Consider the following 57,671-nt stretch of genomic DNA (forward strand, 5'->3'; position numbering starts at 1 on the left):
TCCACCAGCCCGTGGTGGACCCCCTCAGGCACCGGACACCACCTCCCCCTCCCAGCAGGCATCCACATCGACGTCCAGGTCACCGTCCCCCTCAACAGCCTGGCACCACCGGGAGACCCCACCGGAAGCGGTGACCCCGGAGGCGGTGAGTGCTTCGAGGGACCCCGTCACCTGAAGCCCAGCGGAGCCTCTCCAGGCCAGAACCCCACCGTAACGCCCGATCCTCTCAACAGCCCAGCATCCCGGGGCAACGGGCGGAGTCTGCCCGGTTCCAGCGGGAGGAGTCTGCCCACTGCCGGCGGGATGACTCTGCCCGAACCCGCCCCGGCCGCTCCCGTCTCCCAGCCGGCCGCCTCGTTCTCCGCTGATCCCGCCTCTCAGTCCACCGCCTCAAGCTCCGCCGCTGCGGGCGGGGTCGCTCAGGTGCGCATCGGGGCGCGCAGCGCGGCGGTGCCGGCCCTGACTGCCTGGGCCCTGGCCGCCGGCGGGACCTGGAAGCGTCTGGTCACCGACCCGGCAAGCGGAGTCGTGATCGACGTGGGCCGCACCCGCTACCGTCCCCCGGCCGGCCTGGCCGACCTGGTACGCGCCCGCGACCGGGTCTGCGTCTTCCCCACCTGCCAGACCCCAGCCGAACGGTGCGACATCGACCACCTCACCGCCTGGAGCCAGGGCGGGACCACCAGCCTGGACAACCTCGTGGTCCTGTGCGAGGCCCACCACCGCCTCAAGCACACCCCCGGATGGGCCCTCACCAGAGACCAGGCCAGCGGGACCCTGTCCTGGCACACCCCCGACAAGACCGTCTACCAGCGCCACCCAGACGGCACCATCACCCGCCACCCCAAGAGGGTCGGCCCCCACCAGTACCTTGTTCCCGGCACCGTCATACCCAAGGACCTGAGCCAGCAGATCAGCCCCGACATCATCAACCGCCTCAACCGAGCCCTAGACAGAACACTCGACAACCAGGCCCACAACCACACCAGTCTCAACACCAACACCAGCGGCAAGACCCGCCTCGTGACCCGCGGCCCCCAACCCAGCCAGAAACCCGGAGCCTACGAGACCACCCCCTACCCCCAGGCCGCCCACACCCTCCAACTCGCACCCCTCATCGACCAAGCCCCACCCTTCTAAGTGACCGGGCCGCTACGCGTTGACGACCGGGATGTCCGTGAGGCGAGCGACGACTCGCTCTTTCGTATAAAGATATTCACCTGCCGGCATATCAATCGTGATGCTATCCTCGCCGACGTCTGGCCACACAACCGGGAGGGACTGGGAAGCCCCAGGCTCAAGATTGTACACAAAGCTATTCGCTAAAGGATATCTACTTCCATCGGAATAAGTATAGTCGGCCTCCAGATACCTCAACCCTCCGCTCAGGATGGTCAAGCTACTTACATAAAATACTCCAGACAAGCCACGCATATCCATCATTTTGCCCGGCAATGCGAAGGGAGCAACCGGCATACTGACCGTCTCACTCGACGTAAGCACCACCGTTCCCGCCAAGTAGCTACCGGCTCGAACCACATGGTCGATCACCATGCGCACGGTTTTACCGTCGACCTTCACGTCGACGCCCTCGGGACCCTTACCTACAGGGCCTGCCGGGTCAGGCACGGTCGCCGACGACGGTGCCGCACTCGCGCTCGGCGCCATGCTGGCCTCGGCGGGTTTCGAGGGCGTTAGCGCAATCTCAACACGACGGTTGATCTGCCTGTGCTCATCAGTGTCATTCGCAACCCGCGGCGAGGACTCACCCTTACCTGAGACCGACTCCTTCCACTTGGACAAGTCCGTCAGCTTCTTGAGCCGTTCCGACACCGCCTTGGCCCGCCGCTCCGACAGATCCTGGTTGTGTGCGTCATCAGCCACGTCATCGGTATGGCCCGTGATCGTCAGATCTCCACCAGAGGGAAACTTCTTGATCTGCTCCACCACATTCGCCAACACACTGTCAGCCTGAGCCGAGAGCTGATCGGAGTCAGTCGCAAACGTGACATCCCCAGCCACCGTCACCGTCGTCGACTTCTCATCCTGCTTCGTATCCGACGAATCATCAGCAGCCAGCGACATGGTCTCAATCTTGAACGGCCCTGCCTCCAACTCATCGAGTTTTGCCTTCGACACCACATCATTCACCGAGAAATCGGCCTCGGTATCCTTCAAAACCGGAACGCCTGTAGCGACACCCACATAAGGAAGGAACAGGTCCACGGCGCTAACATTCTCGGGCGGCGCATGAAACACTGGAAATACTTCCAGAGGCTTATCATTTTCGACGTCATCATATAAATGACGCGCTTCCTCATCCAGCTCACGATAGACCAGCCCCTTATCCAGAGAGAGCATCCTGATCGCGACCATCGTCCCCGGGCGATACGTGGAGCCGAATGCCTGAAACAGGCTTACTTTGTCATCAGAGGTCGTTGTGAACTCCAAGCGCACGACAGCGTACTTGCCGTTGACTGCGGCGGGCCCCACCTCAACCGAGAGCGGAGCCCCTTTCCACTCCGCCTCTATCATCACCCCACCATGAGGACCAGTCGCGGTCGCGACCGCACGTGGCGACGCAGCCCCCGAACTCTTCCCCGACGAGGCAGAACCACCTTTCTTCAGCACCCCGCACCCCGACAGGACAGCCGCTGTACCAGCGAGGGCGGGCAGGGTCAGGACACCACGTCGGGTCAGTCGGGCACAGGTTTCAGGAGACATCGGCGTGGAGGACGGCATGTCGGGGACCTTTCAACGCATTGGGAACACGTACTTGGCACCCTATGCACCGCAATCCAGTACCCACGATGGGGAACTACCCATCACTCCCCATCGGCTCCCCATTAACCCATGGGGAGTCATGGGTAGCTGCGAAGCCTCATCAGCCCCCAGGCCGACTGGTCAGGCAGCCCGGTCCACGAGGATACGGGCGAAGTCCTCCATAGCCACACGCACCTGCCTCACCCGCTCACCGGCGTCAGCCATAGCCGCCACGGCAGTCTCGCCCTCGACGCCGGCCCGGGCCAGGCGCTGCCGGGTCCCGTCAAGGGCAGCCTCCTCCAGGCCCTCCAGGCCCTCAACCGCCTGAGCCGCCCAGGCCATGGACATCTCACGGGTACGGGCCAGGACGGGGTGCTCGCGCAGGCGAGCGACGACGTCGGCCAGGAAGGCGTCATCGGACAGGTCACCGGTGGACAGGCGCGAAAGGATGGCCTGGCCGGCGGCGTCGAGCTCACCGGCCGCCAGGGCCTTGCGCAGGAGGAGGACCGGCATGGTGTCCACGCCCTCGCGCAGGTCGGTGCCGGGGGTCTTGCCGGTGGTGGCCGAGTCGCTCATGAGGTCGATGACGTCGTCGGCCAGCTGGAAGGCCACACCGATCCTCTCGCCGAACTCCTCCACGATCTGCTCGGTGCGCGCTCCGGCGTTGGTGAGCATCGCCCCGTAGCGGGCCGACACCGCGATAAGGGAGCCGGTCTTGTCCGCCAGGACCTGGATGTAGTGGTCCACCGGATCGGTACCCGCCGGGCGCGGCAGGGTCTCATGGAGCTGGCCCATGCACAGGCGCTCAAAGGTCTTGGCGTGGGCCATGACGGCCTGCGGGCCGAGCGCCGCCACCAGCTGGGAGGCGCGGGCCACGAGGACGTCGCCGGTGAGGATGGCGGCGGAGTTGCCCCACACGGTCTGGGCGCTCGGGGCGCCTCGGCGCAGCGGGGCCTCGTCCATGACGTCGTCGTGGTAGAGGGTGGCGATGTGGGTCAGCTCCACGGCCACGCCGGCGTCGCGGATCTGTTCACCGGTGGCCAGGGCCGGGTCGCCGAGCTGGGCGGTCAGCAGGGCCAGGACCGGGCGCAGGCGCTTGCCCCCGGCCTCAGCCAGGTGCGAGGTTGGCGGGTTGATGGTCTCGTCAGCGCTGGTGACCACCTCCATGAGGCGATCCTCAATGGCCTGGAGAGCGGGGGTGATGCGCGACTCCAGCTCGGGGGCGCTCAGCGGCAGTGATCCGATCACGGAAGGAGCATAGCCGTCTGGTCGAACAGGTCGAAGGCGGCCTGCGGCAAAACGCCCAGCCCGATTGTGGCCATCACCGCAACGCTGACCGCCAGGATGATCGGGCCGCGGCTGGCCACGACCACGGAGCGCTCGCCGGCCGGCTCATGGAAGAACATGAGCACAATGAGCCTCATGTAGAAGAAGGCGGTCACGGCCGAGCAGACGATGGCGAGGATGACGACAGGCGTCCCGTTGCCGCTCAGGCCGGCGGCGAAGAGCCGGAACTTGGCCATGAAGCCGGCCGTGAGGGGCACTCCGGCGAAGGACAGCAGGAAGACGGTCATGGCTCCGGCCGCCCAGGGGCTGCGGCGTCCCAAGCCCTTGAAGGCCTCCAGGTCACCGTCCTCACCGCCCACAGAGCCGTCACGGTTGGAGCGCACCAGGGTGATGATGCCGAAGGCCCCCACGGTGGCGATCCCGTAAGTCAGGGCGTAGAAGCTGAGCGCGGAGATCGCCGCCTTGGAGTAGGCCAGGATCCCGATGAGCATGAAGCCGGCGTGGGCGATGGCCGAGTAGGCGAGCATGCGCTTGACGTCGCGCTGAACCACACCGACGACGGTGCCCAGGAGCATGGTCAGGGCCGCCACGGCCCACAGGGCGGGGGCCAGGTCCCAGCCCATGGCGCCGGCGATCATGTAGTAGAAGCGCACCAGGGCCAGGAAGGCGGCGGCCTTGACCCCGGCGGCCATGAACCCGGTGACCGGGGTGGGGGCGCCCTGGTAGACGTCCGGGCTCCAGGCGTGGAAGGGCACGGCCGCCACCTTGAACAGCAGGCCGACGATCACCAGCATGAGACCGGCCAGGATGAGCCAGTCCTGCCCCGCCGCGCTGCTCACGGCCTCGCCCAGGGTCTTGTAGTCAACGGCGCCGGCCACCCCGTAGAGCAGGGCCGAGCCCATGAGGAGGAAGGCGGATGCGAAGGCACCCAGCACGAAGTACTTCAGCGCCGCCTCCTGGCTGAGCAGCCGGCGGTGGCGGGCGGTGGCAGCCAGGATGTACAGCGGCAGAGAGATCATCTCCAGGATGACGAACAGCGTGATGAGGTCGCTGCTGGCCCCGAAGAGCATCATGCCGCCCAGTGAGAACAGGGTCAGGGGGAAGACCTCGGTCGTGGTCCACCCGGCCAGGATGGACTCGCTCTCCTCCGCGCTGCCGGGCCGGTCTGCGGCCTGGGCTGCGAAGGCCCCGTCGCCGACGGAGGTGCGGTCGGCCATCACCAGGACGGCCAGCAGCCCGATGACCAGGAGGATGCCCTGGGCAGCGATGGAGAAGGGGTCCTCGGTCAGGCCCGCGGACATGCGGGCGCCCGGCAGGAAGCCCTTGGGGAGCTGGAACTGGGGTACGGCAGCGGCGGCGGCCCCGGCGGCCTTGACCTCGCCCCAGCGCAGGAACAGGGAGACCCCGGAGGCCAGGATGGCCAGGAAGCTCAGCGTGGACTGGATGGCCAGACGGGCGGGCCGGGCGATGAAGGCCTCCACGAGGACACCCAGGACACCGGCGCCCAGGATGATGAGGACCGGTGTCAGGGCGTCCCAGTTGACGATCGGGGCAGTGGCTGAGGGGCTCACTTGGTGTTCCCTTCCGTAGCGGTGGAGGCGGCGGGCACTTCAGTCGCACCGCCGACATCGAGGCTGTCACCGGCGCCGCGGGCTGAGGCGTCAGCCTGCGAGAAGCGGGTCACCGTGAGCGCGACCTGCCGGGCGACGTCGTCGAACGCGTACGTGAAGACGCCCGGGGCCAGTCCGAGCGCGAGCATCGCGGCGATGATGGGGACGACGACGAGGCGCTCGCGCCCGTCGAGGTCGGGGCTGCCCACGCGCTCGGGGGCGGGCGCCCCGGTGAAGACCCGCTGGTAGGGCAGCAGCATGTAGACGGCGGCGATGACGACGCCGACGACGGCCGCACCACCCAGGGCCAGCGAGACCGAGAAGGTGCCGGAGAGCACCATCCACTCGGGCACGAACCCGCTCAGGCCCGGCAGGGCGATGGAGGCCAGCCCGCTGACCAGGAAGGTGCCTGCCACCAGCGGCATGACCCGGGCGATGCCGCCGAGCTCGCTGATGGCGACCGTCCCAGTGCGCCGGGCCATGAAGCCGGTGACCAGGTAAAGGCCGGCGATGGACAGCCCGTGGGCCACCATGTAGACCATGGCGCCGTTGGCGGCCACCTGGTTGCCGATAAAGATCCCCAGGACCATGAAGCCGAAGTGGCTCACGGAGGTGTAGGAGATGAGGCGGTAGAGGTTGTCCTGGGCGATGGCGGCCAGGCCCCCGTAGATGATGGAGACGACCGCCAGGACCAGGATCACCGGGGCGGCCCAGCGGGAGGCCTCGGGGAAGATCGGCAGGACCAGGGTGATCATCCCGAAGGTGCCGATCTTGTCCAGGATGCCGATGAGCAGCACCGAGGTGCCCGGGGTGGCCTGCTCGGCGGTGTCGGGCAGCCAGGTGTGGACTGGGACCAGCGGCGCCTTGATGGCGAAGGCGATGAAAAAGGTCAGGAAGATCCAGTGACCGGCGGAGGTGGACACGTGCAGGTTGGCGGCCACCGAGTCGATGAGGAAGCTGGGGGTGCCGTTCTTGGCGGAGTGCAGGTAGACGGCGATGACGCCGATGAGCATGATGAGCCCGCCGGCCAGGGAGTACAGGAGGAACTTCAGGGCGGCTCGCTGACGATTCTGCCCGCCGAAGCAGCCGATGAGGAAGTACACCGGGATGAGCATCGCCTCGAAGCACAGGTAGAACAGGAGCAGGTCCCGGGCCGAGAAGATGACGACGACGAAGAACTCCAGCGTCAGGACGAGCCCGGTGAACAGGCCCTGCCGGTCGGCGGGGACCTCACCCCAGGAGGCGAGCAGCACCAGGGGCGTGACGAAGGCGCCCAGCAGCACCATGGACAGGCCCAGGCCGTTGACGCCCAGGGCCCAGGAGGCGCCGATGGCGGGGATCCAGGAGTGGGTGTCGGTCAGCTGGACGGTGCTGGCTTGAGCCAGCTCGAAGGCGCTCAGCGCCCACAGGCCCAGGGCGAGGACCGCCAGGGAGAACACGAGGCCCACGGCGCGGGCGTGGAGCCGGCGCAGCGGCGGGACCAGCCACAGCAGGAGCGCCCCGGCCAGCGGCGTGACCGCCATGACGGTCAGGACGGGCAGCGATGCGGGAAGAGTCGGCATGTGTCGTGTCCTCTCAGAACCTGGCGGCCAGGACGGCGATGAGTACGAGGACCGTTCCGGCCAGCATGTAGCCGGCGTAGGAGCGCACGTACCCGGACTCGGTGCGGCGGGTCAGGCGCCCCAGGGCGCCGGTGCCGGCGGCGGCACCCTCGATGGCGCCGTCGACGACGTAGCGCTCGACGGCGTCGGTGGCCAGGACCAGCCCCTGGCCGGTGCGCATGGCCAGGGCCTCGTTGACGGCGTCCTGGTACATGTCCTTGCGGGCGGCCTCCACCAGGGGGTTGGCGGGCTGCAGGACGACGGGCACCGGGCGGCGCACGTACATCCACCAGGCCACGACGACCCCGACGACGACCAGGGCGAGGGTGGCGCCCATGATGACGGCGGCCGGCAGGACCGGCTCGCCGTGCTCGGCGTGACCGGTGACCGGCTCCAGCCAGGTGACGAACATGTTGTTGTAGGTCAGCAGCCCGCCCAGGCCCACGGAGAACACGGACAGGACGATCAGCGGCAGCGTCATGAGCCAGCCGGACTCGTGGGGGTGGACCTCGCCCTCCAGGTCCTCCTTGGTGGTCCAGCGCTGCTTTCCGTGGAAGATCATGAAGAACAGGCGGGACATGTAGAAGGCGGTCAGGCCCGCGCCCAGCAGGGCGATGGTCCCCAGGATCCAGGGCTTGGTGCCCTCGCCGACGAAGGCGGCCTCAATGAGGCGGTCCTTGGACCAGAAGCCGGAGAAGGGCGGCACCCCCAGGATGGCGAGCCAGCCGATACCCATGGTGACCCAAGTGATCGTCATGGCACCGCGCAGGCCGCCGAAACGGCGCATGTTGACCTGGTCGCCCATGGCGTGCATGACCGAGCCGGCCCCCAGGAAGAGCTGGGCCTTGAAGAAGCCGTGGGTGAGCAGGTGGAAGATGGCGAAGGCGTAGCCGATCGGGCCCAGACCAGCGCCCAGCATCATGTAGCCGATCTGGCTCATGGTGGAGGCGGCCAGGACCTTCTTCATGTCGTCCTTGGCGCTTCCGATGACGGCCCCCAGCAGCAGGGTGATGGCGCCGACGACGGCCACGGCCGTCTGGGCGCTGGGGGCGCCCTCGAAGACGGCGGAGGAGCGGACCATGAGGTAGACGCCCGCGGTGACCATGGTGGCGGCGTGGATGAGGGCCGAGACCGGCGTGGGGCCGGCCATGGCGTCACCCAGCCAGGCCTGGAGGGGGAACTGGGCGGACTTACCGCAGGCCGCCAGGAGCAGGAAGAAGCCGATGGCGGTGAGCCAGCCGGTGCTCACCGAGCCGTCGAGGGCGGCGGCGGAGACGGCGTCGAAGGAGACCGAGCCGACCTGGCCGACCATCGTCATCATGGCCAGCAGCAGGCCGACATCGCCCACGCGGTTCATGACGAAGGCCTTCTTGGCGGCGGCGGCGTTCTCGCGGCTGGTGGCCTGCTCGCCCTGGGGGGCGTCGGCGTCGGCGGTGTTCCAGAAGCCGATGAGCAGGTAGGAGGCCAGGCCCACGCCCTCCCAGCCGACGAAGAGCACGATGTAGGAGTCTCCCAGGACCAGGGTGAGCATCGCGGCGATGAAGAGGTTGAGGTAGGCGAAGAAGCGCCGCCGGTCGCGGTCGTGGGCCATGTAGGCCACCGAGTACAGGTGGATGAGGAAGCCGACGCAGGTGACCAGGGTGACGAAGGTCAGCGACAGCGGGTCCAGGCGCAGGCCGACGTCGATACTCAGGTTCCCGGCGGAGAACCAGTGGTAGAGGGGCAGGCCGATGACGCGTTCCTCGGCGGGCAGGCCCCGGACCTGCACGAGGATGCCCACGCCGAGACAGGCGACGGCGAAGGAGGCGGCCAGGCCCAGCCAGTGGCCCCAGGCGTTGGAGCGGCGGCCGGCCAGCAGCAGGAAGGCGGCGGAGACCGCGGGGACGGCGATGAGCAGCCAGGCCCAGGAGGCCAGGCCGGTGGCCTCGGTCAGGGGCGTCACAACGGCGGTGACAGGAGCGGGAAGCATGTCGGTGGTCTCTCCCCTCAGTTCTTGAGCAGGTTCTCGTCGTCGACCGACGTGGACCTGCGGGTGCGGAAGATGGATACGACGATGCTCAGACCCACCACGACCTCGGCGGCGGCCACCACCATGACGAAGAAGGCGAAGACCTGACCGGTGAGGTTGCCGTGGATCCGGGAGAAGGTCACCAGGACGAGGTTGACGGAGTTGAGCATGAGCTCAACGCCCATGAGCTCGATGATGGCGTTGCGGCGCAGCAGCACCGTGAGCGCCCCCAGGGTGAACAGCACCCCGGCCAGGATGAGGTAGACGGTGATGGGGAGACTCACTTCTCCTCCTTCTGCTTCGGGGCGGCCGGCTCGGCTGCCCCGTCATCGCTGAGGACGGGCTGCTTGACGGCGGGTGCGGCGGCACCGGGCATGGAGGGCATCCCGGAGCGGCGGGCCCGGGGGCCGTCGGCTGCGCCGTCCTGGTCGGCACCGGCCAGGCGCGAGACGATCGTGCCCGAGCGCTGGGCCCGGCCCATCTCCGGGGAGACGTCGGACAGCTCCAGGTCCTGGCCGCGGGCCCGCAGGACCCGGGGCACGGACTCCTCGACGGCCTCGCCCTGGGCGTCCAGGGACGGGGCGGCGGCGGAGTTGGTGGAGGCGTAGACGCCGGGCATGGGCTTTTGGCCCGGGTGGGTGCCCTTGGTGGCGTAGTCCTGCATCTTGCTGGCGGCCATCGCGCGCTGGCTGAGCCGGGCCCGGATGCGCTGACGGTGGGTGAGGGTCAGGGCGCCGACGGCGGCCACGATGAGCAGGATGGCGGTCAGCTCCATGGCGACGACGTGGTCGTGGTAGAGCGTGACGGCCAGCAGGTCGGGGGCGGCCTTGGCGCCGTCCTTGAGGCCGACCGGCGTGGGCAGGGTGGAGCGCCACACGACGGCGGTCAGGGCACCGGCCAGCCCCAGACCCAGGAGGATGAGGACCGGGCGCCTCATAACGGTGCCGACGGCTCCCACCGGCTCGTCGCCGCCGACGCCCACGAGCATGATGACGAACAGGACGAGGGTCATGACGGCGCCGGTGTAGACCACGACCTGGGTGATCCCCATGAAGGGCGACTCGTTGACGATATAAAGGACGGCCAGCGAGACCATGATGCCGATCATGTTGATGGCGGCGTTCACGGCGCGCTTGGCGGTCAGGACGCAAATGCCGCAGGCCACGGTGACCAGGGCGACGACGCCGAAGATGATCGCCTCGCCCAGCCCCAGGTGACCGTCCTGAGTCAGGGCGGCCGGGGCGAGGGCGGAGGCTCCGGTCATCAGCAGGGTGCTCATCGCAGGGCTCCCTTCACGGTGTGACGGCTGCCCCGGCCGGAGGCGGTGGGGGCGGCCTTGGCGCGGGCGGCGCCCAGGCTGGGGTCCTCGGGTCGGTGGGTCCGCACCCAGTCGATCTGGGCCTGGGTGGAGCCGACGACCTTCCCGCGGTAGTAGTCGCTGTCCTCGGTGCCCTCGACCATGGGATGGGGTGCGGACACGGCGCCCTCGGGCACGGGGGCCAGCAGGTCCTCCTTCTCGTAGATGAGGCCCTCGCGGCCGGGGCCGACGAGCTCATCGAAGTCGGTGGACATGGTCAGGGCCCGGGTGGGGCAGGCCTCGATGCACATGCCGCAGAAGATGCAGCGCAGGTAGTTGATCTGGTAGACGCGCCCGTAGCGCTCGCCGGGCGAGTACTGGGCGCCGGGCTCGTTGGAGGCGGCCTCGACGTAGATCGCGTCGGCGGGGCAGGCCCAGGCGCACAGCTCGCAGCCGACGCACTTCTCCAGGCCGTCGTCGTAGCGGTTGAGCCGGTGGCGCCCGTGGTAGCGGGGCATCACCTGCGGCGGCTCGAAGGGGTACTGCTCGGTGACCACGGGGCGGAACATCGAGGAGATGGTGACCCCGTAGCCGGCCACGGGCGCGAAGGCCCGGGCCAGGGCGGAGGGAGCGTCGCGCAGCCACTTATCGTGCTGCGAGCCCCGGGAACGGTGGGGGCGATCAGTCATCTTTTCCCTCCTGGGGTGCCTCAGCGGCCTCGTCGGTGGCCTTGTCTGTGGCTGTGTCACTGGCCGGGTCGGCCTTGAGGTCAAGGGTGAAGGTGGGCAGGGCGGTGGCTGCGTCCTTACCGGTCGGGACTGCCGTGCCGGCTGTGTCAGCCGAGTCGGGCGACTCGGCGGAGGCTGCGGAACCGGCGGCGTCGTCCTCGAAGTCGTCGTCCTCGACGTCGGTGTCCTCCAGGAGGCCGACGGCGGTGGCCGCCCCGGGCTGGGAGTCATCGGCCGCAGTAGTCTCCTCCGCTGCCAGGGCGGCGCGGCGGGCCCGCGGTGAGGGTGGCAGGGACGTGCCCGGAGACGGTGGGACGGGGAAGCCCTCGAGGAAGGCCACGTGGTCGTCCTCGGCATCCAGGATCTCGACGTCGTCGTCAGCGTCCTCGTCGTCGTAGTCCTCGTAGAGCTCCTCCTCTTCCTCCTTGTCGGGGATGAGGAAGAGGATGAACATGATGAGGCAGAAGACGACGGCCATCGGCAGCAGCAGTGCCTGCACGGAGGCGCCCGAGAAGGTGCGGAAGGCGCGCACCACTGCCACCAGCACGAACCAGACCAGGGAGATCGGGATGAGGACCTTCCAGCCCAGCTTCATGAAGTGGTCGTAGCGGATGCGCACGAGGGTTCCGCGGGTCCAGATCATGAAGAACATGACGGCCCAGACCTTGGCGATGAACCACAGCATCGGCCACCAGCCGGAGTTGGCGCCCTCCCAGAACAGGCTGAGGATCGCCGAGCGCCAGCCGCCCAGGAACAGGGTGACGCACACGGCCGAGACGTTGAACATGTTGATGTACTCGGCCAGGAAGTACCAGGCGAACTTCATCGAGGAGTACTCGACCATGTGGCCGGCGACGAGCTCGCCCTCGGCCTCGGGCAGGTCGAAGGGGAGGCGGTTGACCTCACCGACCATGGAGATGACGTAGATGATGAAGCTGGGCACCATCGCCACGGCCCACCAGATGCGTTCCTGGGCGGTCACGATCCCGGAGGTGGACATGGTCCCCGAGGCCAGGAACACCGTGAGGATGGACAGGCTCATGCTCAGCTCGTAGGAGATGACCTGAGCGGCGCTGCGCACGGCGCCGAAGAGCGGGTAGGTGGAGTGCGTGGACCAGCCGCCCAGGATGATCCCGTAGACGCCGAAGGCGGTGATGGCCAGGATGTAGAGGACCGCCACCGGGAAGTCGGTCAGCTGCAGGGGTGTGGAGTGGCCGAAGATGCTCACCTGAGGCCCGAAGGGGATGACCGCGTAGACCATGAAGGCGCTGAAGGCGGCGATGAGCGGTGCCAGGAGGTAGATGACCTTCTCGGCCCCCTTGAGCCAGAAGTCCTCCTTCATGATGAGCTTGCCGGCGTCGGCGACCGCCTGGAGCAGGCCGAGCGGGCCGTTGACGTTGGGGCCCAGGCGGGTCTGCATGCGGGCCAGGCCGCGCCGCTCCACCCACAGCGCCATGATGACGCTGACGATGAGGAAGGCGACGATGAAGACGGCCTTGATGAGGGTCAGCCACCAGGTCTCGGCGGAGAAGTCGGCGGTCACGCCCCCGTTGGACAGGGCGTCGTCGGCAGCGGCCTGAGCCGCGTAGATCGGGTTCACCTCAGTACCTCCGCTGCATGGGTCACGGTGACCTGGGAGCCGTGCCCGGCGCCCAGGGTCTGGTGGACGGTGGATCCGGCCGAGCACTCGGGCAGCCACACGGTGCCGTCGCTGACGCCGCCGACGACGGCCGGCAGGGTGATCGACCCGGTGGCGGTCGCCACGGTCACCTCCTGGCCGGCTGTCAGCGACAGGCGCTGGGCGAGGTCGGCGCCCACCTTGGCGACGGGGCGCAGGGCGGTGGCGGCCAGGAAGGGCTCACCGTCCTGGAGGCGCCCGGCGTCGAGCATGGGCTTGTGAGTGGTCAGCCGTGCCTCCACCCCGTCGGCGGGGGTGGGGGCGCCGGTGCGGACCGCCGGGGCGGGCCCGAAGGCGACCGTCGGGCGCTTCCCGCGCCATAGTCCCAGGTCGGCGAGCTGCTCGTGCAGGACGACCAGGTCGTCGACCTGGAGGTCGACTCCCATCTCGTCGGCGAGCATACCCAGGACCTGGCGGTCGGTGCGGGCGCGCGAGACGTGGGCCTGGCCGAAGGGGCGCACGCGCCCCTCCCAGTTGACGAAGGTGCCGTTCTTCTCCACGGCCGGGGCCACCGGCAGGACGACGTCGGCGTGCTCGCTGACCTCGCTGCGGCGCACCTCGAGCTGGACGGTGAAGCCGCTGGCGGCCAGGGCCGCGCGGGCCAGGCCCGGGTCGGGGAAGTCGCGCAGGTCGATGCCGCCGACGACGGCGCCGCCCAGGCTCCCTTCCAGGAGGGCCGAGAGGATGGCGGTGGCGTCGCGGCCCGGCGTCGTGGGCAGGAGGTGCTCGGGTCCCAGGTTCCAGGCCCGTTCGACCTGGGCGCGGGCCTCGGGGTCGGCCACGGGGCGCCCGCCGGGCAGGAGACCGGGCAGTAGACCCGCCTCGATGCCTCCGCGCTCGCCGCTGCGGCGCGGCACCCAGGCCAGGTGGGCGCCGGTGGCGGTGGCCAGGGCGTCGGCGACGCTCAGCAGGCCGGGGACGCGGGTGGCGCGCTCACCGATGAGGATGGTGGCGCCATCGGCCCGCAGGGCCTCGACGAGCTCGGGGTGGGTCTGGCTGAGGTGGGCGACGACGCGGGCCTCCTCACCGGGCGGGGTGAGGATGGCCTGGGCGGAGAGCTTGCGGCTGCCGGCGCTCAGGCAGGTGGTCACGGTGGCCACCTTGACGCCGCCGGCGCGCACGCCCTTGCGCAGGCGCAGGAACAGGGAGCCGCACTCGTCCTCGGGCTCCAGGCCCAGGAGCAGGACCTGCCCGGCCCGCTCCAGGTGGCGGTAGGTGACGGCGCCCAGTCCGGTGCCGGCCACGCGGGCGGCCAGGAAGGAGTCCTCCTCCTGGCTGTGGGCGCGCACGCGCTGGTCGATGTCGTTGGTGCCCAGGACGGTGCGGGCGAAGCGGGACCAGGCCCAGGCGTCCTCCAGGGTGAGGCGGCCGCCGGGCAGGAGCCCCACTCCCCCTTCTGAGGCGGCGCGGGCCAGTCCCCGGGCGGCCACGTCCAGGGCGTCGGACCAGGAGGTGGTGACGAGCTCGCCGGTCTCCTCGTCGCGCACGAGCGGCACGGTGAGGCGGTCGGGCTGGGAGGACCAGGTGAAGGCGAAGCGGTCCTTGTCGGTGATCCACTCCTCGTTGACCTCGGGGTCGTTGCCGGCCAGGTGGCGCAGGACGACGCCGCGACGCATGTCGACGCGGATGGCGGAGCCGGAGGCGTCGTGCTCGGTGACCGAGTCGGTGGAGACCAGGTCCATGGGGCGGGCCCGGAAGCGGTACTTCGCGGAGGTCAGGGCGCCCACGGGGCAGATCTGGATGATGTTGCCCGAGAAGTAGGAGGCGAAGGGGCGCCCGGAGGCGTCCAGGTCCTCGCGGCCGGCGCCCAAGTCGGGGCCGTAGTCGGTGCCGTCGGAGGCGCCGGGCTCGCCGCCGGGGCCGGTCAGGTCGCCCAGGGCGCTCAGGGAGGGCACGCCGCGGATCGTCTGGAGGTCGGCGTCGAGCCCCTCCTGGGTCGCCTCGGTGTGGAAGTCCAGGACGCGGGCGTCGAAGCGCCCGATCTGCTCGGAGTACAGGCCCCCGGTGTGCTCGGGCTCGCCGTCCATGTCGAAGGAGGGGTGTCCGCCGCCGCGGCCCTGAAGGGCGATGAAGGGGTCCCCGGGGATCTGGTCGGCGAAGCGCACGCAGCGCTGGCACAGGATGCACCGGTCGCGGTCCAGCAGGATGTTGCTGGTCAGGCGCAGCGGCTTGGGGAAGGTGCGTTTGACGTCGGTGAAGCGGGTGACGGACTGGGCTCCAGAGGCCATGAGCTCCAGGGCCTGGTTCTGCAGGGGGCACTCGCCGCCCTTGTCGCACACCGGGCAGTCCAGTGGGTGGTTGATGAGGAGGAACTCCATGGTGCCGGCCTGGGCCTTGGCGGCGACCTCGCTGGTGGCCTGGGTGGAGATCTCCATGCCCTCCATGGCGGTCATGGCGCAGGAGGGCTGGGGCTTGGGCATGGGCCGCACGACGCCGTCGCGCCCCGGCATGGCCACCTCCACCAGGCACTGGCGGCAGTTGGCCGACGGCGCGAGCAGCGGGTGGTCGCAGAAGCGCGGGATGCGCACGCCGACCTGCTCGGCGGCGCGGATGAGGAGGGTCCCCTTCTCGACCTCGACGGGGAGCCCGTCGATGGTCATGTGGACCATCTCGGGGGCCGGCGGCGCCGCGGGTGCGGAGCTCTTGGTGGTCGTCTCAGCAGTCATGGCTCACCGTGCGCTTTCGAAGACGGAGGAGGCGGCGTAGGGGAAGAGCTCGTCGGCGGCGGCGGTGTAGCCGGCCTCGAACTCCTCGCGGAACCGCTTGATGCCGGTCAGGACCGGGGTGGCGGAGGCGTCGCCCAGGGCGCAGAAGGAGCGTCCGGCGATGTTGGAGGCGATGGACTCGAGCTTCTCAACGTCGCCGGGCAGTCCGCGCCCGGCCTCCAGACGCAGCATGATCTGACGCATCCAGTAGGTGCCCTCGCGGCAGGGAGTGCACTTGCCGCAGGACTCGTGCTGGTAGAACTCGGTCCAGCGGGTAACCACGCGCACCACGGAGACGGTCTCGTCGAAGACCTGCAGGGCGCGCGTGCCCAGCATGGAACCGGCTTCGGCCACGGACTCGTAGTCCAGGGGGACGTCGAGCTCGTCGGGGCCGAAGATCGGCGTCGAGGAGCCTCCCGGTACCCAGAACTTCAGCTCGTGGCCGGGGCGGATGCCGCCGGAGAGCTCGATGAGCTCGCGCATGGTGATGCCGAAGGGGGCCTCGTACTGGCCGGGGTGGGCCACGTGGCCGGAGACGGAGAAGATGCCGTGGCCCTTGGACTTCTCGGTGCCCATGGTGGAGTACCACTGGGCGCCGCGGGCCAGGATCGCCGGGACCGAGGCGATGGTCTCGACATTGTTGACCACCGTGGGTCGGGCGTAGAGGCCGGCGACGGCGGGGAAGGGCGGCTTGAGGCGGGGGTGGCCGCGGCGGCCCTCCAGGGAGTCCAGCAGGGCGGTCTCCTCACCGCAGATGTAGGCGCCGGCCCCGGCGTGGGCGGTGATGCGCAGCCGCTGCTGGCCGTCGAGGCCGAAGCCGGTGTCCAGCAGCCCGGACTCGGTGGTCTCACGCACGGCGCTGAGCAGGCGGCGGTAGACGTGGGGAACCTCGCCGCGCAGGTAGACGAAGGCGTGGTCTCCGCCGATGGCCCGGGAGGTGATGGCGATGCCCTCGATGAGTGCCTGCGGGTTGGACATGAGCGTGGGGATGTCCTTGCAGGTGCCCGGCTCGGACTCGTCGGCGTTGACCACGAGGTAGCGCGGGCCGCCGTCGACCGGGGGTAGGAAGGACCACTTCAGGCCGGTGGGGAAGCCGGCGCCGCCGCGTCCGCGCAGGCCGGAGTCCTTGATGAGGCCGATGAGGTCCTCGCAGCTGAGGGTCTTGGCCTTCTTGAGGCCCTCGTAGCCGCCGTTGTCGAGGTAGGCCTGCAGGGTCCAGGAGCGTTCTTGGTCCCACAGGTCGCTCAGGACCGGGGTGAGGGTTCCCGGCGCGGTGTAGGTGGCGGTGTCACTCACTTGGTCTCCTCCTTCGGCGCGGTCCAGCCCTGCTCGCGGGCGATGCGCAGGCCGCGCAGGGTCGGCTCGCCGGGGTCGCGCCCCTCGTCGGTGCGGCCGTCCTCGAAGCCGGCCAGCAGGCGCTCGTTCTCACGGAAGGTGGGGACGGTCTCGGGGCCGCGGGTGGGGGCGACGTCCTCGCCGCGCTCGAGGGCCTTGATCATGGCGACGGCGGAGTCGGGGGTCTGGTTGTCAAAGAACTCCCAGTTGACCATGACGACGGGGGCGTAGTCGCAGGCGGCGTTGCACTCGACGCGTTCGAGGCTGATGGTGCCGTCCTCGCTGGTTTCCTCGGCGCCCAGGCCGGTGTGCTCGGTGACGGCCTTCCAGATCTCGTCCCCGCCCATGACGGCGCACAGGGCGTTGGTGCACACGCCCACGTGGTAGGTGCCCACCGGGTGGCGGCGGAACTGGCTGTAGAAGGTGGCCACGGCACTGACCTCGGCCCGCTCCAGGCCGAGCCGGGCGGCGCACAGGGCGATGCCGGCCGGGGAGACGTAGCCGTCCACGGACTGGATGAGGTGGAGCATCGGGATGAGGGCGCTGCGCTCCTTGTCTGCCGGGTAGCGGGCGATGATCCGCTCGATGTCGACCTGGAGGCCCTGGGCGACCTCGGCGCTGTATCCGGCAGCCACAGCGGCTTGCGCGACGGTGCCCACCGGGCCGACCGCGCTGACGGTGGCGATGGTCTCGACGGCCGGGTTGACTGCGTTCTCGGTGGTGCTCATCAGCGGTCCACGCCTCCCAGGACGGGGTCGATGGAGGCCAGGACGGGCACGAGGTCGGCGATCATGCCGCCCTCCCCCATCATGGCCAGCGACTGCAGGTTGGAGAAGGAGGGGTCACGGAAGTGGACCCGGTAGGGGCGGGTGCCGCCGTCGGAGACGGCGTGGATGCCCAGGACTCCCTTGGCGTGCTCGACGGTCTGGTAGACCTGCCCGGCCGGGACCCTGAAGCCCTGGGTCACCAGCTTGAAGTGGTGGATGAGGGACTCCATGGAGCTGCCCATGATCTCGCGCACGTGCTCCAGGGACTGGCCCTGGCCGTCGGTGGCGATGGACATGCGGGCGGGCCAGGCGATGGTCGGATCGGCCACCATCGTGGTGTTGGAGGGGTCCTCGCCGCGGGCGGCGATCTCGTCGAGGCGGTCCAGGCACTGGGAGACGATCTTGAGGGACTCGTAGCACTCGTCCAGGCGGATGCGCAGGCGGTTGTAGCAGTCGGAGACCCGGTAGGTGGGGACCCGGAAGTCGTAGGTCTCGTAGCCGCAGTAGGGGTTGGTGCGTCGGATGTCCAGGGGGTAGCCGGCCGCGCGCAGGCACGGCCCGGTCAGGCCCAGGGCGAGAGCGCCGGCCAGGCTGATCTCCCCCACACCGATGAAACGGGACTTGAGGATCGGGTTCTCCAGAAGCAGGAGCTCGAGCTCGTGGATGTCGTGCTTGATGTCGGGCATGACCGAGCGCACGAACTCGGTGAAGCCCTCGGGGAGGTCCTGGGCCAGTCCCCCAGGGCGGATGTAGGCGTGGTTCATGCGCAGCCCGGAGACCATCTCGAAGGCCTTGAGGATGTTCTCGCGGCAGCGGAAGGCGATGGTCATGAGCGTGGTGCCGCCCATCTCGTTACCGCCGCTGCCCACGGCCACGGCGTGGGAGGCGATGCGGTTGAGCTCCATGAGCAGCACCCGGGTGACGGATGCCTTCTCGGGGATGTCGTCGGTGATGCCCAGGAGCTTCTCGACGGCGAGCGCGTAGCCGACCTCCTGGAAGAAGGGGGCCACGTAGTCCATGCGGGTCACAAAGGTCTCGCCCTGCACCCAGGTGCGGTACTCCATGTTCTTCTCGATACCGGTGTGCAGGTAGCCGGTTCCGACACGGACCTCGGTGACGACCTCGCCGTCGGCCTCCAGGACCAGGCGCAGCACGCCGTGGGTGGAGGGGTGGACCGGGCCCATGTTGAGGACGATCCGGTCGTTGCGCAGGCGGTCGGCCTCGTCGCGCTCGGCGATCTGGGCGACGACGTCGTCCCAGTCCCCGCCGTTGACGGTGAACTGCTCGGCGCCGGCGGACAGCTCGTCCGTGGCGGGGCCGGAGGCGCGGAAGGTGCTTGCGGTGCTCATCAGCGGTAGGACCTCCGGGTGTCGGCGGGCGGGGTCTGGGCGCCCTTGTACTCGACGGGGATGCCGCCCAGCGGGTAGTCCTTGCGCTGGGGGTGGCCCGCCCAGTCGTCGGGCATGGCGGTGCGGGTCAGGTGGGGGTGGCCGTCGAAGACGATGCCCATGAGGTCCCAGGTCTCGCGCTCGTGCCAGTCGTTGCCGGGGTAGATCGAGACGAGGGAGGGCACGTGCGGGTCACTCTCGGGGCAGGCGACCTGCAGGCGCAGCTGGCGCCCGCCGTGGGTCAGGCTCATGAGCTGGATGCAGGCGTGCAGCTCGCGCCTGGCCAGCTCGGGGTAGTGGACGCCGCTGACGCCCAGGCACAGCTCGAAGCGCAGGTCCTGGTCGTCGCGCAGGGGGCGGGCGACGTCGAGCAGGTGCTCGCGGGCGATGAACAGGGTGAGCTCGTCGTGCTCGATGACGACCTTCTCGATGGCGGCGGCCGGGTCGACGCCGGCCTCCTGGAGGTCCTCGATGAGGGCGTCGACGACGTCGTCGAACCAGCCGCCGTAGGGGCGCACGGCGGCGGGGGCGAGGGTGACGACGCTGCGGTGCTCGCCGTAGCCGGTGGTGTCGCCGGCGTCGGAGGCGCCGAACTGGCCGGTGGGGGCGGCGATGACCTCCAGGCGCAGCTCGGGGCGCACGGGGGTGCCGGCGACCTCGGGGACGGCAGGGACCTCAGGGGTCTCGGACAGGGCGTCGGAGCCCGAGTCGTGTCCCGGGGCGTTCTTCTCACTCATGCCAGCAGGCCCTTCATCTCATGGGTGGGGGTGGCCGACAGCGCGGCGGCCTCGACGGCGCGGGCGATCTCCTCGCGGTGCTTGAACAGCGGCTTCTTCTCGATCTGGCGGGTGAGCTCGAGCATGGCGTTGAGGAGCATCTCGGGGCGCGGCGGGCAGCCCGGCAGGTAGATGTCCACCGGGACGATGTGGTCGCAGCCCTGGACGACGGCGTAGTTGTTGAAGATGCCTCCCGAGGAGGCGCAGGCCCCCATGGAGATGACCCACTTGGGCTCGGGCATGGAGTCGTAGACGTTGCGCACGATGGGGGCCATCTTGTGGGAGACGCGGCCCGAGACGATCATGACGTCGGCGTGGCGCGGGGAGGCGCGGAAGACCTCCCAGCCGAAGCGGGCCATGTCGAAGCGGGGGGTGCCGGCGGCCATCATCTCGATGGCGCAGCAGGCCAGGCCCATGGTGACGGGCCACAGGGAGCGGGCCTGGGCCAGGCCCGCGAGCTTCTCGACGGTGGTCAGCAGGAAGCCCGGGCTGTCCACCTCGGCGGCAGCGGCGGCGTGGGGGTCGTGGCGCTTGGAGGGGATGGACGCCATGTAGGCGTTGTGCTTCTTCATGCTCTTCACTGCTGTGTACTCCTTGGGATCATGTGGCTGGGTCCTGGCCGGTCAGAGCGGCTTTAGTCCCAGTCCAGTCCGCCGCGACGCCACTCGAGGATGTAGGGCACGGTGATGAGGCCGATGAACAGGACGGCCGCCCCCAGCCCGAAGAAGCCCAGACGCCCGAAGGCCGTGGCCCAGGGGTAGAGGAAGACCACCTCGACGTCGAAGATGATGAAAGTCATACCCACCAGGTAGAAGGCGACGGGAAAGCGCCCGTGCTCGGTGTTGGCGGGGGTGGGGTCGATGCCGCACTCGTAGTTGGCGACCTTGACCCGGTTGCGCCGGGCAGGGCTGACGATGGCGCTCAGGGCCAGGCCGCCGACGGCGACCACGAGGGCAACCGCGGCCATGATGAGCAGGGAGGCGTAGGGGTTCATGCTTCCGGCACCATCCTTGTCAGGAGCTGGATGAAGTGGTCGATTCCGTCGCCGCCGCGGCGCTCCCACCCGTCGGACAGGAGCTTGGTGACGAGCTTCATGAGGCGCTTGCGTGGCAGCCCGTAGCGGGTGCACAGGCGCATGACCTCGGGGTGCTCGATGAGAGCGACGAAGACACGGCCGAGCGTGTAGTAGCCGCCCATCTCGGAGCTGAGGGCCTTGGGGTACTGGGCCAGGACCTGCTCGCGGCCGGAGGTGGTCGTGCGGGCGGATGCCTGGGCGGCGGCCTGGGCAGCCAGGCGGCCGGACATGAGGGCCTGGGCGATGCCCTCGCCGTTGAAGGGCGAGACCATGCCTCCGGCGTCGCCCAGCAGCATGAGGCCGTCGGCGTAGTGCGGCTTGCGGTTGAAGGCCATGGGCAGGGCGGCGCTGACCAGGCCGCCGACCTGGTTCTCCTTGGTGAAGCCCCAGGAGGCCGGGACGTTGTCCATCCAGCGGTTGAACACAGCGCGGTAGTCGATGGCGGTGGCCTGGGCGCGCGAGGAGACCGAGCCGAGCCCGACATTGACCAGCCCCTCCCCCACGGACCAGATCCAACCGTAGCCGGGCAGGAGGTCGGACTTGCCGGGCGTGCCGTCCCACAGCTCGAGGCGGGACTCCATCCAGGCGTCCCGGGCACGCGGGGAGCGGAAGTAGGCGCGCACGGCCACGCCCATGGGGCGGCGCTCGTTCTTGATGCGCCCGACGGCGGTAGCCAGGCGGGCCGAGACGCCTCCGGCGTCGACGACCAGAGGTGCGGTGAAGGTCGTGGGGCCCTCGATGCCGGGGTAGGCGACCCGGCTGGTGGGGCGGGCCTCAACGCCGGTGACGCGGCCGGTGGGCGAGGTGACGGGGCCGGTGACCGTCACGCCGGTCAGCAGCCGGGCGCCGGCCGCGGCGGCGTGCTCGGCCAGGTCGCGGTCAAGCAGGGCGCGAGGGCGGGCCATCCCGTAGGACGGGAAGGAGGCCTGCTCCGGCCAGGGGAAGTGGAGGAGGTGCCCGCCGCCGATGACGCGCAGTCCGCGGTTGCGCTGCCAGCCGGTGGTGTCCATCCCCATGGAGACCAGCTCGCGCACGGCCGAGGGGGTCAGCCCGTCCCCGCAGACCTTGTCCCGGCCGAGCTCCTGCTTCTCCAGCAGGATGACGTCGAGGCCGAGGGTGGCCATGTGGTAGGCCGCCGAGGATCCGGCCGGGCCCGCCCCGACGACGATGACGTCGGCAGTGGCGGAGGCGCTGGACTGGGCGGCTGCCTGAGTCACTCGGGTTTCCCTCCTCGGCACTTCTGGTACTGCGGGTGTTGTCGTAGGCATCACAGCTGGCACCGTCATGCAGGCCCCGCACTGGGCGGAGCCCGTGCCGACTGTACCCAGGCGGCCGACACCTCCATGACGAAAGCGTCAAGACAGGAGGCGAACAACGGTTTTCCTTGCCGTGACGGCAATCTTCAGGGTAGCTCCCGTCTCTGCGACAGATGACGGCGCTCCCGAATTACGCTGCAAGTGAGTGACGAATTTCAACACTGTCGGACGGGACCTGCGTCCTAGAGCGGCCCCTGAGTGGTCGGAAGTCGGTCTGGAGCGGTCTGCGGCACGCCTCGGCGGCGTTGCCGCGGTCGGGATTTGCGATGATGACCTCCATGAGCCGATCCCCTCTTCGAGCCAGCCTCGCCAAGGACCCGCGCGAGGTCGCCGGGATGTTCGACGCCGTCGCGCGCCGCTATGACCTGTCCAATGACGTGATGAGCCTGTTCCAGGTGCACATGTGGCGCCGGGTGACGCGAGCGGCCGTCGCCGCGGGGCCGGGGACGCGCGTCCTGGATCTGGCCGCGGGGACCGGCACCTCCTCAGTGGAGTACGCCGCCGACGGCGCCGGAGTCGTGGCCTGCGACTTCTCCACCGGCATGGTGGCCGAGGGCAAGCGCCGCCACCCTGAGATCGCCTTCGTGGCCGGGGACGCCACGGCACTGCCCTTCGCCGATGAGAGCTTCGACGTCGTCACCATCTCCTACGGGCTGCGCAACGTGCAGGACACGGTGCGGGCGCTGTCGGAGATGCGCCGGGTGACGGTTCCGGGCGGGCGGATCGTCATCGCGGAGTTCTCCACCCCGGTCTGGCCGACCTTCCGCCGCCTGTACCGCTTCTACCTGGGCAGCGCCCTGCCGGCCGCCGCCCGCCTGGTCTCCTCGAACACCGAGGCCTACGACTACCTGGGCGAGTCGATCCTGGCCTGGCCGGACCAGCGGGAGCTGGCGGGCCTCATGCACGAGGCCGGTTGGCGGGGCGTGGGCTACAAGAATCTCTCCGGCGGGATCGTCGCGGTCCACCGGGCCACGCGGCCCGAGCACACCCGGGGCGAGCAGTGAGAACCGGCCTGAGCAGGGTTTTGGGGCCGACGTCGTGAGGGCAGAGTCGTGAGGGTGGAGCACTGCCGGGCCGCGCCGCCGCACCTGTCCTTCCGTACTCACGAGCTGCCCGAGGAGGCGCTGGAGGGTCTGTCGCTCATCGACCTGCTGGCGGGCCGTGAGGATGTCAGCTCCTGGGTCCACGAGGGGTGCGGACTCATCGGCCTGGGCCGCGCCCTGGTGATCGAGGCGCACGGGGAGGATCGCATCGAGGTTCTGCGGGCCGCGTGGCGGGCCGTCGTCGGCGCGGCCTGGTGGCGTGACGCGCTGGTCCGCCCCGGGACCGGGCCGGTGGCGCTGGGTACGATCACCTTCTCCCCCGGCTCCGAGCAGTCCTCGGTCCTGGTTGTTCCCGAGGTGCTCGTCGGGTGTGACGACTCCGGTGCCTGGCTGACGACCGTGGTGCCCGGGGCTGCCGACGGGGTGGAGCCGGAGCACCCGGATCCCGAGATGCTCCTGGGGGCGATGGTGGCGCAGGCGCGCGCGGTGGTTGGCCGGGAGCAAGCCGGCGATACCGTGGACTCCAGTGGCGCTGCCACTGTCGAGACCGGGGCGCTCAGCGAGGAGCAGTGGTGCCGGGCGGTCTGCGCCACGCAGGAGCGGATGCGTGCGGGGCAGGCCCGCAAGGTGGTCCTGGCTCGCGACGTGCTGGCCTACCCGGGCGCGCCGCTGGCCACCGGCACGGTGCTGCGGCGTCTGGCCCGTGACTACCCCTCCACCTGGGTCTTCGCTGTCGACCGGATGGTGGGGGCCAGCCCTGAGCTGCTGCTGCGCCTGAGGGATCGGCGCCTCATCAGCAGGGTACTGGCCGGCACTGCCCGCCGGCATGCTGGTCAGGACGCTCTGGCGACGGCGCGCCTGGCGTCCTGGCTGGAGGGCTCTGAGAAGAACAACCGGGAGCATGAGCTGGCCCGGGACTCGGCGATCACGGCGCTGGAGCCGCTGTGCTCGGTGGTGGAGGCCCCAGCCCGTTTCGTCCTGACGCTGCCGAATGTGCTGCACCTGGCCAGTGACGTCACCGGGGTCGTCGCCGGGGACACCGGGGCGCTGGCCCTGGTGGGCGCACTGCACCCGACGGCGGCCGTGTGCGGGACGCCGACTCAAGCGGCGGCGAGACTCATTGAGGAGGCAGAATCCATGGATCGGGGGCGCTACGCCGGGCCAGTGGGCTGGGTGGACTGGCACGGTGAAGGCGAGTGGTGCATCGCGCTGCGCAGCGCCCAGCTGCCCGAAGTGGGCCCCGGACCGCAGTCCCCCGCGAGAGTGTTCGGGGGCGGTGGCATCATGCCGGACTCCGAGCCGGTCGATGAGCTGGCGGAGACGACCGCCAAGATGCGCCCCATGCTGGGAGCGCTCGGCGTGCCGGGCTGAGTTCCGCCCGACACAACCCACCAATACGAGTCCAACAAAACTCAATATGAAAAAAGAGAATCGTGAATGAATTCATCCTGGTGGCGATAAAGCTGCTCATTGGGTTCTTGGCCCTGACAATAATTATCAACGTTTCAGGGAAAGGGAACCTGGCCCCGTCATCCGCGAGCGACCAGGTTCAGAACTACGTCCTGGGTGGCATCATCGGAGGCGTAATCTACAACAATGATATTAAAATACTGGACTACGTCGGAATTTTATGTACGTGGTGCGGACTTGTCCTGACGCTGAAGTGGGTCAAGCAGCACAACGTCACAGCGAAGCAGCTCATTGACGGCAAGGCGCTAATCATCATAGAGGGCGGGAAGATCAACATTGAGAACTGCAGGAGAGTCGGCCTGAGCGCCCATGACGTGTCTTTCAAGCTTCGAGTCCAGAACGTCTACTCAACAGAAAAGGTGAAAAGAGCCGTCGTGGAGCAGGACGGAGAGCTGATTATCACCCTCGAAGGCGAAGAGAACCCGAAGTTCCCCATCATCACAGACGGACAGCTGCAGACCGACATCCTGCAGGTGATCGGCAAGGACGAGGAATGGCTGATGAATGAGATGAAGAAGAAAGGTGCAGATGCTTATGAGGACGTGTTCCTAGGAGAGTATGTCGACGGCAAGCTGATCCTGACGACCTATCAATAGAAATCGCCTTCATCGATTGACGCAGGCCATCCCACCCCACAGGGTGGCGCAGTCAGGAGCCTTGCCGGTCAGGAGTCCTTGCGCTCAGCCAGGGTCACGTCGATGTCCTGCTTCTTGGAGTCGCGGATGACCGTGAGCTTGACCTTGTCGTTGGCGGAGTACTGGCGCACGTAACCGGTCAGCGCCGAGCCCTGGGCGGTGGTCTTGCCGTCGATGGCGATGACGACGTCGCCCTTCTTCAGACCGGCCTTGTCAGCCGGCGAGCCGCCTTCGACCGAGGTGATCTTGGCGCCGGCGCGCTTCTCGCCGTCGGCCGTGGCGCCATCAGTGTCGAGGGTGACTCCCAGGTAGGCGTGAGTGGCCGTACCGGACTTGATGAGCTGCTTGGCGACCTTGTCCGCCAGCTTGACCGGAATGGCGAAACCGATACCGATGCTTCCCGAGCCTCCCTCGCCGCTGCTGGAGCGCCCCATGGTGGCGATGGAGCTGGTGATCCCGATGACCCGCCCCTTCTCGTCGAAGAGCGGCCCACCGGAGTTGCCGGGGTTGATGGCGGCGTCGATCTGGATGGCGTTGGTGTAGACCGCCGAAGAGGCGGAACCGCCTGAGCCGTCCTCATTCTGGGAGTTGACGACGGGCCGGTCGAGAGCGGAGATGATACCGGTGGTGACGGTCGAGGACAGGCCCAGCGGGTTACCGATCGCCATGACGTCCTGACCGGTGGCCAGCTTGTCGGAGTCTCCGAGCTGGGCGACGGTGAGGTTGTCGGGGGCGTCCTTGAGCTGGATGACCGCCAGGTCGGTGGCGGGGTCGGTACCGGTGGCCTCAGCGTCATAGACGCGGCCGTCGGCCAGCGTCACCTGGATCTCGGAGGCCCCCGCCACCACGTGGTTGTTCGTGATGATGTGCCCCTCCTTGTCGAAGATGACTCCGGAGCCCAGCGCGGTGCCCTTGTCCGTGACGACGCCGATGGAGACGACGGCGTTGGACACGGCGGCCGAGACGGCCTCCCAGTCGGGGGCCTGGCCAGTGCTGTTGACGGTCTGGGTCGTGCTCCCGGTGGCGATGGCAGTGGGCGCCGTCGAGGGGCGCGATGAGGTGTCCCCACCGTGAGCATCCATGTACCTGACCGCACCCACAGCCCCACCGGCACCCAGCAGGGAGGCAACCAGCACGGAGGCGACCAGGGCGAACCAACCCGGCCCCCGGCGCCTCGTGGTGCCGTTCTCAGTGCCTGCGGACTTCGAGGCCGCGTAGAAGGACTCCCCGGAGGGGGCGCCGGCCGGCGCGTAACCACCGGGCGTCGTCGGGACGCTCGTGTAGGGCGAGCCGAAGTGCGACTGCTGCCCCTGGTAGGAGTGCTGGGGCGATGAGTAGCTGGACGGCGCCGCCGGCTGCGCCTGAGGAGCGGAGTACTGACCCTGCGGCTGCTGGTAGGACTGCTGCTGAGACTGCTGGTACTGCTCCTGGGCGGACTGCGCGTAGAGCGACGTGGGCTGCTCGGCGGGCAGCTGCCGGGTCTCATCCCAGCGTTGCGCGCCTGCCCCCTGAGGCAGGACCGGCTCGGAGTCGGAGGCGTCGGCGGCGTAGGCCTGGGAGAGATCCTCGTAGCCCCCGTGGTTGTCGGCCACAGTCGGGCCCTCGCCGCTGGAGACCGCCGTTGCCGGGTCGGCCTGGCTGCTGGCGGACCAGGAGTCGACACCGGAGTGACCGCCGTCTGCCACCGCTCCGGGCTCAGTGGGCCGGTATGCCTCCGGGTTCGTCTCGTCGTATCCGCTCATCTGTGCTCCTCCTCGGGCATCTCGCCCTCTCAGATCCACGGGTAGACAACACCAGGGCTCTGTACCGTTTCCGATGATTCCCTGAGGCTGTGCTGTGGATCGTGTAACTGTTGTATCGCAGCGGGCTGAGAGTCCTGCAGTGGGCTTCGGGGTGAGCCGGGTCCACTGCCGCGGGTCCTCTCCCGCCGGCTGCCGTCTATCTCTATCGTCGTTCATGTTGTCACGGTGTGAGGATCGTGCCTCGTGGTCTCCCAGATGACGACACTCATACCGTCGACCGGCTCGGCCAGGATCCTGCGGAGGGCCGCGACGTCATCGGGGACGTGGACCCGGGCCCCCAGGGCTGCGGCCAGTGCGGCGATATCCGCACGCTGGGGGGTGGTGAAGATCCGTTCGAACCGGGCAGGTGGGGTGGTGTGGGCGTACTCGAGGTGGGAGAAGATCGCGCCCCCGCCGTCGTCGACGATGATCACCTGCAGGTCGGCCTCCGCCTCATGCACGCCCCGGTTCAAGGACATGGCGTCGTGGAGGAAGGCGAGGTCGCCCATCACGGCGCGGACCGGTCCGTCCGAGGCCATCCACAGTCCGACTCCGGTGGCAATAGTGCCGTCGATTCCCGCCAGGCCGCGGTTCGCAACCGCCTGCGGGGCGGTGGCGCCGGGCTGGGCGAGTCGGTCCAGGCGCCGCACTGTCATGGATGAGCCCAGCAGGAGGGTGGGGGCGCCGGGGGCCTGGCTCGCCTCCCACACGGCCCGGGCCACGGCGTCGGCGCTGTTGGAACAGTCCGGTTCGGGAAGATCCGACGCCGCCCGGCGCCAGGAGTCGGCCCAGGAGGCGTCGGCCCTCTCCAGGCCGAGCCGGGTTGCGAGCCGGGCCGAGCGGAGGGCGTCGTCGTCGGACTCGCGATCGGGGGCGTCAATGGGGACGACCCGTCGAGCTCGCCCGGAGACATCGGTCCACCGGGCGCGCTCGGTCAGGACGGTGATATCGAGGTTCTCGCGCCCCAGGAGCGCGGTGACGGAGCGGCTGAGGCTGGGGTGGCCCAGGACGAGGAGGTGCTCGGCCTGCTCCGCGAGCGCGCGGCCCGCGGGGGTGCCCAGCAGCTCGGCGTAGCGGGTCAGGGCCTGGGGGCCGCTGCGGGCATGGGAGGTGGGTTCGGCCAGGAGTGGCCAGTTGAGGTGCTCGGCCAGAGACCTGGCCAGGGCGCCGACGGCCGGGTGGGCGGTGTCTCCGGCGACGACGAGCCCCCGCCCCTGCGTGGAGGAACCGCAGCCGACCTGCTGGCCAGCACCGGCCGCCGGGGCGCAGGCCGGCACCGCTGCCCGGACAACGGTGGCCGACGGCGGGGCGGACGGCGCCGGGGCGGAGGGTACTGCGCCCTCCCCTGTGCCTTCCACTGTGCCTTCCACTGTGCCTTCCACTGTCAGGGGCGGGCGGAAGCGAGCATTGATCTGGGCCGGGCCGGGATCCCGGCTGAGGGCCCCGTTGGCCGCGACGACGGCGCGGCGCACCTGCCCGGCGATGGCGGCATCGGCCGCGCTGCCTCCGAGGTCGGCGGCCAGGTCGGCGGGCAGGTCCACGCCCAGGCGCAGGACCGGGGCGAAGAGCCCGGTCTGCTCGGTGGTCTGGCTGGCGCCGGTGCTAACCAGCTCGTGGGGCCGGTCGGCGCTGATGACGAGCAGGGGGATGCCGGCGGCGTCGGCCTCGCTGACGGCCGGGTGAAGGTTGGAGACGGCCGTGCCCGAGGTGGTCACGACGGCGGCGCAGTGGCTGTGCCCGCTCAGGGCGTGGGCGCGGGCGGCCCCCAGGGCGATGAAACCGGCGCTGCGCTCATCCAGGACGACACGCAGACGCATGCGTCCGGCGTCGGCGGCGTCAGCCAGGGCGTCCGCCAGCGGGGCGCTGCGCGATCCCGGGCACAGGACGACCTCGCGCACACCCTCGGCCAGGAGGGCCGCCACGAGGCTGCGCGCGTCGGCCATGGCGGGCGGGAGCTGCGGGGGCTCCGGGGAGTCGGTCACAGGGGCGAGGATACGAGAGCGGCCCGCCTGCGCTGGGCTGCGATTGGTCACAGTAGGGACAGCCCAGTGAGCCCACCGCGCGGTTGGGGCGGGCTACAGCGGCAGCCCGGCCACGGCCCGGCTCGGGTCGCGGGCCTCGCGCTGACGGCGGGCGTGCAGGGCACCGGCCAGGTGCAGCAGCCGCGTCTGCCAGTGCTTGGTGAGGTAGGGGCCCGCCTTGACCTCATCCAGGAGGCGTTCGGAGACGGGGGCGGCGGCGTCCAGACGCAGGGTCCCGTTGCTGGGACGGACGCTGGGGTCGACGACGTCCTGGGTCAGCAGGTACGTGGTCCCCAGGCCGCAGGCGTGGTTGAGGGAGGGCAGGCTGAAGGCGAGGGTGGCGCCGGCCATGATGCCCACGGAGGTGTCCAGGGCGGAGGAGACGACCGTGGGCAGTCCGAGGCGCTCGGCCATGTCCATGGCCCGGTGCACCCCGCCCAGCGGGGCCACCTTGAGGATGGCGACGTCGGCGGCACGCCGGTGGACGATCTCCAGGGGGTTGGCCGACAGCCGGATCGACTCGTCGGCGGCGATGGGCACGTCGACGGCGCGGCGCAGGTCAGCCAGGTCGTAGACGGTGGCGCAGGGCTGTTCGGCGTACTCCAGTCCTCCGGCGGCCCGGTCCATGAGGGGCAGGTTCTCACGGGCGGTATCCAGGTCCCAGGCGCCGTTGACGTCGATGCGCACCTTCCCGGAGCGCCCCAGGGCCGAGCGGACCGCCTCGAGGCGCTCCAGGTCCGCCGAGCGCTTGGAGCTGCTGCCGCTGACCTTGACCTTGGCGGTCCTGGCTCCGGAGGCCCGCACCAGCTCGGCGGCCTCCTGAGCGCCGACCTCGGGGACGGTCACGTTGACGGAGATGGCCTCCCGGTAGCGGGGAAGGAGAGAGTTCCCCAGAGCCTGGCTCAGCCCGGAGGCGAGCCAGGGGGCGCTGGCCTCCGACCCGTAGTCCCAGAAGGGCGCGACCTCGCCCCAGCCCCCGGGGCCGTGGAGCAGGACGCCGTCGCGGCGGGTGATGCCGCGAAACGGCGTCGTCAGGGGAATGTCCCAGACGACGGCGCGGTCGATGCGATCCAGCAGGCCGGTGGAGTCCTGAGCATGAAGCGAGGCGATGTCGATCTCGCCGCTGGCATGCTGATGGTCCGGACTCACGGGCACAGAATACGCACGATCATCAATCAAGACGACGAAACCGGGACAAGGGTGGCGGGGCCCACCTCGGCAAACACCCACGGGGCTGCGCAGCAGGCTGTCCGGCGCCGTCGTCCGCCCCCGGTTCCAGCACCGAGCGCGGCCGTGAGCGCAGGCCACTGTCCGCGGACCTTTGTAGAATGGCCTACGCGGTTGAATTCGCGATCACACCGAGGGGACGTCATGAACGAGGGCAGCACAGGGTCGGGAGGCTCAGGGCGTCATCATTGGAGGCCCGTCACGCCCGTCTCCGCGATGGTCGTGGGCCGCCTGGTCCTCGGACTGCCCGGCGTATTCGGTCTGACGGCCATCGTGCTGGTCTGGTCGGCGCTGACCCGTGCCGGGCTGGGACTCGGCAGGGCGTGCTTGTTCTCCCTGGTGGCGGTGGCGATTCGCGAGCTTATTGACGCCTCGGCCCACCGGCTCATCATGCGGGCCTGGCGCTCGAGGGATCCTCACGGCCTGCTGCTGACGTTCATCGCTGTGACCTGCCCCGCGGTCGCGGGATTCCTGGCCGCCCGCCTCGTCGCCCCGGCCTCGACGACGGCGCTGACGATCCTCACGTGGCTGCCGTTCATGGCCTTTGTCGCCCTCATTGAGAGACCGTGGGACACCTCACTCGGATACGACGCCCTCCACAAGCGCGTCCATCAGCCCCAACCGATCCCGCCGGAGTACGTCACCGCCGACTTCCGCGACGCCCGCAAGTACCTGCCCGAGCTCCACCGCATCGCACTGACCCACGCGGCGCTGTAGCCGGCGGACCCGGCCGCCTCGACAGACCTCAACTGCGATGACGGTCACAGTCTTGCTAGGGTGAGAGAGCGTCATCTGTGCGCTTGGAGCGTCAGGGGAAGGGCATATGAGCACACGCGACGTCACCCGCACACCAGGTCGGCGTTGGAAGCCGGACATTCCCCTGTCAGCGGTGGTTGCGGGAAGGGTCTTCCTGGGAGTCTTCGACGCGCTCGCAGTCGGAGTCGTGCTGGCCCTCTGGTCCGCCCTCACGCGCGCCGGGTTCACCTACGACCAGATCACAGGATTCGCCATCCTGGCGACCGCCGTGCACGAGACCCTGGATGCAGCATCCATGCGCCTGACCATGCGCATCCAACGCACCAACGATATGAGTACCGCGCAGCGGATCCTGTCCGCCCTCATCTGCCCGGCCATTGGCGGAGCACTGGCGGCCATAGTCTTCGCACCGCACCGCCTCACTCATCTGACGCTTCTCACGTGGGCAACCTTCCTGGTCATCTTCTGCGCAGTGGATCGGCCGTGGAAGACACCGATGTCCTACGAGGAGATGAAGGAACGCGGGCGCCAGACCCGGCTGATGACCCGGGAGCACTTCGCCGAGGAGATCGCCGACGGCCAGATGACCTTCCGCCCCATCGACGACGAGGGCTACTACCTCGACGAGGACGGCAACCGCATCGAGGACTGACAGGCCCCGTCGCCATGCGCCCGGCGGGTCCCGCCCAAGCCGCGGCCGTCCGGCGTCAGGACTTCTTGAAGTCGTACTGCGGGTACTTCTTGGCCCAGGCGATGGCGGCCTCATCCTCCCGGCCCTCACCGTAGGTGTTGACGACGAGGTCCTCGAGGCTGCCGTAGGTGGCTTCATCCATCTTGATGGAGCCGAGCCACGTCGCGATCTCCGGGTAGTCCTGCGCGAAGCCCTCTCGCCCCAGGAAGTGAAGCCCTTCTCCCTTACCGAGCGCACCCTTGGGATCCTTCAGGTCCCGCATGCCATAGGTGGTGTTCGCCCAGAAGGGGTGCCACAGGGTCACGACGATCTCCTGCTTGGCATCGACGGCCTTCTTGAGCTCGGCCAGCATCCCGGTGGTGGAGGAGGTCAGGAACTTCATGTCCCCCAAACCGTAGGCGGGGATCACGTCCTCCTGCGACACCTTGGTCAGTCCCGCACCCGGCTCAATACCGATGATCTTGTTGCCGATCTGCGAGGCGTGGGGCTTGATGTCCTCGATCGATGTCATTGAGGAGTAGTCCGGGACGGACCAGCACAGCTTGGCCGCGTCGTAGTAGGTCCCCAGGTCCTCGATGAAGGTGCGGTACTTGTCCATGTACTCCTTGTGAGTGACGTCCGGCCACGCCGAGGGATACAGGTCGACCGCCCCCTGGCTGAGCCCGGCGTAGAGAGGCCCCGCTTCACTCAGGTCGGTCAGCTTAATCCGGTACCCGGCCTTCTCCAGCTGGGTCTTGAGCAGGTGGGTCATGGACAGGCCGTCGCTCCAGGAGGGGATGAAGCCCAGGCGGAGTCGCTTGCCCCCGCCGCCGGAGCCCTTACCGCAGGCGGACAGGGCGCCCGCCGCCGCCAAGGAGGCCAGAGCAGCAGTGAAGGTGCGGCGGGAGATCTGCATGGTGTTCCTTCGATACGTGCCCGACGCCGGTGAGGGCGAAGTGGAAAAGCGTCGTCGAGTCATGGGTCACCGCTTCTTGATGAGTGAGAGCAGCGAGCCCTTCTCCCGCGGCGCCCCGAGGGCCGCGGTCACCCGGTCCAGGTAGATCGCCAGGAACACGATGGACAGCCCCGCCTCGGTGCCCTTGGCGATATCGATCGTCGCGAGTGCCTTGACGACCTCCTTCCCCAGGCCGTCAGCACCGACCATGCCCGCGATGACGGCCATCGACAGGGCCAGCATGATGACCTGGTTGACGCCCGCCATGATGGTGGGGACGGCCAGGGGCAGCTGGATGCCCCGCAGGATCTGCCAGTCGGTGGCGCCGAAGGAACGCCCCGCCTCGACGGTCTCCTTGTCCACCTGCTTGATGCCCAGCTCGGTCATGCGCACCCCGGGGGGCATCGCGAAGATGAGCGTGGCGAACATCCCGGGCACCACTCCGATGGAGAAGAACAGCACCGAGGGGATGAGGTAAACGAAGGCCGGCATCGTCTGCATGAGGTCGAGGACCGGGCGGACGAGGATACTGACGTACTTGTTGCGGGCGGCCCATATCCCCAGGGGGATGGCGAAGACGAGGGCGGTCAGGGTCGCCAGGGTGACCAGGACCAGTGTCTCCATCGCATTGACCCACTGCCCCAGGGAGATGATGATGAGGAAGGTGATGGCGGTACCCACCGCCAGCCTCCACGACTTCGCCATCCAGGCGATAAGGACGAAGACCACCACCATGAGCAACGGGGGCACGGCCAGGAGCAAGTCCACAAGGTTGTCGTTGACCAGGGTGCCGACCCGTGAGATCGCGCTGAGGAAGCCGTGGAGGTGGACCTGGATCCACTCAATGAGGACCTCGACCGCCGTGCCCAGGGGAATCTTGGGAAGAGGAGTCTGTACGGGAATCATCAGGCGTCGGCTCCTTCGGCCTCGGTGGTCTCACTGGCCTTGCCAGCCTGCGCATCGGTCTGCTCCACGGCCGGCTCGGCGCTGGACGCACCGACCTCCTGGTTCTGCTCACTGATGGCGGCCAACAGGGTGACGCGCGGAATGACGCCGGAGATCCGTCCGTCATCATCGACGACGACGATGGGGGCCGCGTGCTGCGCGGCGTAGGCGAACAGCTCGTTGACCGGGGTCGAGTGCGACACGACCGGCATCTCGTGGATCGTGGACAACGGCAGCGCGTCGGAGCCCTCCTTGACCGCCCGGGCGACGTCGTCCTCCCAGACGTAGCCGAAGGGGGTGCGGTCGCGGTTCTGGACGAGCAGCCACGGCGGCTGGTTCTCGCGCAGGAGCTTGTGGGCGGCGTGGGGGCTGCGGTCCGAGCCCAGGACCGCGTACGGAGGCTCTGCGATGGAGCCGGCCGTCAGGACCCGGGTGCGGTCGACGTCGGCCACGAACCGTGAGACGTAGTCGGAGGCGGGGTCGCGCAGGATCTCCTCGGCGGTGCCGACCTGCTCGACGCGCCCGTCGCGCATCATGGCGATGCGGTCCCCCAGGCGCATGGCCTCGTTGAGGTCGTGGGTGATGAACAGGATCGTCTTGCCGAGCTTGCCCTGCAGGTCGATGAGCTGGTCCTGCATCTCCCGGCGGATGAGCGGGTCGAGCGCGGAGAAGGCCTCGTCCATGAGAAGGATGTCGGTCTCGGCCGCCAGGGCGCGGGCCAGACCGACCCGCTGACGCATACCGCCCGAGAGCTCCCCGGGCTTGTAGCCGCCCCACCCCTTCAGGCCGACCAGGGCCAGGGCCTCGGTGGCCCGGCGCTCGCGCTCGGAGCGATTCACTCCCTGGATCTCCAGGCCGTAGGCGGCGTTCTCCCCCACCGTCCGGTGCGGCAGGAGGGCGAAGTTCTGGAAGACCATGGAGACGCGCTTGCGGCGCAGCTCGCGCAGCTTCGACTTGGAGATGTGCGCCAGGTCCTCACCGTAGAGGGTCATGCTGCCGGCCGTGATGGGCAGCAGGCCGTTGACCATGCGGATGAGGGTGGACTTCCCGGAGCCCGACAGGCCCATGACCACAAAGATCTCGCCCTTGTCGACGTCGAAGGAGGTGTTGATGACGGCCGCGGTCTGTCCTGACTTCCTCAGCTGGTCCCGCGTCCTGCCGGCCTTGAGCTTCTTGACGCCGTCGGACGGTCGACGCCCGAAGACCTTGTAGACATGGTTGGCCTCTATGACTTTCACTGCACTCCTCGCGATCTAGCTCCTGGCCTGGCCGAGAGGGTCCGGAGGACGAGTTGTGAGAGCCGCGTCCGGACCCCGTGACGGATGCAGGCCCGTTTTATGGTGCTGCGGAGTGTTCACACGGTCAATTGGAGTAGACGCAGAATCCCGCGAATTCAGGGGACTTCAGGCCTTGACACGCCTGCGAGCGTGTCCGGCGCCACGCCCGCAGGACGGGGTGGGGCTCGCCTGGCGCGCACGGTCAGGCACGACCATCCATCAGCACCGAGAATGCTTGAAATGACCACGATCATCGCGACTCCCCCGTGCTCCCGCGCCGCACGCGCATGAGCACGGCACATAACCAACAACGCTCACACCCGCAACTGGAGCTCCCCGGGGCCTCAGAATGTGTTGATAATCACATTTGCTTCGTTGATGCCCTCCGCTCCGCATCGGAACGACATGGCGCGCACCCGAACCCTCTCCCCTCTCACGTGGAATCACTACGCTGAGGGGCACGCCCGCGGTCCGCAGGACCACCCGGGGCGCTGATGGAGGAGGAGACTGTCGTGCCGGCTGCAGGATGGATCCCGGCGGGCGGTCCGGACCCCTGGGGATCCCTCGGAGGCCCGGGCGCGCACAGACCCAAGGCTCATGCCGACGTGCGCATCTCGAACATGTCGCTCATCCTGCGGCACCTCCAGACGAGTCCCGCACTATCACGCACGCGCCTGGCCCGCGAGACGGGGCTGTCCAAGGCAACGGTCTCGACCCTCGTGGCCGAGCTGTGCTCCCGGGGGCTGCTCATCGAGGAGGAACCGGACCTGTCGGGCAGCGTCGGCAGGCCGAGCACGGGCCTGCGCACGGCTCCGCGCACAGCGGCCGGCATCGGCCTGGAGATCAGTGGCGCCTCGCTGCTCCTGTCCATCGCGGACCTGACCGGAGACGTCATCGCGCGCCGCTGCGAGCTCGTCGACGACGCCGCGCACCACCCCGACACGATGATCGAGCATGTGGCGGCCATGCTGTCCCAGGCCCTGGAGCAGCTGACGCAGCAGGGGACGACGGTTCCGGGAATCGTCCTGGCCCAGCCCGGGATCATCGACTACACCGACAACACCGTGCACTACTCCTCCACCCTGGAGTGGCACGACGTCGCCGTGGCGGACAGGGTCCGCAACGCCGTCGCCCGCCGTATCGGCCCCGGCAGGAGCGTCCCCGCCATCACGCTGGAGAACGACGCCAAGCTCGCCGCAGTGGCCACCTATGAGCGCTACGCGCAGGACGGGGTACACAACCTGCTCTACCTGTCGGGCGGCGAGGGGATCGGCGCCGGCATCATCGCCGACGGCCACCTCCTGCGCGGCTGGCTGGGCCTGACCGGCGAGGTCGGCCACATGCCCGTGGAGCCCGAGGGCCTGGCGTGCCGCTGCGGGCGGCGCGGCTGTTGGGAGACCCGCTCGGGCCTGCAGGCCCTGACCTCGGCCTACCCGCCGGGCGACGCGGTGCGCGACGAGACCACCTCCTTGGATGAGCGCATCGAGATCCTGCGTCAGCGCTTCGACGCCGGGGATACCGAGCTCGCGCGCAGGCTGAGGCTCTCCCAGCAGGCACTGGCACGCGCCCTGGCGATCCTGGCGGACGTCCTCAACCCTCAGGTGATCGTGCTGTCGGGATACCTGGCCGCCTTCGCCGACGTGTTCGTCTCCCCCACCGCCTCCATCCTGAAGGACCGACTGCTGGACCAGCGCGCCGCCGTGAGGCTGGAGACCTCCCACCTGGGCCAGTGGGCCTCGTCACACGGGGCGGCCCTGGTCGCGCTGGAGTCCGTGCTCGACAACCCCACCCTGGTGGACATCAGGCCCGCCTGCTAGACGCCACCCGGCTTATCGACCGCCTCGCCAGTAGCCAAGGGGCGCCACATGCTGTAGTTTGTTCGGAGTTCAGACTATTCAGCCCGAAGGAGTGCTGATGTCTCTTCAGACCCAGCCCGCGGCGCCGCTCCCCTCTCAGGCGGGGGGACGCCTCACCCTGCCGATCCAGACCGGCATGGATGAGGAGGTCCGCCGTCTCATCGCCCGCCTGGGCGCCGACGCCGTGCGGAACTCCGACGGCACCGAGCTGCCCGGCATCGTCTCGGAGCTGGCCACCAAGGTCTACTCCACCTACTTCGTGGGCCGCGGCGACAATGTCTGGGCCGACGCCCATCCGCAGGAGGCCACCCGGATCTTCCTCATGTCCGACCGGGTCGCCGCCACCGCCGACGGCCCCGTGAGCATCGACCTGCTGGCCTCCTGGTTCGCCGACCAGGTCCGCCCCGACACCGGCTGCGACGTGACGCGCTGGTGGCAGGCCCACGACCGCACCACCGGTCAGGAGCTGCCCGCCACCGCGTGGAGCATCGAGGCCGACGGGCGCACCGTCACCGTGCACGAGGCCCTCGCCGGGCACGTCTACACCGTCAGCTTCCTGGCGATCCAGACCTGGGACCCCACCCAGATGTACAACTACCTCACCAACGGCTGGGACGAGGACCCCACGCGCGTCAAGGAGAAGCCCTTCGACGTGCGCCACGAGGCTACGTGGTCTCACGTGCGCGCTCACCTGAGCGCCTGGCTCACGGAGCACCCCGAGGTGGACGTGGTCCGCTTCACCACCTTCTTCTACCACTTCACCCTCGTCTATGGCGCCGACGCCACCGAGCGCTTCGTCGACTGGTTCGGCTACTCCGCCTCGGTGAGCGTCCCGGCCCTGGAGGCCTTCGAGGAGGAGTACGGCTACCGCCTGACCGCCGAGGACTTCGTCGACGCCGGCTACTACAACTCCCCCTTCAGGGTTCCCACCCGCGCCTTCCGCGACTGGATCGACTTCCAGCAGCGCTTCGTGTGCTCCCGGGTGCGCGAGCTGACCGACGCCGTTCACGCCCAGGGCAAGGAGGCGATGATGTTCCTGGGCGACAACTGGATCGGCACCGAGCCCTACGGCGAGCACTTCGCCACCACCGGCCTGGACGCCGTCGTCGGCTCGGTCGGATCGGGGGCGACCTGCCGGATGATCGCCGACATCCCGCACGTGCGCTACACCGAGGGCCGCTTCCTGCCGTACTTCTTCCCCGATGTCTTCCACCCGGGGGGCGATCCCGTCACCGAGGCCAACCGCAGCTGGCTGGAGGCCCGGCGCGCCATCGTGCGCTCCCCCCTGGACCGGATCGGCTACGGAGGCTACCTGTCCCTAGCCGTCGAGCACCCCGACTTCATCGACCGCGTCGAGCAGATCGTCGCGGAGTTCCGCGCCATCCACGAGCGCTCTGCGGGGCTGCGTCCGCTGACCCCCGGCTTCAAGGTCGCGGTCGTCAACTCCTGGGGCCGCCTGCGCTCCTGGATGACGCATATGGTCGCGCACGCGCTGTGGTACCGCCAGACCTACACCTACCTGGGGGTCCTCGAGGCGCTGTCGGGCCTGCCGGTGGACGTGGAGTTCCTGTCCTTCGACGACGTGCGCGCCGGCCTGGCCCCGGAGGTGAAGGTCCTCATCTGCGCCGGCGCCGAGGGCACCGCCTTCTCCGGGGGCGAGCAGTGGGCGGACTCAGAGCTGGTGGCCCAGGTCAGCTCCTTCGTGGCCGCCGGCGGCGGCCTCATCGGAGTGGGGGCGCCCAGTGCCCACCCCGCCCACGGGGTCACCTTCCAGCTCGCCGACGTCCTGGGCGTCGACCGGGAGATCGGCTGGGGCCTGAGCACGCGCCGTCGTCCGCCCGAGGCGGAGGCTCACTTCATCACCCGGGATCTGACCGGCGGCCTCGACGACGGCGAGGGCACCCCCGACATCGTCGTCACCAGTCCCGCCACCCGGGTGCTCGACGCCGCGCACGGCCAGGTCCGCCTCGCGGTCCACGAGCTGGGTCGGGGCCGGGCGGTCTACGCCACGGGACTGCCCTACAGCGCCCAGAACTCCCGGCTGCTGCACCGGGCCATCTTCTGGGCCGCGGGATGCCAGGAGGAGTTCTCCGCCTGGGCGGCCCTCGACCCCAGGGTGGAGGTGGCCGCCTACCCCGACGGGCGCACCACCCTCGTCATCAACAACTCCCTGGAGCCCGTCACCACGACGGTGCCGACTCCCCAGGGCCCCCGGACGGTCCGTCTGGAGGAAGGAGGCCACCAGTGGCTCACCGCTGCCTCGCAGTGAGCCACCCCCGTTCCATATCCACGCTCCGCTCACGGGCGCGCACCCACAACACCGACAGCACCGACAGCTCCCTGTCACCGCCCCGCCGCGCCCCCCGCTCCTTCCGGCAGACGCCGGGCCTTTTCAATGACGAAGAAGGAAACTCCCATGAAGAAACATGCACTGGCCGCCTCGCTGCTCGCCTTCGCGATGCTCACCGCCGGCTGCTCGGCCACGACCGGCTCATCCGGCTCGGCCTCCTCCGGCGGCGTCATCCGCTACCTGCACCGCCTGCCCGACGGCGAGGGGATGACGAAGGTCAACGACATCGTGGCCCGTTGGAACTCCGAGCACCCCGACATGAAGGTCGAGGCCACCAAGTTCGACGGCAAGGCCGCGGACATGAATGTCAAGCTGGAGAACGACGTCAAGGCCGGAACCGGCCCCTGCCTGGCGCAGGTCGGCTACGCCGAGATCCCCAAGCTCTACACCTCCGGCCTGCTCACCGACGTCTCCGCCCAGGCCGAGAAGTACAAGGACCACTTCTCCGAGGGGTCGATGTCGCTGATGACCGTGGGCAAGACCGTCGTCGGCCTGCCGCAGGACTCCGGCCCGCTGGTCTACTTCTACAACAAGGCCGCCTTCGACCAGCTCGGGCTGAAGGTGCCCACGACGAGCGCCGAGCTGGCCGAGGTCGCCAAGAAGGCGGCCGAGCAGGGCAAGTACGCCCTGGCCTTCGAGCCCGACGAGGCCCCCAACACCCTGGCGGGTCAGGCGGCCGCGGCCGGCGCCCAGTGGTTCAGCGCTGAGAACGACAAGTGGAAGGTCAACGTCTCCAGCCCGGAGACCGCCAAGGTCTCCTCCTTCTGGCAGGGGGTCCTGGACTCCAAGACGGCCCTCGTGGCCAACCGCTGGGACGACGCCTTCGGCAAGGCGCTGGTCGACCAGCAGCTCATCGGCACCATCGGGGCCGCCTGGGAGGGCGCGCTCCTGGCCGACACCATGAAGGACTCCCCCAATGCCGGGTCCTGGGCGGTCGCCCAGCTGCCCGCCTTCGGTGACAAGGCCATGTCCGGTCCCGACGGCGGCTCCGGCGTGGCAGTCCTCAAGGGCTGCTCCAACCCCGAGGGGGCCATGGCCTTCAACGACTGGTTCAACACCCAGGTCGATGACCTGGCCACCCAGGGACTGGTCCTGACCGCGAAGGCCCCGGTGAAGACCCCGCAGACCATCTCCACCTTCTTCGGAGGCCAGGATGTCTACGCCGAGTTCACCAAGGCCAACGCGGCCGTGAACTCCACATTCGGCTTCATGCCGACCTGGCCCTCCCTGGCCGACCCCATGACCAAGGCCGCCGAGGCGGCCGGGAAGGGGACCGGCAAGGTCGATGACATCTTCCAGGCGGCCCAGAAGACCTCCGTCAGCTCCCTGAAGGACGCCAACCTGCCCGTCGCCGAGTAGGCGATCGAGCACGGCCCACCGGCAGACACAGGCAGCCACCGGCACCACGATCGAAGTGAGAGCATCATGAGCACGACGACAACGACTCCGGGCGTATCCGCCATCCGTACCACCTCGCTGCGAAGGCGCAGGGAGGCCCGGGCGGGCATCGGGTTCGTGGCCCCGTTCCTGGCCATGTTCGCCGTCGTCTTCCTCATTCCGATCGTGGTGTCGGTCTACCGCTCCTTCTTCCGCGACGTCGCCTCGGGCTCGGACCTCTACGGCGGCGGGGAGAAGGTGAGCACCTTCGTGGGCCTGGACAACTACGTCCAGGCGGCGGGTCAGCCTGCCTTCTGGAAGGGGCTGGGCCGGGTCCTGCTGTTCGGAGTGGTCCAGGTCCCGGTCATGATCCTGGCGGCCCTCGCCCTGGCGCTGGTGCTCGACTCCCTCCTGGTCAAGCGGGTGACGGTCTTCCGCCTGGGCTTCTTCCTGCCCTACGCGATCCCCGGGATCGTGGCCGCGATCATGTGGCTCTACATGTACAACCCCAGCTTCTCCCCCATCAATGAGCTGCTGGGACTGGTGGGCCTCAAGGTGGACTTCTTCGGTCGCAGCATCATCTTGTGGTCCATGGCCAACATCACGACGTGGACCTTCACCGGGTACAACATGCTCATCTTCCTGGCGGCGCTGCAGTCCGTGCCCCGTGAGCTCTACGAGGCCGCCCGCATCGACGGGGCCAGCGGGTGGCAGATCGTCCGGCGCATCAAGATCCCCATGGTCCGCTCCGCCTCGCTGCTGGCGGTCCTGCTCTCCATCATCGGGACGGTGCAGCTGTTCAACGAGCCCACCGTCCTGTACAGCCAGAACCAGTGGATGGGGCTGGACTACACGCCGATGATGATGGCCTACAACTCGATGACCGGTGCGCTCTCGCCCTCCGGCTCGGGTCCGGCCTCGGCGATCTCCGTCCTCATCGCCCTGGTGGCCGGCGTCCTGGCCGCCCTCTACGCCCTCGTGCAGAACAGGATCGACAAGTGAAGCCCACCGACACTCCTCGTTCGCTGCGCCCGTCAATCCCCGCACGGACCCTGACCATCGCGGTTCTGGTCATCGTCCTGGCCTACATGCTCGGCCCGGTTTACTGGCTCATCGTCTCCTCCACCAAGTCCAACTCCGACCTGCTGACCACCTCCGGGTGGTGGTTCTCCGGACGCAACAGCTTCTCCACCAACTACAGCGCGCTCATGAGCTGGACCCAGGGGCTCTTCTGGCGCTGGATCCTCAACTCTCTGCTCTACTCGAGCGTCGCCGGGGTGCTGGGCACGCTCCTGTCGGTGTCCGCCGGCTACGGCCTGGCGAAGTTCGAGTTCGCGGGCCGGGGCGCCGTCCAGGTCGTCATCCTCTCTGGCCTGCTCATGCCCATCGCGCTGCTGACCATCCCGCTGTACCTGGTCCTCGACGCCGTGCACCTGACCAACACCGTCTGGTCGATCATCCTGCCGTGCTCGGTCAGCCCTTTCGGGGTCTTCCTGGGCCGCGTCTACGCCGACTCCTCGGTGCCCAACGAGATCATCGACTCCGCCCGCATCGACGGGGCCAGCGAGATCCGCATCTTCTTCACCATCGTGCTGCGGCTGCTCGCACCGGCGATAGTGACCATCTTCCTGTTCATCTTCGTGGCCACCTGGAACAACTTCTTCCTGCCGCTGATGACCATCAACTCCGCCGAGCTCAAGCCCGTCACCCTGGGGCTCTACGGCATGTCGACCTACTTCAACCCCCAGTACGGGGCGCTCCTCCAGGGCGCTCTCCTGGGCGTCATCCCCCTGATCGGGCTGTTCCTGGGCCTGCAGCGCTTCTGGCAGTCCGGCCTGGCGGCCGGCGCCGTCAAGGGCTGAGCCCCTCCCACCCGGCGCCCTCCCTCACCACCCCCTATCCACCTCGCCGCCCCGTCCCGGGCAACGGCACCTCAGCAGAGGAACCACCATGATCCACTTCGGCACCGGCGGCTGGAGAGCCGTGATCGGCGACGAGTTCACCCGCGCCAACGTCAGGCTCCTGACCCAGGGGCTGGCCAACCGCATCCTGAAGGAGGGCACGTCCGAGCAGGGCGTCGTCATCGGCTATGACCGCCGCTTCCTGTCCGACACCGCCGCCTGGTGGGCCATCGAGGTGCTCGTCGGCAACGGCATCCGGGTCACCCTCATCGACCGCCCTTCCCCGACCCCCACCACCATGTGGACGGTGCGCCGCCTGGGGGCCGCGTACGGGATGGCCGTGACCGCCTCCCACAACCCGGCCCTGTACAACGGCATCAAGATCTTCCTGCCCGGCGGCCGCGACGCCGACCTGAAGGTCACCGACGAGCTCACCGCCTCCCTGCAGGGCCTGACGGATGCGGACGTGCGCAGCGTCGAGCCCCATGAGGCCCGATCCAGCGAGCTGGTCACCGTCCAGCGCTCCATCAACTGGTACCTGGATGCCATCATCGACAAGCTCGACACCGAGACCATCCGCCACGCCCACATGCACATCGTGCTGGACCCCATGTTCGGGGTCTCCGAGACCAGCCTGCAGACGATCCTGCTGACCGCCCGCTGCCAGGTCGACGTCATCCACGACCGCCACGACCCCCTGTTCGGGGGCCGCATGCCCTCACCCACCGAGGGGACGGTCACCACCCTGCGCAACGCCGTCGTCGAGTCCGGCGCGGACCTGGGCATCGCCACCGACGGGGACGCGGACCGCCTGGGCATCATTGACGACACCGGCGCCTACCTCACCCCCAACCAGGTCCTGGTCCTGCTCTACGACTACCTGCTGACCCGCAAGGGCTGGTCGGGGCCGGCCGTGCGCAACATGTCCACCACCCACCTGCTGGACCGGGTCGCGGCGGCCCACGGGCAGGTCTGCTACGAGGTGCCCGTCGGCTTCAAGTGGATCAGCGCCAAGATGGCTGAGACCGGGGCCGTCATCGGGGGCGAGTCCTCCGGGGGCCTGACCGTGCGCGGCCACATCCCCGGCAAGGACGGGGTCTACGCCGGCTCCCTGCTGGTCGAGGCGGTGGCGGCCTCGGGCAAGAGGCTCTCCGAGCTCTACGCCGACATCGTGGCCCGGTACGGTGAGCTCGTCATGGTGGAGAACGCCTACGGCTTCACCTCCGAGCGGCGCGCCGAGCTTCAGGAGCGCATCTTCAGCGCCCACGACCTGCCCGCCTTCACCCACGACGTCGAGCGCGTCTCCTGGCAGGACGGCTGCAAGGTCTACTTCACCTGCGGCGGCTGGGTGACGATCCGCTTCTCGGGCACCGAGCCGCTCCTGCGGGTCTTCGCCGAGATGCCCACCGGTGACGCGGCCCGGGCCACCGCGGCCGCCGTCGCGAGCCACTACGGCCTGGACGCCTGAGACGGGCAGGAGGAAGGAACCCATGACAGACGCGATCACTGAGACGGTGAGCGGCGCGGCGGAGCGCACCCGTGTCGCCGTCGTCCTGGCCCGGGGCCTGGGCACACGCATGCGGGCGAGCAGCGCGGCCGGCTCCGGCCTGACCTCCCAGCAGGCCACGGCCGCGGCCAGCGGCTACAAGGCCCTCATGCCCATCGGCGAGCACCGGCTCATCGACTACAGCCTCTCGGCCCTGGTCGACGCCGGGATCGAGCGGGCCGTCCTGGTCGTGGGGCCCGAGCACGAGGACTTCCGCCGCCACATCGACTCCCTGGAACTCACCCGGCTCACGATCGACCTGGCCGTCCAGGTCAACCCCTTGGGGACGGCCGACGCCGTCCTGTCCGCCGAGGCCGCCGTGGGCGGGGAGCCCTTCCTCATGGTCAACGGGGACAACTACTACCCCCGTCAGGTGCTGCGCGACCTGGCCCGCCACCGGGGCAACGCCCTGGCCGGTTTCGACCGTGCCGCCCTGGTGGCCGAGTCCAACATCCCCGCCGAGCGGATCGCCGCCTTCGCCCTCGTGCGCGCCCGCGACGGGGCGCTGGAGGAGATCGTGGAGAAGCCCTCAGCGGAGGTGGTTCGGGCCGCCGGTCCCCACGCCCCGGTGTCGATGAACGCCTTCCGGTTCACCCCGGAGATCTTCGCCGCCTGCCGCCGCATCATCCCCTCGCCGCGCGGCGAGCTGGAGATCGTCGACGCCGTGCGCGCCCTGCCCGGTCCGGTCTCGGTCCTGGCAGCGACCGGCGGGGTCCTGGACCTGTCGCGGCGTGAGGACATCGCCGAGGTCGAGGCCCGCCTGTCCGAAACGGAGGTGTCGCTGTGAGCCGGGGGACGCACGGGGCGTTGAGTGAGGCGCCCGAGGAGACCGCCTGGCGGGTGCCCGGGCGCGTCGAGGTGCTGGGCAAGCACACCGACTACGCCGGCGGCTCGGTCCTGGTCGGCGCCGTCGACCGGGCGATCACGGCTCGGGCGCTTCGCGTGGCGGGGCCGCCGGGGTCCCTGACCGCCACCACGGACGGCGGTGATCCGGTCACCCTGCGCGCCGGGGTGGACCCGGGCCTGGAGCCGGGCCACTGGGGCCGCTACCTTCAGACGGTGCTGGACCGCCTCACCCTCAACTTCGGGGCGGGAGCCGCGGCCCACCTGTCCGTCTCCTCGGACCTGCCGCCGGCCTCCGGGATGAGCTCGTCCTCCGCGCTGGTGTGCGCCACGGCCCTGGCCCTGGCCTCCCTCAACGGCTGGGACGAGGATCCCCGGTGGATCGAGTCGATGCCCGATCGGCTGTCCCTGGCCGGCTACCTCGCCGCCGTGGAGGGTGGACGGGCGTGGCGGGACCTGCCGGGGACCAGCGGGGTGGGCACTCGCGGCGGGAGCGAGGACCACACCGGCATGCTGTGCGGCGCCCAGGACCGGCTGCTCCTGGCCGGATTCGACCCGATGCGCATCGATCAGACCATCTCCTTCCCCGCCCAGTGGGCGCTCGTCGTCGGCGTGAGCGGGGTGCTGGCCCACAAGACCGGTGCGGCCCTGGAGGACTACAACCGCGGGCCGAGTACCGTCCAGGCGGTGCTGGCCAGGTGGAATGAGTCCACCGGACGCACTGACGCCACCCTGGCCGGTGCGGTCAGGCACCTGGTCGGGGAGGCCACCGGCGAGCAGGCGGCCGACGACCCGGCTCTGAAGGACCTGCTGGGGCTGTGCGAACCCGGCTACGAGAGGCAGCGGATCGAGCAGTTCCTCATCGAGTCCCTCGTCCTGGTTCCCGCCGGCGCCCGGCTGATCGCCGCGGCCGACCCGGGCGTGGGTGAGGTCCTCCACCGCTCCCAGGAGCTGGCCGACCGCGGCCTGTGCAACCAGGTGCCGCAGACTCGGCTCATGGTGTCGCTGGCCCGCCAGGCGGGCGCCATCGGCGCCTCCTCCTTCGGCGCCGGGTGGGGCGGGTCGGTGTACGCCCTGGTGCGGGCCGACGACGCCGAGGCCTTCGCCGCGCAGTGGATCGGGGCCTACCGGGACCGTGAGCCGGGCGCCGAGCAGGCCGCGGTGATCGTCACCAGGCCGGGGCCGGGGGCCTGCCGGCTGCTCTGAGCGCCCCGACCGGCCGGGCTCACACCGCGTCGCGGGTGACGGGGCAGGTCATGCAGTGCGAGCCGCCGCGGCCGCGCACGAGCTCGACGCCGGGGGTCTCGACGACCTCGATGCCGGCCTTGCGCAGGGCGTCGTTGGCGCGCTGGTTGTGGGCGTAGCCGATGACACGCCCGGGGGCCAGGGCCACGACGTTGCAGGAGTCCCGGGCGAGCTCGCGCAGGGCCTCGGCCTCGTCGGAGGCGCCGGGGCTGATGACGCGGAAAGAGTCGATGCCGGCGGCGCGAGCGAGGACCGCATCCATCTGAGAGCCGTCGTGGACCGCCACCTGGAGGGACCGCCCGGTAGCTGCGGGCTCGATCTCCACGGTGGTGACCTCGGTGAAGCCGGGGAAGCGCAGGTAGGTGTCGGGGCTGACCATCGTCATGAGGGTGTCCAAGTGCATGACGGCCTCGAGCTGGGTGTAGAAGGCGGCGTCGGGCATGTGGACGCCGATGACCCGGTCGGCCACGCCGGAGGCGAAGAGCTGGGAGGCCAGGCGCTCCACGCCGGCGGCGGTGGAGCGGTGGGTCAGGCCCATGACGAGGGTCCGGTTGCCCAGGATCTGGAAGTCGCCGCCCTCGATGGTCGAGGCGGCCGAGACCCGCCCTTCCTCGCGCCACAGGCGGGCGTCCGGGCCGTCGGAGCCGGCGAGCTCGGCCAGGCGCGGGCCGAAGGCCGGGTGGTGGCGGTAGACGGCCTCGTAGCCGATGGCTTCGCGACGGCGCGGCTCCAGGGCCATGGAGTTGACCGAGACCCCGCCGTAGAGCCAGGCCGACGCGTCGCGGCTGAAGAGCAGGTTGGGCAGGGGGGTGACGACGAACGGCCCCTCCAGGGTGGACAGGTAGGTGGAGGAGAACAGGTCGCGCCCGTCACAGGAGCTGAGGCGCTCGCGCAGCTCGGTGCGGGTGATGCCGCCCAGGAGCACCTCGGCGAGGTCGGCGTCGGGCAGGGACTGGAAGTAGTCGATGAGCAGCTCGGAGGCGGAGACGCCGACGACGTCGGGACCGACGGCCTCGTCCAGGACCAGCCGGCGGGCCTCGGGGACGGCCAGGACCTCGGTGAACAGCTCGCGGAAGTCGTGGACGATGACGCCCTCGGAGCGCAGGATCGCGGTGAAGGCGTCGTGCTCGGCCTGGGCCCGGGGGACGTTGAGGGCGTCGTCGAAGAGCAGGGAGTCGGCGTTGATGGGGGTCAGGCGGGCGATCTCCCCGCCGGGACGGTGGACGATCACCTCGCGCAGGGCACCGGTCTCGGAGTCGATTCGCCCCCCGCCCTCGGCCACGGGAACGAAGGGACGGCTGGCGGTCGCACCGGTCTGTGTCATGGGCACAGCGTAGTCGGAGGTCAGGGGTGTCTCCGCCCGGCCGCCGGCAGGAATGGTCCGCACCCCCGCCGTCGCCCGCCATCGGCTGGTTTTGTTGAGCGAAGAATCAACCGGGACGGCGAAGAACGCAGTTGTCGCAAACCACAGGAATGGTAAGATAAATTGTTCGTAACATCCCCGAGACAGGAGTTCCCTCCATGAAATCTGTCGTCCGCATCTCCCTTGTCGCCCTGCTCCTGGCGGGCTTCGCCGCGCCGGCCAGCGCCGCACCGGCCACCGCCCCCGCACGACACGACGACTCAGCAAGCACCTTTGGGCGCCCCGTCCACGACTGGTGCATGTTCCCTCCCTCCATCTGGTGCGACCGAAAGAATAACCGCTGGTTCGACTGACAAGCACCACCCCCGCCACCCCTAAGCCCACCCCTTAGGGGTGGCGGCATCTTTCCGCCACCAAACACCCGAGACAAGAACACATACCGAACACGACTTCAGCACTCACCTCAAGGACTATGCAGAACGGCAATTTTCTCTCACGACTCTGGATGCAGCACCGGAGCATTTTGCCACGCCTGAGGCGAGTAGCCCTCATTTCAGCAATTGCCCCCGTCATCCTTCTGGATGCTTACACATATCTCACCCTCAAATCTGACAGAAATTTATCTATTCTCGGTGAAACATCTCAAATACTTGCATTCCTTCCATATGTCTTCATAAAGGATAGGCGAGTTGGGATAGGCACATTCTCCACCGTACTTTTAGTTACCTTCTCCATTCCTGGATCACATATAGTGTGGGCGTGGATCCTAGTGTACGCGATGGCCGTAGACCTTCTGGCGGACAGAAAATCTAAACTCGCCCTCATTCAACTCTCTATATTTACCCTGGCGCAGCTCATATCAGGAATCCCATTCCTTCCTGCAGTATTCTGGACATTCCTTTGGGGAATCTTTTGCGCCTCCTTCGGAGTCCTGATCCGCAATACCAAAGACCGCCTGGAGGAGATGAGGCAGGAGGCGGAGCGTTCCAAGGAGATTGCTGCCGAGCTCATTCAGCAGCTGCGCCGCGATATCGCCGACAGCCTCCATGACGACCTGGCCGCCGACCTCACCCGCATGCTCATCATCTCCCGCTCCATCAGGCTCCCCCTCGGCGATGACCGCGACCGGGTCCTCGACCTGCAGGACCGGACCCAGCAGGCCCTCGCCCACCTGCGCCTGCTCATCCACAACCTCGCCGTCTCCCAGGGGCCGCCCAAGGAGGAGCCCACCCTTCAGGAGATCGTCGACTCCAGCGTCTCCACGCTGGCGCAGCGCGAGATCGTTCTGGACGCCGACCTCGACGGCATCGAGAGGATTCCGGCGCTGCACCGCTCCGAGCTCGGCCGGCTCCTGGTCGCCTTCATCCGCGAGAACACCCTCAACGCCCTCAAGTACAACTTCCCCCGCGACCTTGTCTCCCTCTTCGTGGAGCAGGAGCAGGACACCCTTTTCATCAGCTTCAGCTCTCCCTGGCATGATCAGAAGGTGCCCGAGGAGATGCACGGGGGGTACGGTTTATGGGCCCTCCAGGACCGGTTCGAGAATGCCGGGGGTTCCTTGAGCTCGAACCGGATCGGAGCCTCCTGGACCGTTCTCGCCAGTCTTCCCTGGAACGAGATCGCCACACCAACCACTAATGCGAGATCCCTCATGTCGCCACCGGACGGAGCCGCTTATGCCTAGTCACACCCTGCGTTCCCTGCGAGTCCTCATCGTTGATGACGACCCGCTCATTCGCACCACCTTCGCCGAACAGCTCGACTCGCAGCGGGCCATTACCGTCGTCGCCGCCGCCTCCGGCGGACGGCAGGCCATTAGTCTGCTCATGACCGGGCAGCAGCCCATCGACGTCGTCCTGCTGGACAGCGACATGCCGGAGATGGATGGCGCCCAGACCGCCAGAGCGATCTATGAGCGCTTCCCCAGGATGCCCATTGTCATGTTCACCGTCTTCAGCCGTGACGAGATGCTCGCCGAGGCCCTGGCCGAGGGCGTCAATGGCTTCATCACCAAGGACGAGAGCACCGAGAACGTCGCTGCGGCGCTGCTGCGCGCCAGCCGTGGCGAGCCCGTCATGTCCTCACGCCCCACGAAGATGCTTGTCAGCGCCTACCAGTCCGAGCAGAAGCGCGCCACCGCGGAGGCCCGCATCCAGGAGCTGGTCAATGAGCTGCCGCCCCGCCTGAGAGACATCTACACCTGCCTCCTGGAGGGGCTGACCAACCGGCGCATCGCCCGCAAGCTCGGCATCTCTGAGAACACCGTGCGCATCTACGTCTCCGAGGTCCTCCACCGCCTCGGCCACACCTCGCGCACCGAGCTCATCGCCGCGGCCCTGGGGAACTAGGGGCCACGGCGATGAGCACCGGCACCCAGGGGTGGGGTCGAGCCCCGGTGGCCCTACGCTGAGGCCATGAACGCCACCTCCGCCCACCCGTTGCCGCGCCGAGTCTCAGAGATCTTCTCCCCCGCCCGCTGGCGGGAGGTGTCCGGTTTCCCCCACGCCGAGGCCGGCGCGGACCCCTCCCAGCAGCGGGCGCAGGCCCTCACGGACATCACCTACCACAGGGGCTGCGTCCGGAGTGAGAACGGCGCCTGGCTCCGGGACCTGCCGGTAGTCCGGGTGGCTTTCAACCGGCCCGAGGTGCGTAACGCCTTCCGCCCCCGCACCGTCGACGAGCTTTACCGGGTCCTGGACCACGCGCGCATGAGCGGTGACGTCGGCGCCGTCATCCTCACCGGCAACGGCCCCTCCCCGCGCGACGGCGGCTGGGCCTTCTCCTCCGGCGGCGACCAGCGCATCCGCGGCCGGGACGGCTACCGCTACGAGCAGGAGGACTCGCCACAGTCCCCGACGGCCGCAGGCGAGTCTGAGGACCGCGCCTACAGCCACGAGGCCGACGTCGCCGCCGCCCGGGCCCGCCTCGACACCGCACGGGCCGGCCGGCTCCACATCCTGGAGGTTCAGCGCCTTATCCGCACCATGCCCAAGGCGGTCATCGCCGCCGTCTCGGGCTGGGCCGCCGGTGGCGGTCACAGTCTCAACGTCGTGTGCGACCTGTCGCTGGCCTCGATCGAGCACGCGCGCTTCAAGCAGACCGACGCCGATGTCGGCAGCTTCGACGCCGGCTACGGTTCCGCGCTCCTGGCCCGGCAGGTCGGGGACAAGCGGGCCCGCGAGATCTTCTTCCTGGCCCGCACCTACGACGCCGTCACCGCCGAGCGCTGGGGCGTCGTCAATGAGGCGGTCCCCCACGCCGAGCTCGAGGAACGGGCCCTGGAGTACGCGGCCACGGTGGCGGGCAAGTCCCCGCAGGCCATCCGCATGCTCAAGCTCGCCTTCAACCTGGCCGACGACGGCCTGGCCGGCCAGCAGGTCTTCGCCGGCGAGGCCACGCGCCTGGCCTACATGACTGACGAGGCCGTGGAGGGGCGCGACGCATTCCTTCAGCGCCGCACCCCCGACTGGTCATCCTTCCCGTACTACTTCTGACCATTTCTGACCATGAGCCGTCAGCGCGACCGCCTACGAGAACTCCGGGGCGATATCCCAAGAGCATTCAGAATTGTGGCGAGGACCGGAATGAAGAGAATACTCCGAAAGGAACTCGCACCCTCGAAATTCCCCTCCGATTCCCGCCGGAGTCGGAAATAGAAGTGCACATTGTTGTCCGCTCATCGCAACGTTGACCGCCCTCGTCACCCGCCACGTCCGCCCAGCCTCAGGAAACCGCGGAATAACGGGAAAACGCCTCAGAGGCACTGACGTCCGTCAGCGTCGAGACCATCCCTCCCAGGGTGACTTTACTGTTATCTACATCACGACTCGGGTGCTTGTGCCGCCTCGCCGCGCCCCCTCGGTCCGCCGCTAGGCGGAGTCTCCGGTGGGATCAGTCGAGGACGCGGGGCTCGGCGAGCCGGTGGCGGCGCCGGACCGGCCGGCATCCTCACTCACTCGCAGGGTGACCAGGGGCGGCGTCGTCGGCTGGGCCGACCCTCCGGCCGGCTCCACGGTGATGACGATCTGCTGGCCGGGCTTGGGCATGACGTCCAGGAAGGAGAAGCCGGCTCCGTCCCGGGGGTCGTAGACGCCCAGTGAGGTGGTCGTCTCCCCCTCCTTGAGCCAGACCTGGAGGCTGCGCCCACTGGCGGACTCCTTCATGGCGGCCGGCAGGGTCAGCGCGGTCATGCTCATGTCCCGGGACCAGGTGAGGGTCGCGACGTGCCCGTCGGGCATCGTGTCGGTTACCCGCTGGACGTCCTGGGCCTGGTTGAGGTGGGCGTAGTGCTGGGTCGCCGCCATGGAGTCCATGGCCTCATCGACCGCGCCCCGCACGCTCCAGCGCCCCACACCGATGCCGACACCGAGCAGGACCACGGCCGCGGCCGCCCGCAGCAGGCCGGTGCGCCAGGCCGAGCGGCGACGGCGGTGCGCATCGAGACTGAGGACCTCAGAGCCCACCGAGTCGCCATCACCGTCGCTGTCACTGTCACTGTCACTGTTGCTGTTACTGCCACTGTTGCTGCCGCCGACAGCGTCGCGGTCGCCGGCGTCCTCCTCCGCGGTGTCCTCAGCCTGGTCGACGCGTTCCGTCTGAGGCTCGCGCGCAATGGTCTCCAGAAGGGAGGAGCGGATCGCGGCCGGCGGGTCCACGGGCCGCAGCGAGGCACCCAGCAGGGCGGCCGCCTCCGAGTCGAGCTCGTCGTCGAAGAGCTCGACCACGTCACGCTCCTGCGCGCCGTCGAGCCCCTCGACGCCCTGCGCATCGGCCTCGCCGTTGATGGCGTCCTCGTGAGTCTTATCGCGTTCGCTCATGACTGCACCCCCAGCTCTCGTCGTAACCGTGCCATTCCGTCCCTGATGCGGGTTTTGACCGTTCCCAGCGGTGTGTTCGTGCGGCGGGCGATCTCACGGTGGGTCAGGCCCGTGAAGTAGGCGAGCTCGATGGTGGAGCGGTAGGGCTCCCCCACCGCCTCGAGCGCCCGGTGCACCTGCTCGCCCACGAGTCTGTCCTCGACCTGCTGGACCGTCAGGTCGACGTCGGGCATGTAGTCACGCCAGCGGCTCTCCCGCTCCCGGGAGGACTGGGAGGAGCGGACCCGGTCGATGGCCCGGCGCCTGGCCATGGTCACCAGCCAGGCCCGGACGCTGCCCCGCGCCGGGGAGTAGGAGCCGGCCGTGCGCCACACCTCGAGGAAGACCTCCTGGAGGACCTCCTCGCTCTGGGCGCGGTCGACGACGATCTGGAGGATCAGCGCGAACAGCCGGGAGGACCAGGCGTCGTAGAGACGGGCGAAGGCGTCGGCGTCGCCGTCGGCCACCTGCGCGATCCACTCCCCCTCAGATCTGGCGGAACTGCTGCTTGTCACAGGGGAATGGTAGGCGAGTGCACGGGCGGAGGCGGTGCGCGTCCCGTTCCGCGCCTCCAGCGTGGCCAGGCTCATCGCACCGTCTCCTGCGTCACTTCCGCTCTCACCGCCGGGTCACCCGAAGGTGAAGGAGTAGAGCTGCAGTCCGGGCGAGGCCTCCAGCTCGAGCTCGCCCGATCCCACCTCCTCGGTGTGGACCAGCTCCATCCCGTTGGGCACGCCGGAGACGTGGGCGGTGCGGGTCTTCCCGTTGACCGTCCAGGTCAGGTCCCCCTCGCCGGAGACGACGAGGTTGACCTGCTTACCTCGGTAGGACAGGCGCAGGCGGCCCTTGCCCCCGACCGGGGCGATGGACTGCGGCTCCGCTGTCCACGTGCCGTCCAGGGCGAAGGTGTCGGCCTGGAGCTGGGAGGGGAAGGAGAAGGTGTGCTGTCCCTTCTGGAGGGTTCCCTGGGTGAAGCCGGAGGCCCGGTCCGAGCCCAGGTAGGTCTCGGGGGTGCGGGGGCTGTTCGTGCCGGCGTCGTCCTTCGCCTCGGAGAAGACGGGGGCGGGGAGGGTCACCTTCGGGTTGGCCTGCATGAGCAGCTCGCGGACGAGCTTCTCCGTGGCCGCCTCCCCGCCTTCTCCGACATGGGTCTGACGGACGTTGCCCTGGGCGTCGGCCAGGTAGTGGGCGGGCCAGTAGTGGTTGTCGAAGTTGGTCCAGGTGGTCAGGTTGGAGTCGACGGCCACGGGGTAGGTGATGCCCAGGCGCTTGACGCCGCCACGCACGTTGTCCACCTCCTTCTCGAAGGCGTACTCCGGGGAGTGGACGCCGATCACCTGCAGGCCGGAGGCGGCGTAGGTCTCGTGCAGCTTCTCGATGCCGGGGACCGAGCGCTGGCAGTTGATGCACGAGTAGGCGAAGAAGTCGACCAGGGTGACCTTGCCGGCGCGGTCCTGCTGGGTCAGGGGCTGGCCACCGGGCGTGTTGATCCAGGCCACTGCGCCGTCGATGGCGGGAAGGGGGCCGCAGTCACCAAGAGTGGTGGCTCCGGGACGGCAGGCCCCGGAGGAGGAGTCACCGTGGAGGAGGTCGTCGGTGCGGGCCTGGAGGGAGGCGGTGTAGTCGGGCAGGCGGCGCTGGAGCGCGGCCGGGGCGTCCAGGACCAGGGCCACGGCCAGCCCGAGCATGACGACGCCGGCGGTGACGCGGATGGCGCGCTGGCGGGTGCGGAAGGCCTGAATCCTCTCCGTGATACCGCGTCCGGCCAGGGCGAAGGCCAGCAGCGGGATCGCTGTGCCAACGGCGAAGGACACGGCCAGGGCGACGGTGTCGGCGCCGACCCTCCCTGTGGCTCCCGCGACAGCGACGGCCGCCAGGACCGGGCCCGCGCAGGGCACGTACGCAGCGCCCAGGACCAGGCCCAGAAGGAAGCCGTTGGAGGGGTTCCTCGAGCCGCCGAAGCGCTGGAAGCGCGCGAAGGGGCGCTCGAGGATCTCCATGACCCTCGGGACCATCATGCCCAGGCCGATCAGGGCGAGCATGACGATGCCGATCCAGCGGATGAGGTCCTGCGGCAGGTGGAGCAGGCTCAGCACGGTCGATCCGAGGAGCGTGAAGACCGTGAAACTGACCACAAGGCCGGTTACCACGAGGTAGGGGTGGAAGCGGGAGGCGAAGCCGCCGTCGCCCCCCTTCTCATCGCCGCCATCGCCGCGTGCGCCCTGCGCTCCTGCGGAGAGGAGGATGACGGGGAGCACGGGAAGAACGCACGGGGAGATACCCGTGATGAGCCCTCCCAGCAGCCCGATGGCCACCAGACTCGAGACGGTTGTCACGATACTTCACCCTTTCGGTCAGTTTCTTGTTGCTAGTCTCGAAAGAGGTTCGGAGCCATCGGCAACGGGGATTGTCGAACAACCACATAGCCGCCTATGACGATCATCACTCGTGACGGGCGTCGTCGGGTTCTTCCTCGAGCTCCATGGACGACGGCGTTCCGGACCCGCAAGAGCGGACCATCCCGCTCTGACACTGCACCAGCAAGCGCATAGGAGATCTCATGCGATTCACCGCTACACGTGCCAAGACCCTCGCCACCTCGCTCCTCATCGTCACCGCCGGACTCGGTCTGGCGGCCTGCTCGGGCTCCGGTTCGAGCAACTCGACCACTCCCGCCACCAAGCAGACCGCGGGCAAGACCAGCGACGGTGGTGTTGCCACGCCCAGCGCTGACAGCAAGATGACCGGTGGCACCAACGGCGGAAGCGCTCACCCCACCGTCCCTCAGGGCCAGCAGCCCAGCGGCGACCACCAGCAGGGTGGTGCGGACAGCAGCGCCGGCACCCAGCAGGGTGGCCAGCAGCCTGGCGGCGACAACCAGCCCGGTGGCCAGCAGGGCGGCCAGCAGCAGGGTGGCTCCATTCAGGGCGACAACCAGCCCGGCGGCCAGCACCAGGGAGGCCAGCAGCCCGGACAGCAGGGTGGCCAGCAGCAGGGCGGTGCAGACAGCAGCGCCGGCACCCAGCAGGGTGGCCAGCAGGGCGGCGGCAACTGAGCCGGCAGACCTGCACGACCCGTCTGGCGAGGGCCTCGCGGCAGCACCGGCTGCGGCGAGGCCCTCGCCGGCTTTTCTCCACGGTTCGGCGCCTCGGCCGAGCCTCGGCCGTGCCTCGGCGCAGCGGAGGTGACCGGAGGGGATGATGGCAACGTTGCGGCCCGGCCTCTTCCCATGCCAGGCTTCCGGGAGGCCGGGTCGGTGGACAACGGACGACTAAGACACCGTTCGATCTGCAAGCCGTCCACCGACCCGGTTCCCGTGCATGTTCCCGACATCTGGAGACACCCATGCTGTCCACCCTGCTGAGGAGGACCGACCCAACGCGGCGTCGAGTCGGCACCGCGATCGTCTTCGCCGTCTTCTACTGCGTCATGGCGGAGTACTACAAGTCGATCACGCTGTGGCAGGGGGCCGCCTTCGGTCTGCTCGTGTGGGTGGGGGCGCACCTGGTGCTCATGCCGCTGACGGGCACGGTCCCCTCGCCCTTCCCGTGGGTCGACGGTGGGCAGACCTGGGCGGAGCACTTCTCCGAGGCGCTGGGGCACGTCATCTGGTTATGGTCGATTGAGCTCGTGCGCCGGGACGTGCGCAACCGCATCACCCACCAGCCCGACCCGTGGGTTCCGCTCGACGCCGAACCGGCCCGCTGAGCCCGCAGGGCTTGGTGGCTCTCTCATAGGTGCGGCGGTCGGCATCCGCCAGTACTCCACGAGGGCGGGGCTGAAGACGAGGGTGAGGTCGAAGGGAAGAGGCCTGGCAGGCCGCCGTCGCGTTCGTACCTTAGGTCACGTGTTCGAGGGTTAAGGGTACGAACGCGCGACCTACCCTACGAACGCGAGGCGCTCCTGTGCCTCCTGACGCCGCCCATCGGGGTGAGACTGGCGCACAAATCCGGGAACGATCGTCGATGCGTCGTCAAACGGCCAGGAGTAGTGCTGCGCTTCAAAGGCCTCGGCCAGCGCCAGACGGTCCCTCGGCGGGAGGCCCGCCACCGGAACAGAGCGACCGCCCTGAACCACCCCGGCCTCGACGAACCCGGCCCACTCCTCCATGGTCGTCAGATGCAGCGCCAGGTTGTGCGTATCGGGAGGCGTCAAGCCGCTGCTCGTGCGGAGCCCCCTGTCAAGGTTCACACACGCCGTCTCACGAAAGGCCACCCAGGGGATGTCGGTCTGCCACCACCAGCATCCGATGAACCGGAAGATGTGCACGCCCGAGGCGTTGAACACGGTGAAGCTCAGCAGTCGGTAGGCCATGAAGGAGGCCACGACCAGGCCACCGAGGACGTAGGCACCCGTCACGGCCTCACTGGGTACCCCTGTCAGTACCAGAAGGACTCCAGCGGCGATTCCTGCGGTGGCAGCCAGGAGCGGGAACATGACGAGATGAAGGAGGATGCATCCCGGGTTGCGCAGCGCGGTGAAGACGAGGAAGCGCCGCTCGATCCAGCGCGCCGGAACGGGTACCCACTCGATGTACTTCGTTGACCGCTCGAGGTCTCGACTCGTGTGGTCCACGTCCGCCCCACCCCGGGCTCACAGGGTGATGATGACGGTGGCGGCGGCGAAGACGACACCGTAGGCCAGCTCCAGCAGGCCCGCATCACGCAGGGAGGCGATGAGATCACGCCCCCGGGCGCCGGAGCGCACCGGCGCGGTGGCCCGCCGCACCAGCGGCAGGAGCAGGAGCGGCGCCGCCAGCGCGATGACCAGGGTCAGCAGCGGGCTGATGTGTCCCCCGCCGTCGACGGGGCTGGCTGATCCGGTCTCGCGCGCCCACACCAGGGCGACGGCCCCCAGCAGCAGGGGCACGTGAAGCATGAGGGAGAAGGCGCGCCGGGCGCTCCCCTCCCCCAGGCGGACCGCCAGGGTCATCTTGCCGTGGGCGGGGTCGGTGTCGATGTCGCGCAGGTTGTTGACCATGAGCAGGGAGCAGGCGAGCAGGCCGATCCCGCAGGCCGAGGGCCACAGCCACCCCGGCAGCGAGCCGGTCTGGACGTAGGTGGTGCCCACCGTGGCCACCAGGCCGAAGAAGATGAAGACGAAGACCTCCCCCAGGCCGGCGTAGCCGTAGGGGTGGGAGCCTCCGGTGTAGAACCATGCGGCCGCGATCGCTGCGGCTCCGACGACCAGCAGCCACCACTGGCCGCTGAGGACCACGAG

At 69.1% G+C, this 57,671-nt stretch carries 48 protein-coding genes and 1 pseudogene (1 of these 49 running past the window's edge); 20 read left to right on the forward strand and 29 right to left on the reverse strand.

Annotated elements, in window-relative coordinates; genetic code table 11:
- Positions 1-1,140 (forward strand): HNH endonuclease signature motif containing protein (locus RIV14_RS08130; protein ID WP_309325113.1); only part of this gene is annotated, 1,140 nt, incomplete at its 5' end.
- Positions 1,141-1,152: 12 nt separating this feature from the next.
- On the opposite strand, the gene RIV14_RS08135 is transcribed toward RIV14_RS08130, so the two are convergent.
- The 17 genes from RIV14_RS08135 to RIV14_RS08215 all read right to left on the reverse strand — a co-directional run bounded on the left by RIV14_RS08135 (position 1,153) and on the right by RIV14_RS08215 (position 22,235).
- Positions 1,153-2,535: an OmpA family protein gene (locus tag RIV14_RS08135; RefSeq protein WP_256699317.1), complete on the reverse strand. Its 1,383-nt coding sequence runs from the start codon at positions 2,533-2,535 to the stop codon at positions 1,153-1,155.
- Positions 2,536-2,904: 369 nt separating this feature from the next.
- Positions 2,905-4,011: a polyprenyl synthetase family protein gene (locus RIV14_RS08140; RefSeq protein WP_075372892.1), complete on the reverse strand. Its 1,107-nt coding sequence runs from the start codon at positions 4,009-4,011 to the stop codon at positions 2,905-2,907.
- Positions 4,008-5,621: an NADH-quinone oxidoreductase subunit NuoN gene (gene nuoN / locus RIV14_RS08145; RefSeq protein ID WP_070663117.1), complete on the reverse strand. Its 1,614-nt coding sequence runs from the start codon at positions 5,619-5,621 to the stop codon at positions 4,008-4,010. Before nuoN ends, RIV14_RS08140 begins: the two co-directional genes overlap by 4 nt.
- A complete protein-coding gene (locus RIV14_RS08150) occupies positions 5,618-7,222 on the reverse strand; it encodes an NADH-quinone oxidoreductase subunit M (protein WP_075372891.1) in 1,605 nt (534 codons plus the stop codon). Before RIV14_RS08150 ends, nuoN begins: the two co-directional genes overlap by 4 nt.
- Positions 7,223-7,235: 13 nt before the next feature.
- The gene (gene nuoL / locus RIV14_RS08155; protein WP_075372890.1) at positions 7,236-9,230 is read right to left on the reverse strand and encodes an NADH-quinone oxidoreductase subunit L; all 1,995 of its coding nucleotides are present in this window, start codon (positions 9,228-9,230) and stop codon (positions 7,236-7,238) included.
- Between the two features lie 17 nt (positions 9,231-9,247).
- Complete coding sequence (gene nuoK, locus RIV14_RS08160; RefSeq protein ID WP_003787144.1) at positions 9,248-9,553, reverse strand: NADH-quinone oxidoreductase subunit NuoK; 306 nt, start codon at positions 9,551-9,553, stop codon at positions 9,248-9,250.
- Positions 9,550-10,548 carry an NADH-quinone oxidoreductase subunit J gene (locus RIV14_RS08165; protein ID WP_075372889.1) on the reverse strand — a complete coding sequence of 333 codons (999 nt, stop codon included), beginning with the start codon at positions 10,546-10,548 and terminating at the stop codon, positions 9,550-9,552. The genes nuoK and RIV14_RS08165 overlap by 4 nt, the downstream gene beginning before the upstream one ends.
- Positions 10,545-11,255: an NADH-quinone oxidoreductase subunit NuoI gene (gene nuoI, locus RIV14_RS08170; protein WP_075372888.1), complete on the reverse strand. Its 711-nt coding sequence runs from the start codon at positions 11,253-11,255 to the stop codon at positions 10,545-10,547. Before nuoI ends, RIV14_RS08165 begins: the two co-directional genes overlap by 4 nt.
- On the reverse strand, positions 11,248-12,894 hold the full coding sequence (nuoH, locus tag RIV14_RS08175; protein ID WP_075372887.1) for an NADH-quinone oxidoreductase subunit NuoH: 1,647 nt from the start codon (positions 12,892-12,894) through the stop codon (positions 11,248-11,250). Before nuoH ends, nuoI begins: the two co-directional genes overlap by 8 nt.
- Complete coding sequence (locus RIV14_RS08180; protein WP_075372886.1) at positions 12,891-15,638, reverse strand: NADH-quinone oxidoreductase subunit G; 2,748 nt, start codon at positions 15,636-15,638, stop codon at positions 12,891-12,893. The genes nuoH and RIV14_RS08180 overlap by 4 nt, the downstream gene beginning before the upstream one ends.
- Positions 15,639-15,641: 3 nt before the next feature.
- Entirely contained in the window at positions 15,642-16,973 is a 1,332-nt protein-coding gene (nuoF, locus tag RIV14_RS08185) for an NADH-quinone oxidoreductase subunit NuoF (protein ID WP_075372885.1), read from the reverse strand.
- Positions 16,970-17,740 (reverse strand): NADH-quinone oxidoreductase subunit NuoE, encoded by a 771-nt coding sequence (gene nuoE, locus RIV14_RS08190; RefSeq protein ID WP_075372884.1) that lies wholly within the window; start codon positions 17,738-17,740, stop codon positions 16,970-16,972. The genes nuoF and nuoE overlap by 4 nt, the downstream gene beginning before the upstream one ends.
- Positions 17,740-19,128 carry an NADH-quinone oxidoreductase subunit D gene (locus RIV14_RS08195; RefSeq protein ID WP_075372883.1) on the reverse strand — a complete coding sequence of 463 codons (1,389 nt, stop codon included), beginning with the start codon at positions 19,126-19,128 and terminating at the stop codon, positions 17,740-17,742. Before RIV14_RS08195 ends, nuoE begins: the two co-directional genes overlap by 1 nt.
- A complete protein-coding gene (locus tag RIV14_RS08200) occupies positions 19,128-19,904 on the reverse strand; it encodes an NADH-quinone oxidoreductase subunit C (RefSeq protein ID WP_075372882.1) in 777 nt (258 codons plus the stop codon). Before RIV14_RS08200 ends, RIV14_RS08195 begins: the two co-directional genes overlap by 1 nt.
- Entirely contained in the window at positions 19,901-20,515 is a 615-nt protein-coding gene (locus RIV14_RS08205) for an NADH-quinone oxidoreductase subunit B (protein WP_178387886.1), read from the reverse strand. The genes RIV14_RS08200 and RIV14_RS08205 overlap by 4 nt, the downstream gene beginning before the upstream one ends.
- A gap of 62 nt (positions 20,516-20,577) precedes the next feature.
- Positions 20,578-20,937 (reverse strand): NADH-quinone oxidoreductase subunit A, encoded by a 360-nt coding sequence (gene ndhC / locus RIV14_RS08210; RefSeq protein WP_070663128.1) that lies wholly within the window; start codon positions 20,935-20,937, stop codon positions 20,578-20,580.
- Positions 20,934-22,235 (reverse strand): geranylgeranyl reductase family protein, encoded by a 1,302-nt coding sequence (locus RIV14_RS08215; RefSeq protein WP_075372881.1) that lies wholly within the window; start codon positions 22,233-22,235, stop codon positions 20,934-20,936. Before RIV14_RS08215 ends, ndhC begins: the two co-directional genes overlap by 4 nt.
- A gap of 377 nt (positions 22,236-22,612) precedes the next feature.
- Here RIV14_RS08215 and RIV14_RS08220 point away from each other — a divergent pair, with 377 nt between their 5' ends.
- From RIV14_RS08220 to RIV14_RS08230, 3 genes are all read left to right on the forward strand, one after another.
- Entirely contained in the window at positions 22,613-23,338 is a 726-nt protein-coding gene (locus RIV14_RS08220) for a demethylmenaquinone methyltransferase (RefSeq protein WP_075372901.1), read from the forward strand.
- Between the two features lie 48 nt (positions 23,339-23,386).
- On the forward strand, positions 23,387-24,748 hold the full coding sequence (locus RIV14_RS08225; protein ID WP_075372880.1) for an isochorismate synthase: 1,362 nt from the start codon (positions 23,387-23,389) through the stop codon (positions 24,746-24,748).
- A 62-nt stretch (positions 24,749-24,810) separates the two neighbouring features.
- Entirely contained in the window at positions 24,811-25,443 is a 633-nt protein-coding gene (locus RIV14_RS08230) for a DUF421 domain-containing protein (protein ID WP_075372879.1), read from the forward strand.
- Positions 25,444-25,511: 68 nt separating this feature from the next.
- On the opposite strand, the gene RIV14_RS08235 is transcribed toward RIV14_RS08230, so the two are convergent.
- From RIV14_RS08235 to RIV14_RS08245, 3 genes are all read right to left on the reverse strand, one after another.
- Positions 25,512-27,224: a S1C family serine protease gene (locus tag RIV14_RS08235; protein WP_075372878.1), complete on the reverse strand. Its 1,713-nt coding sequence runs from the start codon at positions 27,222-27,224 to the stop codon at positions 25,512-25,514.
- Between the two features lie 212 nt (positions 27,225-27,436).
- Positions 27,437-29,206: a 2-succinyl-5-enolpyruvyl-6-hydroxy-3-cyclohexene-1-carboxylic-acid synthase gene (gene menD, locus RIV14_RS08240; protein WP_075372877.1), complete on the reverse strand. Its 1,770-nt coding sequence runs from the start codon at positions 29,204-29,206 to the stop codon at positions 27,437-27,439.
- A 132-nt stretch (positions 29,207-29,338) separates the two neighbouring features.
- Positions 29,339-30,439 (reverse strand): o-succinylbenzoate synthase, encoded by a 1,101-nt coding sequence (locus RIV14_RS08245; protein ID WP_075372876.1) that lies wholly within the window; start codon positions 30,437-30,439, stop codon positions 29,339-29,341.
- A gap of 216 nt (positions 30,440-30,655) precedes the next feature.
- On the opposite strand from RIV14_RS08245, the gene RIV14_RS08250 reads away from it, so the two are divergent.
- Together RIV14_RS08250 and RIV14_RS08255 are read left to right on the forward strand one after the other, a co-directional pair.
- Positions 30,656-31,228 (forward strand): hypothetical protein, encoded by a 573-nt coding sequence (locus tag RIV14_RS08250; RefSeq protein ID WP_256699315.1) that lies wholly within the window; start codon positions 30,656-30,658, stop codon positions 31,226-31,228.
- Between the two features lie 106 nt (positions 31,229-31,334).
- Positions 31,335-31,919, forward strand: coding sequence for a hypothetical protein (locus RIV14_RS08255; protein ID WP_075372874.1), 585 nt, complete (start codon positions 31,335-31,337; stop codon positions 31,917-31,919).
- A gap of 55 nt (positions 31,920-31,974) precedes the next feature.
- Here the strand turns inward: RIV14_RS08255 and RIV14_RS08260 are convergent, their stop codons facing one another.
- The 3 genes from RIV14_RS08260 to RIV14_RS08270 form a co-directional block, all read right to left on the reverse strand.
- Complete coding sequence (locus RIV14_RS08260) at positions 31,975-32,853, reverse strand: glycine betaine ABC transporter substrate-binding protein (protein ID WP_075372873.1); 879 nt, start codon at positions 32,851-32,853, stop codon at positions 31,975-31,977.
- Positions 32,854-32,919: 66 nt separating this feature from the next.
- Complete coding sequence (locus RIV14_RS08265; RefSeq protein ID WP_075372872.1) at positions 32,920-33,798, reverse strand: ABC transporter permease; 879 nt, start codon at positions 33,796-33,798, stop codon at positions 32,920-32,922.
- Positions 33,798-35,075: a quaternary amine ABC transporter ATP-binding protein gene (locus RIV14_RS08270; protein WP_075372871.1), complete on the reverse strand. Its 1,278-nt coding sequence runs from the start codon at positions 35,073-35,075 to the stop codon at positions 33,798-33,800. Before RIV14_RS08270 ends, RIV14_RS08265 begins: the two co-directional genes overlap by 1 nt.
- A gap of 644 nt (positions 35,076-35,719) precedes the next feature.
- Here RIV14_RS08270 and RIV14_RS08275 point away from each other — a divergent pair.
- From RIV14_RS08275 to RIV14_RS08310, 8 genes are all read left to right on the forward strand, one after another.
- Entirely contained in the window at positions 35,720-36,931 is a 1,212-nt protein-coding gene (locus RIV14_RS08275) for an ROK family transcriptional regulator (RefSeq protein WP_075372900.1), read from the forward strand.
- A 97-nt stretch (positions 36,932-37,028) separates the two neighbouring features.
- A complete protein-coding gene (gene gnpA / locus RIV14_RS08280) occupies positions 37,029-39,239 on the forward strand; it encodes a 1,3-beta-galactosyl-N-acetylhexosamine phosphorylase (RefSeq protein WP_075372870.1) in 2,211 nt (736 codons plus the stop codon).
- Between the two features lie 147 nt (positions 39,240-39,386).
- A complete protein-coding gene (locus tag RIV14_RS08285; RefSeq protein ID WP_081381861.1) occupies positions 39,387-40,679 on the forward strand; it encodes a type 2 periplasmic-binding domain-containing protein in 1,293 nt (430 codons plus the stop codon).
- Positions 40,680-40,745: 66 nt separating this feature from the next.
- Positions 40,746-41,699 (forward strand): carbohydrate ABC transporter permease, encoded by a 954-nt coding sequence (locus RIV14_RS08290; RefSeq protein ID WP_075372868.1) that lies wholly within the window; start codon positions 40,746-40,748, stop codon positions 41,697-41,699.
- A complete protein-coding gene (locus RIV14_RS08295; protein ID WP_075372867.1) occupies positions 41,696-42,559 on the forward strand; it encodes a carbohydrate ABC transporter permease in 864 nt (287 codons plus the stop codon). The genes RIV14_RS08290 and RIV14_RS08295 overlap by 4 nt, the downstream gene beginning before the upstream one ends.
- Before the next feature lie 88 nt (positions 42,560-42,647).
- Positions 42,648-44,066 (forward strand): phosphoglucomutase/phosphomannomutase family protein, encoded by a 1,419-nt coding sequence (locus RIV14_RS08300; RefSeq protein ID WP_075372866.1) that lies wholly within the window; start codon positions 42,648-42,650, stop codon positions 44,064-44,066.
- 22 nt (positions 44,067-44,088) lie between these two features.
- Entirely contained in the window at positions 44,089-44,931 is an 843-nt protein-coding gene (locus RIV14_RS08305; RefSeq protein ID WP_075372865.1) for a nucleotidyltransferase family protein, read from the forward strand.
- A complete protein-coding gene (locus tag RIV14_RS08310) occupies positions 44,928-46,193 on the forward strand; it encodes a galactokinase family protein (protein WP_256699314.1) in 1,266 nt (421 codons plus the stop codon). Before RIV14_RS08305 ends, RIV14_RS08310 begins: the two co-directional genes overlap by 4 nt.
- Positions 46,194-46,212: 19 nt before the next feature.
- Here the strand turns inward: RIV14_RS08310 and RIV14_RS08315 are convergent, their stop codons facing one another.
- Entirely contained in the window at positions 46,213-47,556 is a 1,344-nt protein-coding gene (locus RIV14_RS08315; RefSeq protein ID WP_075372863.1) for an arginine deiminase, read from the reverse strand.
- 197 nt (positions 47,557-47,753) lie between these two features.
- Here RIV14_RS08315 and RIV14_RS08320 point away from each other — a divergent pair, with 197 nt between their 5' ends.
- The 4 genes from RIV14_RS08320 (at position 47,754) to RIV14_RS08335 (ending at position 51,089) form a co-directional block, all read left to right on the forward strand.
- Positions 47,754-47,948 (forward strand): hypothetical protein, encoded by a 195-nt coding sequence (locus RIV14_RS08320; protein ID WP_075372862.1) that lies wholly within the window; start codon positions 47,754-47,756, stop codon positions 47,946-47,948.
- Between the two features lie 611 nt (positions 47,949-48,559).
- Positions 48,560-49,279 carry a sensor histidine kinase gene (locus tag RIV14_RS08325; RefSeq protein WP_256699313.1) on the forward strand — a complete coding sequence of 240 codons (720 nt, stop codon included), beginning with the start codon at positions 48,560-48,562 and terminating at the stop codon, positions 49,277-49,279.
- Positions 49,272-49,943: a response regulator gene (locus tag RIV14_RS08330; protein ID WP_070659608.1), complete on the forward strand. Its 672-nt coding sequence runs from the start codon at positions 49,272-49,274 to the stop codon at positions 49,941-49,943. Before RIV14_RS08325 ends, RIV14_RS08330 begins: the two co-directional genes overlap by 8 nt.
- A 66-nt stretch (positions 49,944-50,009) precedes the next feature.
- Entirely contained in the window at positions 50,010-51,089 is a 1,080-nt protein-coding gene (locus RIV14_RS08335; protein ID WP_075372860.1) for a 1,4-dihydroxy-2-naphthoyl-CoA synthase, read from the forward strand.
- 375 nt (positions 51,090-51,464) lie between these two features.
- On the opposite strand, the gene RIV14_RS08340 is transcribed toward RIV14_RS08335, so the two are convergent.
- The 3 genes from RIV14_RS08340 to RIV14_RS08350 are packed head-to-tail and all read right to left on the reverse strand — an operon-like array spanning position 51,465 to position 54,787.
- Positions 51,465-52,412 (reverse strand): anti-sigma factor, encoded by a 948-nt coding sequence (locus RIV14_RS08340; protein ID WP_075372859.1) that lies wholly within the window; start codon positions 52,410-52,412, stop codon positions 51,465-51,467.
- Entirely contained in the window at positions 52,409-53,041 is a 633-nt protein-coding gene (locus RIV14_RS08345; protein ID WP_081379523.1) for a sigma-70 family RNA polymerase sigma factor, read from the reverse strand. Before RIV14_RS08345 ends, RIV14_RS08340 begins: the two co-directional genes overlap by 4 nt.
- Before the next feature lie 39 nt (positions 53,042-53,080).
- The gene (locus tag RIV14_RS08350; RefSeq protein ID WP_075372858.1) at positions 53,081-54,787 is read right to left on the reverse strand and encodes a cytochrome c biogenesis protein CcdA; all 1,707 of its coding nucleotides are present in this window, start codon (positions 54,785-54,787) and stop codon (positions 53,081-53,083) included.
- Positions 54,788-55,011: 224 nt separating this feature from the next.
- On the opposite strand from RIV14_RS08350, the gene RIV14_RS08355 reads away from it, so the two are divergent.
- On the forward strand, positions 55,012-55,506 hold the full coding sequence (locus RIV14_RS08355) for a hypothetical protein (protein WP_075372857.1): 495 nt from the start codon (positions 55,012-55,014) through the stop codon (positions 55,504-55,506).
- A gap of 344 nt (positions 55,507-55,850) precedes the next feature.
- A pseudogene (locus tag RIV14_RS08360) lies at positions 55,851-56,159 on the forward strand (DUF1440 domain-containing protein); the annotation flags it as partial.
- A 171-nt stretch (positions 56,160-56,330) separates the two neighbouring features.
- Here the strand turns inward: RIV14_RS08360 and RIV14_RS08365 are convergent.
- The gene (locus RIV14_RS08365; protein ID WP_256699312.1) at positions 56,331-57,026 is read right to left on the reverse strand and encodes a hypothetical protein; all 696 of its coding nucleotides are present in this window, start codon (positions 57,024-57,026) and stop codon (positions 56,331-56,333) included.
- An 18-nt stretch (positions 57,027-57,044) separates the two neighbouring features.
- Positions 57,045-57,671: the 3' portion of a 1,4-dihydroxy-2-naphthoate polyprenyltransferase gene (locus tag RIV14_RS08370; RefSeq protein WP_075372855.1), read on the reverse strand. Its footprint extends 354 nt past the window's final position; the window shows 627 of its 981 coding nt (coding positions 355-981); its start codon lies beyond the right edge, outside the window; it ends in the stop codon at positions 57,045-57,047.

Source organism: Actinomyces acetigenes (assembly GCF_031296635.1).
In the GTDB taxonomy this organism is placed as follows: domain Bacteria; phylum Actinomycetota; class Actinomycetes; order Actinomycetales; family Actinomycetaceae; genus Actinomyces; species Actinomyces acetigenes.

Coding starts and splice junctions, on each gene's coding strand:
- RIV14_RS08135 (WP_256699317.1), bottom strand. CDS start 2,535: ATGATAGAGGCGGAGTGGAAAGGGGCTCCGCTCTCGGTTGAGGTGGGG.
- RIV14_RS08150 (WP_075372891.1), bottom strand. CDS start 7,222: ATGCCGACTCTTCCCGCATCGCTGCCCGTCCTGACCGTCATGGCGGTC.
- nuoL (WP_075372890.1), bottom strand. CDS start 9,230: ATGCTTCCCGCTCCTGTCACCGCCGTTGTGACGCCCCTGACCGAGGCC.
- RIV14_RS08165 (WP_075372889.1), bottom strand. CDS start 10,548: ATGAGCACCCTGCTGATGACCGGAGCCTCCGCCCTCGCCCCGGCCGCC.
- nuoI (WP_075372888.1), bottom strand. CDS start 11,255: ATGACTGATCGCCCCCACCGTTCCCGGGGCTCGCAGCACGATAAGTGG.
- RIV14_RS08180 (WP_075372886.1), bottom strand. CDS start 15,638: ATGACTGCTGAGACGACCACCAAGAGCTCCGCACCCGCGGCGCCGCCG.
- nuoE (WP_075372884.1), bottom strand. CDS start 17,740: ATGAGCACCACCGAGAACGCAGTCAACCCGGCCGTCGAGACCATCGCC.
- RIV14_RS08195 (WP_075372883.1), bottom strand. CDS start 19,128: ATGAGCACCGCAAGCACCTTCCGCGCCTCCGGCCCCGCCACGGACGAG.
- RIV14_RS08200 (WP_075372882.1), bottom strand. CDS start 19,904: ATGAGTGAGAAGAACGCCCCGGGACACGACTCGGGCTCCGACGCCCTG.
- RIV14_RS08205 (WP_178387886.1), bottom strand. CDS start 20,515: ATGAAGAAGCACAACGCCTACATGGCGTCCATCCCCTCCAAGCGCCAC.
- ndhC (WP_070663128.1), bottom strand. CDS start 20,937: ATGAACCCCTACGCCTCCCTGCTCATCATGGCCGCGGTTGCCCTCGTG.
- RIV14_RS08220 (WP_075372901.1), top strand. CDS start 22,613: ATGAGCCGATCCCCTCTTCGAGCCAGCCTCGCCAAGGACCCGCGCGAG.
- RIV14_RS08235 (WP_075372878.1), bottom strand. CDS start 27,224: ATGAGCGGATACGACGAGACGAACCCGGAGGCATACCGGCCCACTGAG.
- menD (WP_075372877.1), bottom strand. CDS start 29,206: ATGGCCGACGCGCGCAGCCTCGTGGCGGCCCTCCTGGCCGAGGGTGTG.
- RIV14_RS08250 (WP_256699315.1), top strand. CDS start 30,656: ATGAACGAGGGCAGCACAGGGTCGGGAGGCTCAGGGCGTCATCATTGG.
- RIV14_RS08255 (WP_075372874.1), top strand. CDS start 31,335: ATGAGCACACGCGACGTCACCCGCACACCAGGTCGGCGTTGGAAGCCG.
- RIV14_RS08260 (WP_075372873.1), bottom strand. CDS start 32,853: ATGCAGATCTCCCGCCGCACCTTCACTGCTGCTCTGGCCTCCTTGGCG.
- RIV14_RS08265 (WP_075372872.1), bottom strand. CDS start 33,798: ATGATTCCCGTACAGACTCCTCTTCCCAAGATTCCCCTGGGCACGGCG.
- gnpA (WP_075372870.1), top strand. CDS start 37,029: ATGTCTCTTCAGACCCAGCCCGCGGCGCCGCTCCCCTCTCAGGCGGGG.
- RIV14_RS08285 (WP_081381861.1), top strand. CDS start 39,387: ATGAAGAAACATGCACTGGCCGCCTCGCTGCTCGCCTTCGCGATGCTC.
- RIV14_RS08290 (WP_075372868.1), top strand. CDS start 40,746: ATGAGCACGACGACAACGACTCCGGGCGTATCCGCCATCCGTACCACC.
- RIV14_RS08300 (WP_075372866.1), top strand. CDS start 42,648: ATGATCCACTTCGGCACCGGCGGCTGGAGAGCCGTGATCGGCGACGAG.
- RIV14_RS08305 (WP_075372865.1), top strand. CDS start 44,089: ATGACAGACGCGATCACTGAGACGGTGAGCGGCGCGGCGGAGCGCACC.
- RIV14_RS08315 (WP_075372863.1), bottom strand. CDS start 47,556: ATGACACAGACCGGTGCGACCGCCAGCCGTCCCTTCGTTCCCGTGGCC.
- RIV14_RS08320 (WP_075372862.1), top strand. CDS start 47,754: ATGAAATCTGTCGTCCGCATCTCCCTTGTCGCCCTGCTCCTGGCGGGC.
- RIV14_RS08325 (WP_256699313.1), top strand. CDS start 48,560: ATGAGGCAGGAGGCGGAGCGTTCCAAGGAGATTGCTGCCGAGCTCATT.
- RIV14_RS08330 (WP_070659608.1), top strand. CDS start 49,272: ATGCCTAGTCACACCCTGCGTTCCCTGCGAGTCCTCATCGTTGATGAC.
- RIV14_RS08335 (WP_075372860.1), top strand. CDS start 50,010: ATGAACGCCACCTCCGCCCACCCGTTGCCGCGCCGAGTCTCAGAGATC.
- RIV14_RS08340 (WP_075372859.1), bottom strand. CDS start 52,412: ATGAGCGAACGCGATAAGACTCACGAGGACGCCATCAACGGCGAGGCC.
- RIV14_RS08345 (WP_081379523.1), bottom strand. CDS start 53,041: ATGAGCCTGGCCACGCTGGAGGCGCGGAACGGGACGCGCACCGCCTCC.
- RIV14_RS08355 (WP_075372857.1), top strand. CDS start 55,012: ATGCGATTCACCGCTACACGTGCCAAGACCCTCGCCACCTCGCTCCTC.